Here is a 55,931-nt window from a genome sequence, read left to right on the forward strand (position 1 = left end):
TTATATGAGAGTTCAATGCGATGACTTTAAAAGGTCAATTGAGGAATCAAAGAAATATACAAAACAGAGTAAATAATTGGTCCAGATATCGAGATGATATTCTCCATTAGTATTACCTGAATTCTACCATTTCATAGCCTAAGTAGGAGGTAGTTTCACCAACAAACTAATCCGGTGGGATGGACTACAAATAGCGATTCGGCCCCAAATAGCCACGCTCACGCGCGTTGTCTGATCGGATAATCATACTCTTACAAAGAAAAACCTTTTGTTATAAAACCCTACTAATCTTCGTATCAGTAGGGTTTTGTTTATATTACCGATATTTTTGCATACAGAAATGCTTCTAAAGTTTCAGTAGTTCCAACATGACCTCCTAGTAGTCTTGGAGAGTCAGAAATCGAATCTTTATATTGTGGAAAATTGCCAAAATTGATATACAATGTTATTGCTAATTATATAAATCTTGCAGTTTCTATATTAATTGTTGTTCTAGTAATTTTAATTTATGTTAAAACAGATACTATAAGTATATGTCCTCTTTTTTACGTCTCTGGGTATTATGTTTTCCAAGCAGTAATTTCTCAAAATTCTAAAGAAGAGGAGTCAGCTAATCCTTCATTAAGAATTTCTGCTATTATTATAACGAAACAAAAGAGCGTAAATATGGATAATAAATTCAGAGTAGATTAAATGAGGTTAAGCACCCTAACCGGTGCTTTTTTATGTTCATTATGACGCTATACAGTGGATCTGCTTATATACAATGTTATGTTCTTGGTGCACTATAAATAGATCTTGTATCCAATGAAATAATTTAGAGAAACCGTGGGATGAAGTCTGGTTTCCGATGCGAAAAAGTAAAGATAAAATTATATTCGATACTGAATTGTTCCAGGTCACTTTCTATGATTCTCTCATTGCTACGTATCCACGTACCACATCCGTTATCATCCTTTGCTACACTTTGAATAAAAAGGAGATGGTAACTTGGATACCCAACCTAAGATACTAAAGAGCATGGAACATACAAACTCATCTGAAAATACTGCTGAAGAATACGAGAACTTGGTGCAGCAAGAAGACGAACACATAGAGAGACTTAAAACATGCACAAAGCTCATTTGGGATGCGCTGGCTATTATTTCTCAAAAGGCAAGTGTACTGCACATGGAAACCGTCAAAGAAGCAGCAGACCATCTTCATATTATGGAACTAGATTTACGAAGAAAACTGTTTAAAGTTCGTTTGAAAAAAAGTATTTTGGCGAACAAAATGAAGCAAACCCAAGCATAGCAGCGGAGGAGACGGAATCGTTCTGAAGAAGCGGAGCGTTCGGCTGAAAGCTTTCCGTAGGAAAGCTGCTTCGTAAGCAATAACCGTCACCGGATTTTTACCGTTAAAATATAATCCAAAAAATATGGGGGCAACAGCGATCGGAAGAATGATCCGTCTATGTAGCGTCCTTACATGCACGTACTTGCTCAATCCAACCAGTAATCAAGCAACTCAAGCTAACCTGACATGACCTTTCGAGGTCTGATCAGGTTTTCTCATTTCAATCCCTCCGTCCCCGCACATAAATCTTCACGCCCCTTCAAACACCGTCACCCAAATAGTTACACCCACTCCCAACATCATGTATAGTAAAGTTATGGGAAATAAACATGAACCCGCATATTATCTTGAACGTTTAACCGTACAATAAGAAACATGGCAAAAACGAGGAGGAACGTGATGATACATCCAACACAGATTCAGGATATGCTGCAAGCCGCGCTGGAGACGGGCGGGGATTTTGCAGAGGTGTTCGTCGAGGACCGTACCAATGGACAACTGGGCATGACCGGGGGCGTCGTGGATACGGCGCTGTCAGGCCGGGATTTTGGGATTGGTATTCGGATCATGAAGGAGCACTTTTCGGTGTATGCCTACACCAGTGATATGAGCGACCAGAGCCTGATCCGACTGGCCAAATCGGCCGCCAAGGCCATTCGCGGAGGTGGAGCACCAGGTACACACACCATTACACTCCACCCCCATGCCATCCCTAACCAACATCCGATTACGATCATTCCTGACGGTTCACAGAAACGCGTCAAGATCGACATGATGAGACGGGGGCATGAGGCGGCAAGCCAATACGATCCTTCCATTACGCAAACCTCCATTGGGATTAGCAACTCGATCCAGAACGTCTTGATCGCCAATAGCAATGGGCTGCTGGTGGAGGATACCCGTACGTATACACGCATGAGAATCAGCGCGATTGCGACCGATGGGGAGCATAGACAATCTGGCTTTCGCGGGCCGGGCGCATATGCAGGGACTGAATTTCTGGAGAACCTGAATATCGAAGAGAATGCGAGACACGCCGCTCGTATTGCGACCACGATGGTCAAAGCGGGATATGCTCCTAGTGGCAGACTGCCGGTCGTAATTGAGAACGGCTTCGGCGGCGTTCTTTTTCATGAGGCGTGTGGACACGGGCTGGAATCTACGGCGGTGGCCCATGGAACCTCCGTGTTTGCCAATAAGATCGGGCAGCAGGTAGCTTCGCCGCTTGTCACGGCTATAGATGATGGAACGATTCCGAACGCATGGGGCTCGCTCAATATTGATGATGAAGGAGCGCCGACACAGCGCAACGTACTGATTGAGAACGGAATTTTAAAAGGATATCTGATCGACCACATGGGCTCGCGCCAGATGGGTGTACCTGCGACAGGGTCAGGACGTAGACAGTCCTATAAATTCGCGCCTGCATCCCGTATGAATAATACGTTTATTGCGAACGGGGATTCGACCCGTGAAGAGATCATTGCCAATACGGAGTACGGGATCTATGCCAAATCGCTGGGTGGTGGTTCGGTGAATACTTCGACGAGCGAGTTCAATTTTGCGGTTGAAGAGGCGTATATGATTCGCAACGGAAAAATTGCCGAGCCGGTCAAAGGCGCAACGCTAATCGGCAAAGGGATTGAAACCCTACAAAATATTGATATGGTCGGCAACAATCTGGATCATGGTCAGGGGATGTGCGGTTCGGTCAGCGGAAGTCTTCCGGTCAACTGCGGACAGCCGACAATTCGTGTGTCCGAGATGACCGTCGGCGGACGGAAGGGGGAATAGGCGATGAATATTCAGCAATTTCAGGAAGCGTTGTTCACAAAAGGTCGGGAAATCGGCTACGCGGATATGGAAATCTACTATGTAAATGGACGTTCTACCTCGGTAAAGGTGCTGAAGGGAGAAATTGACCAATATACCATCGTCGAAAACGGTGGGCTTTCCTTCCGGGGTGTCATTAACGGGAAAATGGGCTATGCCTCTACAGAGAAGCTGGAACCGGACGTGATCGACTTTTTATTGGAAGAGGCACGCAGCAATGCGGACATATTGGAGAGTGAGGAACAGGATGAGCTGTTCGCAGGCTCTGAGAGCTACCCTGAGCAGCCTGCCTATGCCGCAGCGTTGGCTGACACGGCTCCTGAGATTCTGATCGAAGCAGCGTTAGAAATGGAGCGTACAGCGCTTGCCGCAGATCCACGGATTGTGATGGCTCGGCATTGCTCGGTCAGCATTCGTGAAAATGAGGTTCTGATAGTAAATACAAAAGGATTGCACTGCCATCGTCGCAAAAGTCTGGCAAGCGCTTATGTGTATGTGATTGCAGCAGACCATGACGAGACCGTTACCGGGGGCTGGCATGATTATTCCCTGCGGAGCGTGGAGGAAATCGATATTGTGGATGTGGCGCATAAAGCCGTAAAAGAGGCTGTTTCCAAGCTGGGTGCGCACACGATCCAATCGGATAACTATCCAGTCATTTTCCGTCATGATGCAGCAGCGCAATTGCTGGCTGCGTATACGTCGGTATTTTCAGCGGAGTCGGTGGATAAAGGCTTTTCGCGATTGGCTGGGAAACTGGGGCAAAAGGTGGCAAGTGAGCATATTACGCTGATTGATGATCCGCTGATGGAGAACGTTCCGGCAGGCAGTACGTTTGATGCCGAAGGCTGCGCAACCCATCGTAATGAGATCATCAAGGACGGGGAACTACGGACGTATTTCCATAACCGCAAGACAGCCCGCAAGGCTGGGGTGGAAAGTACCTCTAATGCTTCCAAGGGCAGCTATAACGGTAAAATTGGTGTGTCGTATCATAATCTGTATGTGGAACCAGGCACGTCTACGTTGGAGGACATGATTCGCAAGACGGATCGCGGGTTGATGATCGTAGAGCTGCAAGGGCTGCATGCAGGTACGAATACGGCGTCCGGTAATTTTTCGCTGGCTTGTCTGGGATACTGGATTGAGCAGGGGCAAGTGGTCAGAGCAGTCAATCAGATCACCGTATCGGGCAACTTCTTTGATGTGTTGCAGCAGGTAGAGGAAGTGGGCAACGATTTGCGTTTTACGGGAAGCTGCACATCGCCTTCGCTCAAGCTAGCTGCACTCTCGATTTCAGGTTCCTAATGACTGGAGCAGCCTTCTTTTTTCAGACTCACGGCCTGTTTCTGACGTTCCAATTGTCTACTGATGACAGATGCCGGATGCATCAGGGTATGGTAAAGTAGGAGAAAGTCTTTGAAATATGAAAAAAAGGCTTGGTTACAGCACCGCGACAGGGTATTATAGACAATAATATATTCGAAAAAAGGTTCGAATTGAATTTTTATTGGGGGATGTATATGAGATATATTAGCACTAGAGGTCGCGTAGAAGCCAAGGGATTTATTGATACCGTGCTCATGGGGTTAGCTGACGATGGAGGTCTGATGGTACCGGAGCAGATTCCGACCGTGTCGGCAGCTACGTTAGAGCAATGGGCTACATTGAGCTACAGAGAGCTGCTGCTGGAAGTTTTTGCGCTGTATATCAATGATGAGATTCCTCGTGAAGATTTGGAGCAGCTGGTGGAGCGCAGTTACGCGAGCTTCCGTCACCCGGAAGTTACGCCAGTGAAGAAGATCAACGATTCCCTGTCTATTTTGGAGCTGTTCCACGGGCCTACGTTCGCGTTCAAGGATGTGGCGCTGCAATTTATGGGTGAGTTTTATTCCTACGTGTCCAAAAAGCAGAATGAGATCATTCACATTTTGGGTGCAACCTCGGGCGATACCGGGGCAGCAGCGATTCAGGGCGTGCGTGGCAAGGAAGGCATTAAAATCTGTATTTTGCACCCACACCAAAAGGTGAGCAAGGTACAAGAGCTGCAAATGACGACAGTTGACGATGAAAATGTATTGAATCTGTCCGTAAAAGGGAACTTTGACGATTGTCAAAAGGTCATTAAGGACCTGTTTGCCGATCTGGATTTCAAAGCTAAACATCATTTGCGGGCGATTAACTCGATTAACTTTGTGCGTATTTTGGCGCAAACCGTATATTACTTCTATGCTTATTTCCGGGCGCAGGAGTCTGCCGGTACGAAAAAGATTAATATCAGTGTGCCATCCGGCAACTTTGGCAATATCTTTTCTGGCTTTCTTGCGAAGAAAATGGGCTTGCCGATCCATAAGCTGATTATTGCCACCAATGAAAATAATATTTTGGAGCGCTTTGTGAAGACAGGCGAATACAAGCCAGGCGACTTTAAAAGCACATACAGTCCTTCGATGGATATTCAGGTGGCGAGCAATTTCGAAAGATACCTGTATTACTTCCTCGGTGAGAATACAGCCAAGGTATCTGAATACATGAATAACCTCAAGACCGAGGGACGGATTGTGATCAGTACAGAGGATTTGAAACGGGTACAGCAGGATTTTGAAGCGCTCGGTGCTTCGAATGAGCAGTGTCTGGAGCTGATCAAAAAATACAAAGCCGAGTACGATTATTTGCTCGACCCGCATACGGCTTGCGGTATTGCCGCGTATGAGGCGTATAATGGCGCGGACGAAGTATGTGTGACCTTTGCGACAGCACATCCGGCCAAATTTGATGAAGCTATTCGTCTGGTGGACATCAAGCAGGAGTTCCCGACGCAAATTGAACAATTATTCTCGAAATCGCAGCATCAACAGGTGGTAGAGCATGACGAGGCAGAAATTGTGCGTCAGCTTGAAGCCTTTTATGTGTAAAAGAATGGGAAAGGAGGCTACGCCCTGCGCGCAGCCTCTTTTTTATTTCCATATTTTCCAGATGTGCTGTATGTTTTAGTTTCAATTTGTTCACATTATAATGCCATGTGGAGTAAGGTGTTAGGGTCTTAGAAATCGTGAAAAAAGCCCGTGAATCAAGGGATTTATCTTTAATAAACTAACAGGCAATGAGAGGTTCATAGAGTTATTTGATGAAGGATACAAAAATTTTTTATAGGCGAATTAGATGTATTATTATAAAAAATCATGTATAGTTAACTAAATTTTATGAATACATAAAGTTCCACTCTCGAAGGTGCAGAATAACGTCGTTCCGTCATTTAACAGAGGGGCTAATTATAAAAGGGGTGTATTAAATAATGACCATGATCCGTCCAGAGCAGAGTCAACAAGCAGCAGCCGAATATGTGCAGTCCGTTTTTGAGAAGGTTATCGCGCGCAATCCTCATGAGAATGAATTCCATCAGGCCGTCAAGGAAATATTGGATTCGCTAATTCCGGTATTGGCTAAGCATCCTAAGTATATGCAGCAGGGGCTTCTGGAACGGCTAGTGGAGCCGGAGCGAGTCATTACCTTCCGTGTACCTTGGGTGGATGATGCAGGGGTGGTACAGGTCAACCGCGGCTTCCGCGTACAGTTTAACAGTGCGATAGGGCCTTATAAAGGTGGACTTCGCTTCCATCCGTCTGTATATCTGGGAATCGTCAAATTTTTGGGTTTTGAGCAAGTTTTCAAAAATGCATTGACGGGTCTTCCCATCGGTGGAGGTAAAGGCGGCTCGGATTTTGATCCCAAAGGGAAATCAGATAACGAAGTCATGCGTTTTACACAAAGCTTCATGACTGAGTTGAATAAATATATTGGTCCAGATGCCGACGTTCCGGCAGGGGATATTGGTGTAGGCGGACGTGAGATCGGATACATGTTCGGGCAGTACAAGCGGATTCGCGGAGGACATGAAGGTGGCGTCCTGACGGGTAAAGGGATTCATTACGGAGGCAGTCTCACACGTACAGAAGCGACTGGCTACGGTTGTGTATATTTTGTAAACGAGATGTTGCAGGCTCAGGGATCGTCCTTTGAAGGAAAACGCGTCGTCGTGTCCGGCTCGGGGAACGTATCTATTTATGCGATTGAAAAAGCACAGCAGCTCGGTGCTACAGTCGTGGCATGTAGTGACTCGAATGGCTACATCTATGATCCAGACGGTATCGATCTGAAGCTGGTAAAGCAGTTGAAAGAAGTGAACCGTCTGCGGATTAGCGAGTATACTCAAGAGCGTCCAGGCGCAATCTATACAGAAGGCTGTTCGGGGATCTGGTCGATCCCATGCGACATCGCACTGCCATGCGCCACACAGAATGAAATTGACGAGCAAGCAGCCCAGTTGCTGGTAAGCAATGGTGTAAAAGCTGTAGGCGAAGGTGCCAATATGCCATCCTCGCTACAGGCCATTGAAGTGTTTTTGGGCAATGGAGTTCTGTTCGGGCCAGCCAAGGCAGCCAATGCAGGCGGAGTAGCGGTCTCGGCGCTTGAAATGTCGCAGAACAGCATGCGTCTGTCATGGACCTTTGAGGAAGTGGATGCCAAGCTGCATGATATTATGAAAAATATCTATGCTAACAGCGTGAAGGCGGCTGAGGAATACGGCGTACCGGGCAATCTGGTTGTCGGGGCCAATATCGCAGGATTTGTGCGCGTGGCCGACGCAATGCTGTCCCACGGGATTGTTTAGCACAACGGTATACCAACCCTTATCGCTATTACATGATGATTGAATAAGTAAGCTAATGAAACAAAAGCTGAGTGGCTCTGTGTGAGTCGCTCAGCTTTTATTTGCAAAGAGCACTTTATTTTTCTCAGGGACTTGATTTATTTTTAAAGAGGATGTATATTACTTGATAGATCAATAATTGATGGATCAAAGGTCGGATCATCAAGCCCAGCGATATGCTTAAGGGAGGAGAGATTGATATCACCCAGACACCATCCGAGCCTGAGTATATTTTTGACATGCTGTTGTTGCTGAACAAGCAGATTAGCTCCAAGTTTGAGCGTTGTGCAGGAGTCAGCGCATCCAGATTGCAGCTATTGTGCAAGTTGTATCAAGTGGAGGAGATTAGTCAAACTCTGCTGCAAAAAGAGGTTGGCATTGACGCTGCAGCCGTAACGCGCCATTTGAAACAACTGGAAGCGACAGCTATGGTCACACGACGCACGAAGCCAGAGGACAACAGGGTTACCTTGGTAAGCCTGACCGATTATGGGCGTGCACGCATTGTCATCTTTAAGCAGGAGCGCTCGCAGTTTGTAGCTCAGCTACTACAGAGCTTCGACGAGACCCAACGGCACCAACTAGCTGATATGCTGCAAGTGATGAATAGTCACATATCTGATATGGACTGACAACATTTTTTTAACATTACTATACCCACAGAGGGACAAGGAGAGATTGGAATGAATAATACGAATACATCCAGTACTGTAAAAACGAATGATTTTAAAGAAATCGCCCTGGGACGTCGTTCTGTAAAAGTATACGATCCGTCCGTGAAGATCAGCCGCGAGGAAATGACCGAGATTTTGACGGAAGCTACACGCGCACCATCTTCCATTAACCTGCAACCTTGGCGTTTCCTTGTCATTGACAGCCCTGAAGGTAAAGCTACACTGGCACCATTGGCCCGTTTCAACCAACGTCAAGTAGAAACATCTTCGGCAGTGATCGCTGTGTTTGGAGATTTGAACAACTTTGATAATTTCGAACAAATTTTCGGAGAAGCTGTAGAACTGGGCTATATGCCAAAAGACATTAAAGAAATGCAACAGGAAAAAGTAGCAGCCCATTTTGCAGCGCTTGATCCAGTTGTGAACAAAGAAACGGTCCTGATCGATGGTGGCTTGGTATCCATGCAGCTTATGCTGGTAGCACGCGCTCATGGCTACGACACCAACGCTATTGGCGGTTTTGAAAAGGATCAAATTGCTGAAGCCTTTGGTCTGGAAAAAGATCGTTATGTCCCTGTTATGCTCATTTCCATGGGTAAAGGTATCAACGATGGTCATCCGTCCACACGATTGCCTATTGATCAAATTGCACAGTGGAAATAAGCAAAACGAACTAACATCTATACACAACATAAAAAAAACAGGCGGACAAAGGAAATTCCTTTGCTTCGCCTGTTTTTTATTTGCTTGGATGCAACGTAGATCGCGGGTGCTTATCACGTTGTCAGTCTTTCGGTTATCATGTCACGGTATTTTCTCCCGGCGTCTCTGCCGAATCAGCGGTGTCATTCTGAAGGTGATGATAATGCTTGGGCCATATAATTTGGTGCGAAGTATGGCTAAGCTCCTCATAAAATAACGGGGCTTTCTTGAATAGACGTATGACCAGATGGAAAAAGAACCATCCATTCATCACCAACAACAAAAGGCTGATCAGAACACTTACCCATGGAGAGACTTGAGACCACAGCACGGGTCCACCCAGTACGTAATTAAGTCCAAAATACAACCAATACAAGAGACTGTAACGCTTGATGAGCCCCCACAGGGAAATCCGTTGTCCCGTCCCTGTAAGATGAATACGCACCAGCCATTTCCCAGGAGTTCGTCCATTCGTCAGGTAAGGGACCCCCATAAAGTAGACTCCACTGGAAACCCAGAAGGCAGCAGGCACATGCAGAGACTCCATGATGCCGAGTAGCCCGATCCATATGATAGAATCCACGAAAAAGGCTACGCCCCGTCGGGTATAGGACACTCGCTTCGTTGCCATGTCCACATGCTTGTCCAGATGTTCCAAGCGGGGCAGGAAGCGTGAAAACCATTCGCCTAATAGAAAGCCTAGCATACCGCCCAAGGTATTAGCCAATAGATCGTCCACATCGAACACGCGATACGCATGGTCAAAAAATCCATACAGTCCTGTCAACTGCGTCACCTCAAAGAAGAGGGAGAGGATAAAGGACAGAGTCAGACACCATCCCCATCGTGCACGGAAATAATAACGTAAGAACATACCGAAAGGCACGGTCATCACAACGTTAAAAACGACTTGCAGAAAAGCGCGCTCCTTCAGCAAATGAACATAGCTGGAGGGATGGGCGGGTGAGACGGATGTTTCTCTTATAATGTCTTGAACGAACTGCAAGGGCATCAATTGCAACGCTCCCCCGGCTAATGCAGCATTATGACGCGATGCCGGAAGCGGGAGTATGACCAGAAAGAAGGCGTTCATCAAGTATAAAAGCATCAAGTAAAGCAGCCATGCTCTAGCCTTGTGAATATAGCCATGCCTGCGATATTGCACGATTAGAAAAGGCAGTGTAAACAATAACGCAGCAAAAGGAAACGCAAGAAAGGCATACGAAACAGGAAATAGGTACGATTGAATCATGTGCTGCTTACGCCTGCTTTCTCCGGAACTTCACCAAAGACCAGATGATCAGAAATGCCATGAAAGCCACGCACACGCTAATGCTAATGCGATTTTGCGGGTCAAGCAAGAATAGGAACGCAATTACCCATAGGCATCCTACTGTAACCGCCGTTACATAAGGGAATCCCCATATCTTGAAAGTAGGCTCCACTGGATAAGATTTGCGCAATTTCAATTGGGACAGACAAATGCAGCTCCAGACGAGCAGCACGACAAAGCCAGGTACAGCCATCAAAATACGGAACAGTCCGTCCTGAGCGATATAAGCAACCATGGAACCGACAATCAGGACTACAGCGCACAATTTGAGACTATTTACCGGAACCCCGTTTGAAGATAAGCGGGCGAGTGATTTGGGACCTTCTCCATTGATAGCCAGCGAATGTAGCATACGTGTAGCCCCGTAAATCCCCGAATTGGCGGCAGACAGTACAGCAGTGATCAGAATAAAGTTCATGACATGAGCCGAGCCTTGAAGCCCTACAGAAGACAATACCTGTACAAACGGGCTGGTATTCGCATCCAGTTGGTTCCAGGGAATCAAGCCACAAATGATGAGAATGGGCAACGTATAGAACAAAACAACGCGAAGAATAAAGCTTTTAACCACTCTAGGCAGTACCTTTTCCGGATTTTCTGTCTCCGTCAACGTCAGTCCAATCAGCTCGGACCCGCCGTATGAAAAGGTAACGACCAGCAGCGCTGAAAAGATAGCCAACCAGCCATTGGGTAGAAATCCGCCGTGCTGCTCGTAGTTGCTTAAATAAGGTGGAGTTTCAGTGGGAATAATCCCGAACAGTATACAGCCACCCAAGGCGATGAAGATAATAATCATGGCAATCTTAATACCCGCAAGCCAAAATTCTAGCTCCCCAAAACCGCCGACACTCAGCATGTTGACGACAATAATGAAAGCCGCACTCACTAAACTGAGTACCCATAGAGGAACATCTGGCAACCAATATTGCAGGAAGCTTCCCGCAGCAATGACCTCAATGATACAGACGGCCAGCCACATGAAGCAATACAACCAGCCGATAATAAAGGACAGTCGTTCTCCAAAAGCTTTGCGAATAAAATCCTTCATATTCATGTTGGGGTAGACGGTAGCCATCTCGGCAATTGCTCCCATAACGACCAAGAGCAGGAGTCCTGCGAAGACATAGGATAAAATAACTCCAGGTCCCGCCAAGCTAATCGTTTCGGTACTTCCTTTAAAAATTCCCGTTCCGATAACTCCACCCATAGCCATAAAGGTAATATGCCGTGGGAGCAGCTTTTTGTGCAAAGTTGCTTCATTTGATTTCAATATGAAATCCTCCTTCATATAGTGTATAGCTTCAGCATAGCCCAAACAGGGTTACTTCAATTAGACTTATACTACATGAAAATATCCAATTAGGAAATGAAAGAAATAGGATCTGGTAGGGAGATTGAAATCGATAGAGGACAAACTGAAGAAAACAGAGGCAGAATGCTGGCGCTGATGATTGCTCTATCTGCGGTCATTCTGCCTTTATTGCTCTGCTCGGCGGATATTTAAGTGATCATGTAGGAGTATCGCATTGCGGTGAAGGATTAGCTCCGCAATATTCCTTTAGCCCGCACTTGCTTGAGCCAACCAGGAAACTCATTCAGCAGACGGTCGTATAATTCGCTGTCCGTCACCGAGTCGAAGTCATCCAAGGCAAAGAAATCTGCATTATCCACTACGCGGCCGCGCATCTTATCCAACTTTCGAAGGATTCCGTAATCGGCTTGACCAAGACCTACAAATTGCCAGAAAATTGGGGCGCTTGAGCTTTTAATCAGCAGTTGTTCTATTTTTTTCTGTTCATAAATACCTCCATCACTGAAAAAGATAATGTAGGTCGGGATTATATCGTTGGGATCTTCTTTTGTATATTTTAGTATGATATCCTTCATGACTTCTGGTTCGTTATTTCCCCACCCTAGCTCACTATCTTCACTAGGCTCAGCATAATTCATATGAATGTAATTCTCGAAATTCCTCTCTGTGACGCTTGGAGCACGCTTGGCTTTGTCTGCAAAAAACCATACATCCATTTCACCATTGTCATCCATACAGGCGGCTACAGCCAACACACGTTCGCAGGCTTTTTGCACCGTCCCACCCGTGTACAATTTGAACATAGAAACAGAAGCATCGAATACAACCGCTACCCGTGCCTTTTCACAGTCTATGTGTTTCTTTTTTAGTGAATATTGTACATTCTGCTTGTGCAGATTGATTCTTCCACTCACAGGAGAAGTTTCTTTCATGTCAGCTTTATCCGCTGACGGTGCTGCTGGCGATTCCGTTTCCTCTACGGTGACACCGTGAGCCTCGGCAAGCGGCTTTAGTCCTCCGTTGAAACCACGTCCAACTGCGCGAAGCTTAAAGCCAGAAGTATGACGATACACCTCTGCCAGCACAAGCGATGTCTCACTGGTGGCTTCGGTGATGCTGTAGGTGATATGGGATTGCTTGCCTTGAGCAGTAACTGAGCAGCCGACCACATCGGCAAAAGTACCTGGGCCGTCCACTGTGGCCGCAAACACACATTTTTCCACCCCGGTTCGTTCCAGTTCCTGGAGCGCTACAGTAAACTCAGTGGTTCTGTCATTTGGACGCTGTAATCGTACATGGCCGTGCGGGTCAGCGGGTTGATTGTAAAAAACGAAATAGTCATCTGAGGAAACCTTTCCGTCTGCTCCTACCATAAAACAGCTAACATCCAGTTCGGCAGGTGCATGTTTCCATGTAATGGTGACCCGCACTGTATCTTCCTTACCGAATGGTGCATTAGCTCCTGTACTCAATGCAATGTTGGAACCGCTCATGCTGTCAAACCCCCTATGTATTTTAAATCTTGTATTTATACAAATTGTACCATGGAAATGGTATATTCACCTTGTTTCGTGCAGGAATATTTGTCTCATGGTAGACGCAGTAAAAGATGATATATAATAAGGTTGGTTTGGAAAAAAAGTATGATATTTATGAAGCGGAGGCTTTGATACGTGAAGCAGGATCGGCAAAAGCAGGCAGGTTCCTATATCGGGATGAGCAAGGGACATGAAGCTGATGAGTTAAACAACCTGCTGTCCCTATGGCTCCATTCGTCGATCCGTGTCATGGATGTCCGGCATATTCGACTGGAGCCGGAAGAGTTGCTTCAACCGTATCGTCTTCCAGCGCAGGCTTTTGTATTTGTATTGCAGGGTAGCGTGCGTTTGGATGGTGATTGGAAGGATACGCCACATTCAGGATACATACTGCATGGCAGCAAAGGCTTTGAACTGAATATGAAACCCTCGCAATGCGGGATTGAATATATCCTTGTACTATATAAAGCGACTTCTCTATCTGGACATACGGTGTATAATCATCCTTCGATAGTTCATGGTTTTGCACCGCCTTATCCGGTTATACTGTATCAAAAGCTGCAACTACTGGATGAAGCATGGCAGGATCAAGAGACGCTATCCAAGATTCAGGCTCAGGGTCGGTTCTATGATTTTGCATATGAATGTATACGGCAATTGCAGGAACCGAAGGCTCGAACTTCTGCGCGGGATATCGTGACACAGGCTATTCGATTTATGCAGGATCATTATGCGGAGTCCGTAACGCTGGAACGTTTGGCCGGATTGTTGGAATGCAGTCCGAGACATTTGACCCGGTTATTTAAAAAACAAACGGATTGTAGCCCGATTATGTACTTGATTCAACTGCGTATGGACAAGGCGAAGGAGCTTTTGCGGAAGACGGATGCGACTTTGCAGGATATCGCTGTCAGTGTGGGGTACCCAGATGTCTACTTCTTTAGCCGCGCATTCAAAAAATATACGGGTGTATCCCCGGTTCATTACCGGGACAGCCTATATTCATCTGCTTTTGTGAGAGATACCAGTCTGGATAATCCATTAAGCATGTCTGAATGTTCCATTGATTCGATAAGTGGCGCCCTGCATACTGTTATTGAGGATAATAATCATTATCAAAATCATGATGAAGGGATTCTACGAATGAATAGAAACGCAAAGCATTCCATGGCATTTATTTTATTGCTTAGTTTTACCCTGCTGCTCAGCGCGTGCTCAGGCACATCCAGTCCTACGGCAACCGATGGCGCTTCGCAAGGGACCAATAATACATCAGCGGAACCAACATCACAGGAAAGGGTGCTGAAGGATGCACTTGGGCATGAGGTGAAAATTCCGGCTCAGCCTCAGCGTGTGATCGCTTCTTATCTGGAGGATCATCTGGTTGCGCTGGGGGTTAAACCTGTAGCCCAATGGTCGGTAGGGAAAAATTCAGTTCAAGGTTACCTGCAAAAAGAACTGAAGGACGTTCCTACCATTGCTTCAGATCTTCCGTTTGAGGCGGTTCTGAACTTCAAGCCTGATTTAATCATTATGGACAGTGCGAGCATGGTGGAAGGCGACAAATATAATCAATACTCTAAGATTGCTCCAACCTACGTGGTAGGCACTAATATGAACAATGATTGGCGTCAAGAGCTGCTGACCGTGGGTGAGGTGCTGAATAAGAGCAGTGAAGCGAAGCAGGCATTGAGCAACTACGACAAAAAAGCAGCAGAGGCTAAAGCCAAGCTGAGTCAGACGGTAGGACAAAAAACTGCGGCGGCATTGTGGGTAACGGATAAAAATGTGTATGTTGTAAACCAGAATCTATCCAGCGGTGATGTATTGTATAAGGATTTGGGATTCAAGATTCCACAAGTTGTACAGGAGATTTCCAAAACGGCTAAGGCGAACTGGAGTAATTTATCGCTTGAGAAGCTGGCCGAGCTGGATGCGGATTATATCTTTATCGTGAACAGCAAAAACGTAAGTAAAGAAGATATTGTAAAAGATCCTGTATGGGCGGGAATTCCAGCCGTTAAAGAAGGCCATGTATACGATTTTGGTAAGGATTCCAGCTGGTTGTATACAGGTACAATTGCAAACAGTCAAATGATTGACGATGTTCTGAAAAATGTAACTCAGTAATCCAAATGGTAATCAAAAAACGCTACTCCTCTTGACGACAGTATGTCGCAGGAAGGAGAGCGTTTTTTTATAAAAAGATAAGATGTCTGCATAGAGCAGACATCTGGTTTGTTTTCGATATTAGGCTTGCGGAGATACCAGGATTTTAACCTGATTTTTTTCTTTCAGGAGACCTTCAAAACCTTGCTCAATCACTTCTTCGAGTTTAATACGTTTGGTAACCAGCTTGTCGGCAGGGAAATAACCTTTTTCCATCAGGCTGATAACAGCTGGGAATACATCACGGTAGCCGATAATACCAGTCAGATTGCGTTCCTTCATAACGATATTGTTAGGCTTGATCGGAGCTTCTTTTTCAAAAATGCTGACGATCATGATTTGTCCGCTAATTTTAGTAGATTCAATAGCTTGAGTCAGCACAGGAGGTACTCCAGTGACTTCATAGGCTACATCTACACCGCCGTTGGTCCGTTTGTGCAGTTCTTCCACCACATCATAAGTTTTAGGATCAATCACGATAGCACCCAGCTCTTCAGCTTTAGCTTTACGCTCCTCGGAAAGCTCTACTGCATAAATCTCAGATGCGCCCGAAGCTTTCAACGCTTCAATAACCAGCAATCCGATAGGGCCAGCGCCAAATACTACAGCTTTGTCGCCGACTTTCAGTTGGCTTTGACGAACAGCATACAAAGCAACGGCCGAAGGCTCTACTAATGCGCCTTGCTCGAAAGATACGCTTTCTGGAATTTTGTGAACCATGTGCTCGTCAGCTGCGACATATTCAGAAAATCCACCACCGCCGCCTGCCAGACCGAGGAAGCCCATTTTATCGCAAAGATTATATTTGCCTTGTTTACATGCATCACATTCTCCACATGCAAACACCGGTTCTACAACTACACGGTCGCCAACTTGAATCTTGGTTACACCTTCGCCGATTTCGACAACTTGTCCAGAGAATTCATGTCCCATTACGATCGGCGCTTTTTCGCCAGTCAATGGATGCTGAGCATCTTGGGGAATGAAGATCGGTCCTGCTACATATTCGTGAAGATCACTTCCGCAAATGCCACACCATTCTACCTTAATTTTTACTTTTCCTGCCAGAGCAGCGGGCTGCTCAATATTTTCCAATCGTAAGTCTTTTACTCCATGCCATCTCAATGCTTGCATGTTTGTCATCTCCTTGAAGAATATATGATCATTGCCTCTATAAAAGTGAATGAATTAGGAAACGTTTCCGAAAAATAATATGTCACAATTTTTACACATTGTCAAACCAATTTAATGCAAAAAGCACTTGATTTTTTTGTGAATATAATCACTTGTGACTACAGTGCTATATTTGGCTCCTTACTTTCATACAAAGAGATTTTGCGAATTTTTTAGGTGAGGCAAAGACAAGAAGAAAACGACTTCAATTTTTAGACACTCATTCTGTGGTATAATATCAACATTAAGACTTTATTTTAGAAAGTCAGAAAACGATTCCGTTCTTGAAAGGATTTTGGGCGTGACAGATCAAAAGAAAGTAACCATAGAGGATGTAGCTAAGCGGGCAGGAGTCGGTATTGCGACTGTCTCCAGAGCTATTAACGATAGTGAGGGCATCAGCCCGAGAACGAAAGCCTTGATTTTGCAAGTGATTGAAGAGATGGGGTTTACGCCCAACACCTCGGCTCAGAGCTTGAAAGTTCGTCAGACACGACAAATCGCACTGGCCGTGCCAGACATTCGTAACGCGATTATTCCAGAGATCGCTTGGTCCGTAGAGCAAGCCGCCAAGCAGCATGGTTACCGGGTCGTGCAAATCAATACCGCTGGGAATGCCAGAATGGAGCTTGAAACAGTTCGTGAGGTCAAGAAGCTGCATGTCGACGGGCTCATCATTATGCCGCTGGCGTATCCCAAAATGTTGGTAGATCTGATTAACAAAGCCAGCGTTCCCGTGTCCATTATTAACTATGGCAAGAAGCTGGGCGAAGATGTCAAAGCGGATATTGTCAGTCTGGCCCGACAAGAGGGAAGACTCGTGATGGAGCATTTACTTAAAATCGGCAGAACAAGAATCGCCTATGCAGGCGCTGCGAAGGACAAAATCGAGGAGAGATACTTCGCTTATGAGCAGTCTCTCCAGCATGTGGACCCTTCACTCGTTTATTTTGGCGATGATTTCTCCTTTGAGACAGGGCTGCGTGCAGCTGATTATTTTTACAGCCTGAAACATATGCCAGATGCTATTTATGCGGTTAATGATATGGTGGCGATAGGGATCGTCAATCGATTTAAGGATTTGGGTGTAAAGGTGCCAGATGAGGTTGCTGTAGTCGGTATTGATAACAATTTGTGGGCTATGGTAACGACCCCTCAGATCAGCTCAGTTTCCATCATGGGGGAAGAGGTGGCACGGTTGGCTGCGGAGCTGCTGCTCAAGCGGATTCAGGAACAGACACCTGGGGATTATGAGCGTGTGCAATTCGAGCCTCGTCTGATCGTGAGGGAATCTAGCGTCTCCGTGATCCGTAAGCCTACGGTGGGACGTGACGAGTAGTAGGGTATGAGTGGATTTTGGGCAATTATAACGTCCATTGTTTGTTCAGACAGGAGAGTGGATTCATGTTAAAAGGTAATGGGCTTGTATCTGTAGCTTGTACTGCACTATTGCTGGCTGTAACCATAGGGTGCACTCCCCATCCAGTGGGACAGGATGCTGAAACTGCGGCGCCGTCCGGGGCAAACAATGGGGATTCCAAGCAAACTGCAGTCAATACGCAGCATACCCAGCAAAGTAAAGAGGAGCTAGTGCTGTCCTTTTATAAGGATTCATCCCTCAGTGATGAAGCAAAAGTCCGTCATATGACGGACCATTTAGCAGGAATCCAATGGGGAAAGATGAACAAAATCAATGAACATCAAAGCCTGGAAATTATCGAATATCTATATAGGCAGCGTGCTTTTATTCCATCGGAAAGCTTTGCAAATGTGATCCAGGCTTCTGACGGATTGGATGGAGCTTTAAGCGAAAGCTATGCTGGTCTTATGGGAGATTTGTTTACAAGAGATAGAACTGCGATGACTCGAGCATTGGCAAATATGGACAAAACCAACCGCACACAAGGTATAGGAAGCATCGGGTATGCTCTCAGCTATAGAGAACCCAAGGAAGTCAAGAAAGAGATTCAACAATGGCAGGCAGGACAAAAGCTAACTTCGGCAGAGAAGGATGTCATTCGAGCCTTGTTCGTCAAGCTCGATAATCCGTATTGATGCTCAAATAGCGATGACCACATGATAGAGGAATATATTGAACAGCCGCGTCTCAACCGGAGGAGCGGCTGTTTTGTGCTGTCTTTTTACATCCTACCATGTATGATTGGGATAAGCGTTAGTAAGACCAGTAGTTTCAGATGTTCATCTAACAACGGGTTCAAATGGTCGGGTGATCCTGATGCGAGCGCAAGCGTTTAATATCACTAATTGGAGGCAGGCCGAACAAGCGGGCGTATTCGCGGCTGAATTGTGAGGGGCTCTCGTAACCTACCTGAAAACCGACATCTGCCGCATCCGCTGATTCGGATAACAACAGGCGGCGGGACTCTTGTAGACGTAATTGTTTTTGATATTGCATTGGGCTCATAGCCGTAACCTCTTTAAAATGTCGATGTAGTGACGAAGGACTCATATTCGCTAATTTGGACAATTCCTCAATACGCAACGGCTTATCATAATCCTGCTTAATCCGCTTTATGACTTCTGCAATCCGGTTGGAATGGCTGCCGGTCATGACCAGTTGTTTTAAAGATTCCCCCTGATTACCCTGTAAAATCCTATACAGTATCTCACGAATGACTAATGGAGCCAGCACCGGAACATCCTGCGGGTTTTCCAAAAGATGCACTAGCCTTATCACGGCATCCAGCAGTAGAGAGTTGGTTTGGCTTACATACAAGCCTCGTCTGGAATCAGGCATTGGGCTTGTGGGAAAAGCAGATTCTTTGATCAGGTCCAAAACCTGATGTGGATTAAAATTGAGCCGAAGGCACAAATAAGGAGCTTCTGCTGACGCTTGGATAACCTGCCCCGAGATCGGCAAATCCACCGACACAACAAGGTAGTCGGATGTGCCGTAATGGTAACTTTCCTCTGCGAGCATCACGACTTTTCTGCCTTGTGCCACAATACATAAGGCAGGTTCATGGACTTGATGTATCGGAACGGTTGTATTTGAACTTCGGACGAAGTGAAGCGAAGGTATGGCTGTAGTGAGAACTCCGTCCTGATTTGAAAATCGTTCTATGAGCCTTGCCAACTCGGCTTGTTTTTCCATGGTAGAACCCTCTATTTTGGTTGCCCCCATCATGACACATCCCTTCTTTGCAAAGCAGCCCGTTTTCATTTCCAGTAGTTTATTACATATTAAGGGTCTTTGGAGGATTAGGCAATAATTTGCTCTGATTCTTCTACCGGGCTGATGGACATTCCTCTCATAATAAGATGCAGATACAACACCTAATGAGCAATTGAAAAAAATAGAAGGACAAAGGAGTGGGAGTCATGGAGAGTAACAAAGCGGAAAAAAGTGTACACGCTTCGCAGCATCCCTATATAGGGATGTGGGTAACTGAAGACGGAAATATCCGTCAAGAACTCTTGCCTTATGGCCGTTATGATGAAGCACGGGGTCAGAGACAAAGTGCCTATACAGGCAGCTATATCATAGAAGATGACTATATCGAATATGTGGACGACACCGGATTTACGGCAGATGGTGTATTCAAAAATGGTGTTTTGTATCATGCAGGGATGGTTTTTTACAGGGAAGTAAAAAAGTAATCTGTTTCAGTCCGTTTTTAAACTAAAGGAGGAATAAGTATGTTGGATATTAAAGGGAAAGTCGTAGCTATTACGGGGGCAAGCAGTGGGATCGGTGAGGCTACTGCCCGTTTACTTGCTCACCATGGGGCTCATGTAATATTAGGGGCCAGACGCACAGAGCGACTAGAGGCTCTGACATCCGAGATTCGTTCTAAAGGTGGATCGGCTGATTATCAGCAACTGGATGTGACTAAGAGGGACCAGATGGAAGCGTTCATTAAGTACGCGGAAAAAACATTTGGGCGTGTGGATGTAATTTTGAACAATGCGGGAGTGATGCCTCTTTCAAAATTAGAAGCTCTGAAGGTAGAGGAATGGGATCGCATGATTGATGTAAATATACGGGGCGTTCTGCATGGGATTGCGGCAGGGCTTCCGATTATGAAAAAGCAAGGATTTGGTCAGTTTATTAATATCGCCTCTATTGGCGCGTATAGTGTAACCCCAACTGCAGCGGTGTATTGCGCAACGAAGTATGCGGTTCGGGCAATTTCTGAAGGGTTGCGTATGGAGGTGGGGGGAGATATTCGTGTGACGCTGGTATCGCCAGGAGTAACCGAATCTGAGCTTGCTGACAGTATTTCAGATGAAGAGGCCCGGCAAGGAATGAAAGAGTACCGTCGTATTTCGATTTCGCCTGATGCCATAGCCCGTTCCATTCTGTATGCCATGGAGCAGCCAGCGGATGTAGATGTTAATGAAATTATTGTCAGACCCACGGCAAGCCCGAATTAACGCCATGGCATCCATGATTCTCCCTCTCTACTCAGATCAGTTTTCCCTCCATCCTTTATGGATGGGGGATTATTCATCGGATGAGAAAGACCATCATTCACACCTCAGAGTGTAAAAAAGCTGTACCTTTATAATAAACGGGTTTACTTTTACAAATGTTTGTGATAACTTTATTTCGACAAACATCGAAATTAAGACTGGAACAGAAGGGAGCCGAACAGGGTGAAAGATACAACAGAGATGCAGCAAGCTGTAAAAATATATAAAGCACTTGGAGAACCCACTCGTCTCAAAATAGCACTTCTGCTAAAAGAGGAAAGTGACCAATGCTGCTCTGTGCTGGGCGAGAAGCTGAACAGTGTAGCTATTTCAACACTATCGCACCATCTGAAGCAAATGGCAGAGTCGGGGCTGCTCACATACCGTAAAGAGGGGACGTTTATTTATTACAGCTTGGATGTGGAAGCAGCGCAGAAATATGCCCCGTTCCTAATAACATAAATTTTTTTAGTCTTAATTTCGATATTTGTAAAAATATAAAAATATCAAAAGAAAAGAGGCGTTATTTAAAAATGCAGAGTACGTGGAAAGTGTATATTTTGGCCATTGTCAGTTTTTTGGTAGGCACATCTCAATATATCATCGCAGGTATTTTGGATCAGATTTCGGCGACGATGGGAATTACAGTGGCGGCTGCAGGTCAGTTGATTACCGTTTATTCTCTGGCTTATGCGATTGGAACGCCGATCCTGATGGCAGTAACCGCTAAATGGGACAGACGCAAACTGCTCTTGAGTTCCCTTGGATTATTTGCAGTTGCTAATGTTCTGTCCTTTGCACTGCCGGGCTTTGGAATGTTTATTGCTGCACGTATTCTTATGGCCCTCGGAGCGGGGATGGTTGTGGTTACAGCTCTGAGCATTGCAGCAAAAATTGCCCCAGCCGGCAAACAGGCCAGTTCTATTGCTACAGTCACTATGGGTTTTACAGCCTCGCTGATTATCGGGGTGCCACTTGGAAGAATGATATCTTCTGCGTATGGCTGGAAAACCGTATTTCTCGGCATTGCGTTGACAGGGATTATTGCCTTGATCGTTATCGTTATGACGCTTCCTCGCTTGAAAGGAGATCAACCGATCCCCTTACTACAACAGTTTGCTCTTCTGAAAAAGCCTGAAGTCGCTTTGGGATTAGCTATTACCTTCTTTTGGGGAGGGGGTTATTCCCTCGCGTATACTTACATTTCACCGTACTTGCTGAATGTATCAGGGGTAGGGGATAATATGCTAAGTTCAGTATTACTTGCCTTCGGAATCGCCAGTCTGATCGGGTCGAAAATCGGTGGATACAGCGCAGATAAAAAGGGTATTTCCTTTACATTATTCGGGGGCATGGTGCTGCACGGTATTTCCTTACTCTTACTTCCTTTTGCCGCTCATTCCCTGATCGCAGTATTTGCTTTATTGATCCTTTGGTCGTTCGCAGCCTGGACAACTGGACCTACTCAACAATATAATCTGGTCACACTTGTGCCTGAATCTTCCGGTGTGATGCTGAGTCTCAATCAGTCTACGATGCAGCTTGCTATGGCAGCCGGAGCCGGAATCGGCGGTGTAGTTGTTGGTCAGGTTTCGCTGGCTTCCATCACTTGGTTTGGAGCAGCCGGTGTCGTCATCGCCATTGTAGCTGTATATTTACTTTCACGAAGATCCTCAGTTCACACAGGATTGGGTGTTACGGAGTAAAGTGCATAGATAAGTGAAGAGGAGGCCCAGCGATGGATAACATTGCGGGCCTTGTTTGATTTGAATGAGCAATATTAGCCATGGATACGGGCATAGAACTACCTAAAGCCTCTTCTGAAAAACCAGCTAGAAACTGGGCAACTAATTGTACATCCTCTGTGATGGATTGTCGGATCATTCCCTCAACGCCCGAGGGCTTTTTATATTTAGGACAGAAATGAGCTATGACCTAAGCACTTGTAAAGTGCTATGAAAAGTAAAATGCTATGAAGATCCAGTTGTTATATCTACTAGGATTTAAACTTCCGCGCTATAAGCTTCTTATTTTTTTGTCGCCAAATCCATCTTTCGATAAAGTTTTTTTCTTTTCTTTCCTGAAGTGTTTCCTTCATACCCTTAATAAGAAATTCGGATCTTCGCTTGTCGTTTCTGCTAATTTCACGTAGTTCCTCAATAAATTTATCGTCCATGTCCGCATCTCCGTTAGTTCAAGATTTTCCAAATTGCTAAGCTAGATTATACAGAACGTATGTTCCTTTTTCAAGTCTGCGTCTGCTCTATTCAATCATATAACCATTTTTAGATGGATGCTGCGAGGCCCGCGCCAATCGGATGGTGAAGCATAAGATAAAGTTGAAAGGAGGAATTACAACATGGACAACAAAGCATATGTATCTCAAACGTATCCACGTCTTACAGTCTACAACGAAGAAAATTTTCGGGGTTCCAGGAGAGTATTCAGAGGAAACCTAGGCATTCGTAATACCGATAACATTCTCGACGGCATCGAAAGTCTGCGTTTCTTTTCTACCAGCAGCAATGCTACACTTGTACTCTTTACTGGCACGCGGTTTAGAGGTAACTTCCGTGTGTTTAGAGGCAATCGCAACATCGCCGACCTGGATGATCTGATTCGCGGGAATGATGTGGAATCTATTATCTCTACCAATCAACGTTTGACGTTGCAGCAAATCCGTAATATCCGCAGTAGCGGTAGACTGCCATCTGGCTATCGAATCATCTAACGGCCTTATTTCGACTTCATAAACCATTTTACAAGACTGTTTCAGGAGCTTGCAACTTTCGGGCTTCTGGGACAGTCTCTCTATTTGTACACGCGACCTACATACTCGAATGATGAGAGGAACTGTATGGGAGAATGGGATGTTGTAAGCAGTCATCGCCAACCCAATGTTCATGAAAAATAGATAAAGGAGGACATACGATATGCCCTCCTAATGACGTATATTATATTTACTTCAGTTCCCAATTAGTTGCTTTGATCACAGCTGCATCTGCGTTCTTAAGATCTGTTTCGCCAGAAGCTAAGAGAGAGCTCCATTGTTTCACACGATTCTTACCATTGGGAGGTTGGTTATAATCATTGGTATCGACAACCAATGTACGCTTAGCATAGAAGCTAGTCATGAACTTCTTCTCATTCGTACTACTGCCTGAGCGTGAGAGGATTCCTTCAAGACTACCTGAATCACCAGTAGCGCCTTGATTGAGTGCTGTGTCGACAAATGATCCAATCGTCAGAGCAGTATTAAATCCGCGTTTCTGTGCTTGCTGTACACTATATTCGATATAGGTGTCATAGAACGTACGCCACATGGCTTCTCTCCAAGCTTCATTGTTTTGGAGAGCGTTGATCTTCTTCTTGATTACACTATCGCTATCGCTGAGTTTTAGAATTGAACCACTCATTTTCCCCTTCAGACCAGCACGTGTTAATCCACCTGCAATGGAAGGGTTACTGGCTCCACTAGCAGCATCAAAAGCTTTGAATAAGTCCGGGCCATCGGGTCCTGTATCATTTGAACCGCCTGTTGTTGCTCCAAAGATACCGATTGTGTATCCACGATTATCGCCGATATCTTCAGCATAGCCATAGAATTCAGTCCATTTCAAAGAATCTTGCTCTGGTTTGTTCACTAGCTTCATAATATTATCCCATTGCTCACCGTCGAGTCCTGTATTAGCCTTCAGAAACTGAAGTGTTGAAGGTGAGAAATTAGCATCATGATCAATAGCTGTAACCGTTGCTTGGCTAGTAGCTTCTTCGCTGGTAAGGGATAATGGCTCTGTACTAGCTTCATTTGAATTGTCGAAGCCCTCATTTAAATCGATCGTTTTCTGCACCGGAGTTCCATGCTCTTCAGCAAAAGCCTTGCTAGGTGAAGGGCCGGACAAGCTAGAGAAAGAAGCGATTACAGTAAAGCTTAGCAAGATCATAAGAAACTTTGTTTTATACATATAACTCCTCCTATAATAATGTAATTGTGAAAGCCTAAAAGCGTAGATTTGCATCTAACTCGAATTGATTTAGCAAGAGTATAGATAAGAAGCATAGGATTGAATAGAGCTTAAATAACCGTTTTTTTCAAAAATTATGATTTATATGTGAATAAATGGACCTAGTTGTTCCCAGATTCCTACAGACCATAAGTGCAAGAATGAGGACGAAACAAAGATAGTCTCTTGATAAAATGAGATACATCACATATCAGGAGGCTACATTTATGAACAAAATTCATCAGTTTCATGCACTTCACACATCAGAGGAACTTTTATTTTTAGGGAACGCCTGGGATATGCTATCTGCGGTGGCTCTGGAGAAGGCAGGCTTTAAGGCGATAGGTACGACGAGTTGGGGAATTGCCAATACGCTTGGATTCTCAGATGGAGAGCTTATTGATTTTGACCAGCATGTAAGCGTTATTCGGACGATTGCTGAGCATGTTCAAATTCCAGTGTCGGCAGATATTGAATCAGGATATGGGGAGGATACAGCAACGATTGTTGAGCATGTTTTAAGGGTAGCCGATGTGGGAGTTGCAGGGATTAATATTGAGGATTCTTTGAAAACGCAAAAGGGGCTTCGAGAAGTGGGCCTACACAGCAACCTGTTGTCCAAAATAAGAACAGCATTGGATGCGCGTGGGTTTCAAAAGTTTTTTATAAACGCAAGAACGGATACATATTTGCAGATGGATGCCCCACTTTCAGAGACCATAGAGCGGGCCAAAGCGTATGTGGATAGTGGTGCGAGCGGAATTTTTGTTCCAGGATTAAAGAGTGATGAAGAGATCAGGGAAGTTGTGTTTCATATACATGCTCCGCTTAATGTTTTATCCCTGCCGGGTCTGACGAATGTCCACCAGCTTCAGCAGTTAGGTGTTAAACGGTTTAGCTTTGGAAATGCATTTTCTGATAAGATAATAGTTGCTTTGCAAAAGAATGCCGAACAGTTGATAGAGCTTCAAGATACATCACATTTATATGAGGATTTTGCAAAATCCTTGAGCTAGATGAATATGAACTATAGAAAGGACAGAGCATTCGATCATGGCTAACCTTAGTCTTTCTTTTGAAGAAATGTGGGAGAAAATTATAGCGTGTGATCGTAAGTATGACGGGTTGTTTTTTACCGCTGTGAAAACAACCCGCATATACTGCCGACCTTCCTGTCGATCCAAAAAGCCGAAAAAAATAAATGTGGAGTTTTACTTTGATTTGGACAAAGTGGAAAAAGCGGGTTTTCGTGCTTGCAAAAGATGCCAGCCCCATACAGACCATTCGCCGTATATCAGACTTGTGCAGAATGTGGTAACCTTCTTGGTCAATCATTACAAGGAAAAAATTGTATTGCAGGATATTGCGGATCATATCGGAATAAGCTCCTTTTACTTGGATCGGATCTTTAAACAGGAAACCGCCGAAACCCCGCGTACGTATTTGGAAAAAATAAGAGTAGATAAGGCAGCCTATCTTCTTAAAAGTACAAATCTTACGAATCTTGAGATTTGCTATGAGACGGGCTTCCAAAGTCCCTCCCATTTCTATAAGGCGTTTCGCAGCTTGAACCATTGTTCTCCTAGTGAGTATAGAAAGTTGAGTAAGGATTAGAAAAGGAAGGAGGTCGTATCCTTTTATGAGCGAACTATACGTATTGAAGTATGTGTCGCCGATTGGAGAGATAGAGATACAGGGCACAAATGAGGCTGTCTATTCTATTATGTTCTCTAATCGGAATGAGCTCTTAACGAGGGCTATAGAAGAGGTTCCAATCCAAGTATTAGCGGAATGCGCTACCCAGCTTGACGAGTATTTTAAAGGTGAGCGCTTTGAGTTTACGTTTCCTTATGCCTTTGAAGGTACGGATTTTCAGCAAAAAGTATGGAATGCTCTGGTGTCCGTGGGGTACGGTAAAACGACAGCCTATAAAGATATTGCTCTTGCTATTGGGAATGAAAAAGCGATCCGAGCCGTAGGCAGTGCTAATGGAAAAAATAAGCTAAGCATTGTGATTCCATGTCACCGAATTATCGGTTCCAATCAGAAACTAACGGGCTATGCAGGAGGGCTATGGAGAAAAGAATGGTTGCTCCAGCATGAGAAGCGTTGTCTGAGGCCCTAAGGAGGGCTCGTAGATGAGAGACATATATTTGAAAGAGTTTAAGCCGGAGAGCTGGGCCAACATGGTTCAGCTCTATCAGGAGCGGTATGATCAGGTAGATCCGGCTATAAGAGCAAAAGTGGCCGAAAGTAAAATTCCAAAGGAGATTCAGATTGTGCTGCTGCCCGATATGGGGGAGTATTTGCTGACTTGGATGGATCGAAAAGTCCCCGCACTCGGCCACGAAACACCGTCGCATTATTTGAAAAGCGAAGAAGGGACTAAAGCACTGAAGGCGGCTATATTACGTATGCCACGTTGAAGAAGCGGACCAAGAAGATACATATGAACATTGAACAGAAGAACAGAGCGCGAATGATGGAAAAAGTGAGTTCGCATATCCATAACTGTAATCATATGGCATGAACTTCATCTAACCCTATGCTATGATTTACCGACAAGAATAGATGCAAAAGGGGAAATAAGAATGAAGCTCAAAAGAATGATGTTCCTACTTTCGTTTTTAACGATATTTGTAGGGTTGTTCACTTTGTGTACAGAAAGTGTTCACGCTGCCAATTCGACAGTATTCAGAAATGGAGATAAGCTTAAGCTTACCCTTGATGATGGTAATGGAGTAAACAGAGTGTTTAAATTCGATCTCCCGTTTACGATTAAGCCTGATACGCCAATTCGTCTGTATAGCAACTATATTGAAATTCCTTCTGGTGACTTTACGATTGATTATGCCAACTCTACAATTACGATTGCGGATTCACGACCAGCACCTTATTCAGGATCAGAAAATCATATAGAACTTCCTATAACTATGAAAGGGTCTGTGCAGTCAGTCGATGAATCTACAGTAACTCCACTTGAGGAGGAGCCGAAAGTAACGCAGCCTGAGGTGGAGACCCATATAAAAGAGATTTCCACTCCCAGTAAACCCGAGGTTGCTCAACCTGTGGACGAACCGAAAGTAATTGAATCTCAAGTAACCCAGCCTGTCGTGGAGCCTAAAGTGGACCAAGCGGTTGATGAGTCACCGGAAATCCCTTTGGCTATCCCGTCTGGAGAAAATTTTCCGGGTACATTTACAATCAACTCTTCAGGTACGTCATTTTCGGTTCGTTTGAAAATAAAAAATATTCAACCCACGTATACTTCATACGTTATGGTCAAAAATGCAGATGCTCAATTAATTAAACGGATTCAGTTCGATCCGGAAACAACGTTTACCTACCCTTTGAGTAACCTGAATTTATCTACGGGTGGATACTACTTTTATATCAAAATGATCGACCAGTCGGGAAATTCGGCAGCGTCTGTACCCCAATTTGTTCCCATAAATAATAACAAAGCTCAGCAGGTTGAGGTGTTTATAGACGGGAAACTGCAACAATATGAGCAGCCTGCGACCTCTATTAGCGGAAGTATGCTGGTGCCATTTCGTGCCGTTTTTGAGGCGCTTGGGGCGAAAGTGAAATGGGATGGAGCTACCAAGACCGTTACTGCAACCAAAGGAAATACAACGATCAAGTTAACTGTAGGCTCCAGAGATGCCTATATCAACGGTAAATTAGTGCGTCTCAATGCGGCGCCGAGGCTCATTAACGGCAAAGTAATGGTTCCTATTCGCTTTGTAAGCGAGGCGCTAGGTGCGAAGGTAAAGTGGAATATTGCAGCTCAGAGCGTTGTGATTTTTCTTGCTCCACCGCAGGTTTTGACAACCAGCGAAAATGAACAATTAATGGAGGAAAATGAAGATGCTTCCGAATCACAATCCAATACAACGATTCTGAAAAAGATATCCACCACCTTCTCCAAATCTACGGATATTGTGTTCGTCATAGATGTTACAAGTAGTATGACAGGGACGCTGGATTATGTGAGACAGAAGGTGAAAGGCTTTGTTGATTCCGTTCCAGCAGGTTCCCAATTTGCTGTCGTTGCATTTCGGGATATCAATCTGAAGGCAGATAAAGATTTAGAATTTTTGGAGTTTACGACCGATAAAAACAAGTTAAAAGGTAATTTGAATATGCTGCGCCCTTCCGCTGGTGGGGATTTGAAGGAATCGGGATTAGAGGCTATTCAGTTAGCTATAAGTAAATTCCCCAAAAATTCTAATTCCAAAACGATCATATTCATTACAGATGCACCAGTTCATGATAAGAATACAGATCTGGGTAAAGCCCGTTTTTCAGTAGATGAAATCAACGAGCAATTACAGAAAAATGGTGTTATTTTTAATGCAATCGTGCCTGCAAATGGAACAGCCAACAAACAAATGAAAAAGCTTGTAGATACCAACAAAGGGGCTTTGTATGATATCAAGGATGCCAAGCTGAATTTAGCGAAGTAGGTTTGTCTAAACCCAAATAAAGCCGTATAAAGGGAGCCGATGTAAGGCTCCCTTTTGCTATCATAAGCGCCTGTGTTGTAAGTGTCTAATGGGCTGAAAGCTCATTCTCCGTCACCCATTTATGATTTTTGACAGACTCCCCTCCTGTAGTCGGCGTATAGTCTACTATATATACGGTCGTTGGCTCGACGGAATCAATGGTAGCCTTAGCCCCATCCATCCCCTTCATATGATCTGCTGTAAGGATAACCTCCGTTCCCGGTGCATAGGGCTCGTTGCCTGCATCTTTAATCTCTTCATGAATAACCCACTTATGATTATTCACTTTTTCTTCTCCAGTGGTTGGAGTATATGAGACCGTATAAGCAGTAGTCGTATAAGCACCAACAATCGTGGCAGTAGCCCCATTCATGCCTGCCATATGGTCAGCTCGAATAGTCGCTTGGCTGCCAACTTTGAAGGCTGGGTTTTCAGCTTCTTTTAGTCCGGTAGGAAGCTCACTGGAAGTGGAATGGTTCATATCCGATGTGTCGTGCTGTTGACTGCTGTTTGTCGTGTGTTCCTTGTTCGGCGTGTTACTGTTTCCGCACCCACTCAAAATAATCATGATTGTACCAGCGAGCAAAGCCCATTGCATTCTCATATTTACAGCTCCTTTAGGGTTTTAATTATATATTTTAAATGTACCCCTATGGGGTATATTTAAAACGGAAGTATATGGCAAACGTGTGAAGTGTTTTGCTTTCAAGGGGATCTCCTGTTGTGCCCCCTTTTTTGCTATGCAGAAGATGCGTAATTAAATGTTGTTGACAGTGAATAAAAAATCATTGTAATATCTATAAAACGCATAAAGTTACTTGGTATTTTGAGCGATTGTAAACATTCTAACTCACCAAAAGTAGATGGTATCAAGGAGCAGGGGGAGACATCAAAATGAAGAAACCATGGATTTCATTTATATTGCTGCTGGGAGCAGTCGTGCTTTTTATTTCAGGTTGCGCCAGCAAGAATACGTCGGACAACGCTGCGGGTGAAGAAAAGAAAACACTGCATATCAGCTTTAATCCCGGTCCATACAGTGATCAGTTTAAGAATGGTGTGGCACCATATTTGGAGAAGAAAGGCTATACGATTACATATAAAGAGTTTACAGACGGTGTTCAGCCCAATGTAGCCGTGGCAAAGGGGGATATTGATGCTAATGTGTTCCAGCACTCGCTCTATCTGGATTCTATGAATAAGCGGGAGAATATTGATCTGATTGGTGCTGTGCAGGTCCCGACTCCTCCAATGGGATTGTACTCCAGCAAGCATACTAGCCTTGACGAAATCAGTGAGGGAGCCCAAATCAACCTGCCCAACGAGCCAGTCAATATGCTGCGTGCGCTGAATATTTTGAAGGAAGTAGGCTGGATTACGTTAAAGGACAATATTGATCCATTGCAAACCTCGGTGAACGACATCACCTCTAATCCGCATCATCTGCAATTTGTTGCTACCGACCCGGCACAGGGGCCACGTGCACTGGAGGATGTTGATTTTGCGGCTATACAAGGGAACTTTGCTGTATCGAATGGAATAAAGCTGACCTCGGCATTAAAGCTTGAAAATATGACAGATCCGTTCACGAACGTGGTCGCTGTGGACAGCAAGAACAAGGATAAGCCCTTCGTCAAAGACATTATTGAAGGATATCATTCAGATGAATTCCAAAAGTACATCCAATCGAATCCTGATTATGAAGGCTACAAGCTGCCAAGCTATTTCAAATAATATGGGGTATTATCTTCTGCGGGCTGATGTTGTCAGCCTGTATCTTATGGATAGAAGGTGGAGATGAACGTGATTTTTTCATCCTCTGATCTCGTCAAGGCTCTGCCTGACAACTATTTTAGCGCAATGGATGACAAAGTGAATCTGTATAAAAGTAAGGGGATAGATGTAATCAATTTGGCAGCCGGCAACCCGGATCAGCCGACACCGGCGCATATCATCAGCACTTTGAAGGAAGCGGTCGATCAACCGATCAATCAGGGCTATCCGCCTTTTCATGGAAAAAAAAGCACGCTGGAGGCTGTCGCCGCGTTCTATAAACGGGAGTATCAGGTGGAACTGGATCCTGACCGGGAGATTGCCATATTCAACGGCTCAGCCATAGGCGTAATGGGGATTCCCCAGGCGCTATTGAATCCAGGTGATTGGTTATTGACCACCGATCCGGCATATCCCCAATATTATTCCGCTGCTGCGCTGGCAAGAGCCCATATTCATACGATTCCGCTTGATGAGAAGCATGGCTTCTTGCCTGATTATACAACCGTGCCGGAAGAAATTGCAGAGCAGGTCAAATTGCTCATGATTAATTATCCGAACAATCCGACTGGAGCAGTAGCTACAGCAGATTTCCTGACAAAGACGCTGAATTATGCCGCTCGGTACCAGTTTCCGGTTATGAATGATTTTGCTTACGGTGCTCTTGGATTTGACGGGCATAAGCCGATTAGTTTATTGCAAATCCCCGGCGGCAAGGAGTATGGCGTCGAGACGTATACGGCTTCCAAAACGTATAACATGGCTGGATGGCGCTTCGGATTTGCAGTGGGAAATTCGTCCATCATTGGTGCGCTCAAGCATTATCATACGCATGCCTACAGCACTGTTTTTGGAGCGGTACAGGATGCGGGAGCTGTGGCATTGCTGGGCACGCAGGAACCGGTACGGGAGCTCGCGGCGTTATATGAGCGGCGCCGTGATGTTCTGATTGCAGCGTTACGGGGTATTGGCTGGGATGTAGCTGCTCCCCAAGGGTCTTTTTTTGCCTGGTTCAAGGTGCCAGAAGGGTATACATCGGCTTCCTTTGCAGACTTTTTATTGGACGAGGCGCATGTTGCGGTCGCTCCTGGAGAAGGCTTTGGTCGTGCAGGAGCTTCTCATGTGCGGGTCAGTCTGGTAAACAGTGAGGAAAGGCTGCTGGAGGCGGTGCAGCGCATCGCAGCAACGGGTGTTTTTCAAGGTTAAGCTGGAATACAAGGAATTCATGGAGGGAGCGGGAAAAGAACTTTGAGTATAGCGATTATCGGAGCTATGGAGGAAGAAATAGCAGATTTGAAAGCGCAGATCGAAGGGATAAAGATGACCCAGATTGCGAACGGGATTTTTTATACGGGCCAGCTTGAGGGCAAGGAAGTTATTCTGCTGCAATCAGGAATTGGCAAAGCGAACGCAGCCTCGACTACGGCGCTGTTGATTGAGCGATTTAGCCCGGAGCTTGTCATTAATACCGGATCTGCGGGTGGGCTCGATCCAGCGCTGCATGTTGGCGATGTCGTAGTGGCGACCGAGCTGACTTACAGCGATGTGGACGGAACGGCGTTCGGCTATACCTACGGACAGGTACCACAGATGCCGGCAAGTTATCCTGTCGATCCAGCGCTGCTTGCTTTTGCGACAGAAGCGCTGGCGGAGACCAGGATTGAGGGGCAGATTGTCAACGGTTTGATTACGACGGCAGACTCTTTTATCTCTCAGGCTGAGCGCGCCCATTTTATCCGTAGCCAGTTTCCTGAAGCGAAAGTGACGGATATGGAAGGGGCCGCGGTCGTTCAGACTGCGTACCAGTTTGGTGTTCCATTTTTGGCTGTCCGTTCTTTGTCTGATCTTGCCGGTGTAGAAGCGGCGGATTCTTTTGACTCCAATCTTGATTTGGCTGCGGCCAATTCGGCAGCAGTGGTTGTGGCTCTTGTAGCTGCATATGATAGAGACAAGCTTTGATATATTCAATGGCACTATTCAGGAACGTTTTTTCTTTGGCTTGCCATGCTGGTTAATGAGAGTTCGAAGTTGTTTCCCGGCTTGGTTCAGCTCCATATCGTTCAACACATAATCGGTGCTGACTTCCCAGGTGCTGCGGTCATTCAGATGAAAAATAAAGACGGGAAAGCGAGGGCGCAGCCATTTGCGGATGGAGGCCCCTTCGAATTCGACTTTAGTGATTGCAGCCCACGGGACAGTTCGAATACCATCGGAAATGCTGTGTTCGTCAAAGATGAACAGGTAGTTATCCTTACGAAGCGTTCTGCTCAAACAAACCATAAGATAGCTACCGAAAAAAGGAAGTCCGACAATGGCGGACGTAATAAAGAAGAAGATTTGTAGAGCCGAGATATCTTCGTCGATAAAAATGAGCAGCAGCAAAAACAGACAAATCAGCACAAACATCAAGCTACCCATGGCCTTCCAAAATGCCAAAGATCTGCGATATACAATTTTATCCACGGAATACCGCCTCGTCGGGAACAAACGCCTGAATGAAATAAGTTATTCGTTCTCTCCAGTCAGCTTCGGTCACACTTTCAATTCGCAGACATGGGGTGGCCTGCATGTTCAGTTCTGTATTTCTTACAATCCACACATCATTCATTCCTTTAAGAACAAATAGCAGATTCGTAACAGAAGGACCATCTTCATCCGTATTCGTGTATATCATCTGGCTCAAATTATCAAGGCTACACTGATTACGATCAAAATCCTCTCGCCAGTCTTGTATTATTTGTTGAGCCGACTCATGAAGCTTCCACGTTGTCATTTGCTGCATGCTGAAGTTGGATGAGGTTAACTCATTCCACTGTTCTTCGGTCAGATCGACGTATCGGCTGTGCGCATTGAAGTTCGAAGCAAGCAGGCCGAACAATTGATCAATGTCATGATGCCAGTCTTCTGGAGAAGACCAGCGAAAGAAATGGAGTTCATTGTGACTGGAGAAATGATAGAGAAAACGTTCATTTCCATGGTGTATCGTTAATGTATTTTGCTTATCCTGTTGCTCCTTGTAGCCACGTAGCATCTGACGACTTTGTACCAGATGAGCTAGCATTTCAACAATGAACTCATCAAATTCGAGCTGTTGTTGCTCGTCATCCCGTTGTTCCATCAGACCCTTGGATATCAGGCTATGCGTTGCAGCATGAAAAAGCAGTTCCCAGCGATCTTCGGTTAGTTCCCCGTAATAAGATTGGAGCAGACCAGAAGCCATATCTTCTGCGCCCAGTGCGGTCAAGGCAAAGCCTAGTTCCTCAAGCGTTAAAATTACCGTTTGTTTATCCATAGTCAGGCTCCTTCTCCATCTGTTAGGTGTATGTCATTTAAATAGTTTGCTGGCCCAACGTATCCCCTTTTCGGCGAATTTGGCGACTTTTCCACCTGCCCAGCTTCCCACCGTACCGCCGACATAAGCACCGACGGCTGCACCGACCGGACCACCGATAGCGCCGCCTACGGCTCCCAAAGCGACAGCACCGCCATAAGTTGCGGCGGTTTTAATCGCTACGTTAGAAGCGGATACAGCCACATCCGTTCCGGTAAGCTTCCCGCTTTTCCATTTTCCAGCCAGACTGATACCCTCGCCCACAATATTCATGGTGGCATTAATAGGGTACAGCTTTTTGGCAATCATGCCAGGAATTTGGCGGGTGGCTATGCCATATCGGCCTTTTTCCACCCCGGCGATGACGTTCCGCGTCCACTGAGGAAAGCTGTTGGCTTTATTGAATCCGAGGCCGAGCTTACCCATTTGAAGCTTTCCAGCTAATCGATCAAAGCCCTTTAACCCCTTCATCACAATACCGGGTTTGGCGAATTGGCGGTTTAGGCTTTTGCCTAAATTACGCATAAAAGCATTGTTACCCTTGCCTTTCACCCATGCCGCATTATGTATAACTGCTCGAGTGGGATTCTTCAGACTTTTCTTGAATTCTACTGTTTTGGTGAGCACAAGTGTGGAAGCCAGACCGCTATATATAGCTGTTCCGGCAAATCCCAGTTGCCCGCGCCATTTATTGGCTTCTGAAATGCTGTTAATGGCTATATCTGCTGGATCGGGTCCTTTTTTCCCGGAAGTTGTCCCTTCACTGCTGCCGATCTGTCCGCTGTGATCTCCTTTATTAATACCCGTGTCTGCTTGGGTATCTGTTTCCTTGAATTTTACTGCAATGGAACGCAGCTCTGTGCTGACAGAACCGACAGTTTGAGTGAAAGCATCCATTTGTCCACGAGCTTTATGAAAATCCTGATAAAAGCGCTGTTGTGTTGTTCCTGCCCAGCTATTTTCCAACATCTGAATATGCTGTGACAGTTGTCCGCAAATTTGTGCCCCCAGCTCACGTGCCTGTGCGAACTGCCTGGAAACCGCCTCTAGTTTCTCAGGAGGAACCATAATTTTAGCCATGATGTCCACCTCGGATGATTAAAATAATTACTTATATTTTAGTGAATCTAGTGGGGGTTAGCAAAAAAAGGAGGGGATTTAAGTGAAAAATAAGTCATTTGTATGAGTTCCTGAGGATTCATGAGGGAGAAAAGTAGGAGTGTTATGATCCGAAGTTCTTATAAGTTATTCATAACGAAAACGAAAAAAGCCCCTCTTTTCAAATGGAGCTTTCCATTAGAAAGAGAGGTCTTCTTGCGTAGAGGCTAATACATGTTTCGCGTCGTATTAATTATTTTAGCGGAATCTGCTTGGACAGCTTTTCAAACTGCTGCAAGTGAGGAGTGACCTTGGCGGTAATTCCTTTAAAATACTTGATGGACGCTTGTCTTTGACGTTCTTTGGTAGCAGTCTCTTCAGGGAACATGGAGTATTCCTTTTGGACAGAGCCATTTTTATAATTTACGGAGAAGAGCTCTCCTTTTTGCCACCTTTGGACCAGATCTTGATTACTGTGCAGGATATTTAACACTTCTTTTCCATTTTTATAAGTGAAGCTGTAGTCTGGATCGGCCACAGCGTGGATTACTTGGTAGCCGTTCTGTAATCCATTGTTCTGAAAAGTACCTACTTGAATCTCGTTCGAACGTACGGTTCCGTCCATTTGCGTCACTTTTTCAGTCTGCGTACCCTTGCCGCTCATCGTGTCATTGTTCCATGTGCCGTTGTATACGATTTTATGATTTTGTCCATCTGCATCCGTGTATTGATTTATATATTTTCCAGTACCTGAACGCTTGCCATTCACAAAATCACCCGAATACTGCTTATATTGGCTCCATTTGATCGTACCACGTCCGTTGGGCTGCCCATTCTCAACCTCTCCATAGTAAGTCGTCTGACCAGATAGCTGAAGCAATTCCCTGGTTGCAGCCGCATTCGCCACAGGTGTACTTACAGACAGCGCTCCAGATATCAGCGATGCGGATACCATAATAGGCAGAGATAGATATTTCCCTTTTTGCCAAAGTTTTTGCATCATGAGTTCTCCCCTTTCGAAGCTTTGAAATTCTAAAAAGTTATGTTCAACAACCCAGCACCGTTTTTATACTATTTTGTGCTTGGTGATTTATAGTTTAATATATATTGAGAATTATAGGAAACTGTAAAGTGAAAACAGCTAGTTAGGAGAGAGATTCATGAATTTACCTGAACATGGGAGTGAGGATGTATCTAGCATCCTTGCCGTGGAGTTGGAATATGAGCCTGTGAAGACCATAAAAGGAATCCATCAAGTGGAGCCTGATGCTAATATTTATTGGCTGATTGATGTAGAATTCAGCAGACTTTATGAACACACTGCCAGCGCGTTTTCAGGAGAAGGGCACCGTTCATGTGCTTCCTCGGGAGGATGCTGCCCATGTACGTGCAAAAGCGGAAAAACTTAAAGCATTTACAGATGGCGGGACATTAGTGAATGAACAGGGTCTGCCAGCTATGTTGGAAGATTATCTACATCAGATTTAAGAGATGGAAGATCGATTAAGTGAGTTTGGATTTAAAGCAGGCGAGGATGTTGTTGCGTTTCTATTCTAGATTAGAAAGGAGTGATTTTGTTGTCCAGCAACTCTATTGAGAAGCTAAGAACGATTCTAAAACGTAAAGCTACTATTTTTCATACAGGGGGTCGCAGACCGTCGAATTCCCTTGAACAGAGCTGGATTGGTAGAGTTACAGTGGCTTTGCCAACGGAGGAACAACCCATTGATGTACAGGGGAATGTTATGGCTCCGATCATGCAATTGTATTTGCCTGCCTTGCCCTTTGTCCCTGAAGCTATGCACAGTGTCAAGCTGTTGACGGTCTTCCTGTCTTCCGATGTACTGGATCATGAGGACATGGAAGGATATATGTGTATTCGTGAGTATACGTCGGTAGAGGATTTGGTTGAAAAAGATTTTGATCCGGCATTTATGCAAATCAAAGCATTTCCGCTGTTCCCCGAACTTATAGAGAATGATTATCCGGTCTGGGACGGTGAAGATATCCCTGAGGAATACGGCGATGTTCTCAACCAGATGGACGAGGAGGAACCCGACTATTTTGAGGACATCGTAGAGGAAATATATGCGGTTCACAAAATCGGTGGCTATCCCAGCTTTATTCAACCAGGCATCGACTTTGGCGAGGGCTATGAATTTGTGTTTCAGATTGCCTCAGATGCCAAAGCCCAATTGAATATTGTGGATGGAGGCAGCTTTTATTTTGCCAAGCATCAGAATGAAGGAGTCTGGCGGGGGTACTTTGATTTTTACTAATAGGCTCATTTAGAGAGCAGTCTGGAACCGATCGTTTCGTAGAGCATGGCAACCCAATATACTCGTAGTTTAGAAGCTATCGAAAATGGAGTGAAAAGATATGAATGTTTTAGCAATATGCGGGAACTCGCGTTTTTCAGCGAGGGCTTGCTAAATACAAAGTAATCAATGTAATGCTTATGATCATATCTGTAATCATATTGCTGGCAGCAGGCATCGTTGCGGCGGTGGAATATTTACAACCAGAACGACATTTGCTGCAAGTGCTGGCGAATGCCATGTTTGACCATTGGGTTCCCTCTATCACTTTGCTCAGTGTTGTATTCGTGGGTGTGATCGTTCTTGCCATCGTTAGAAATGTTTATGCCAAGCAATTACATACGCGCGTGCTAGATCGGGCTTGGCAGGCCATTTTCAATCATGTGGACAAATGAGGACAGAGAGTACTGTAGGAGATTGGCATAATAGCTGAAGGAGTGACAGCAAATGAATGACTGGGAATCGGGAATCATTCAGGTCGATGGTGAGCGTGCTATCTACTCATCTTTAACGGAAGATCAGTTGTTAGAGACCACTTGGTATTCGAAATATTTTCATTCTGTAAGAAAGCTTGGGAATGACTACATCTGGTATCATTTCGATCAGGTTTCTTTGCTGTGTCGGCATTTTTTTGTGTCTGTATGCTTTAAGGATACAAACTTAATTGTCGTGGAGATTTCGCTCCAGGGAGATGAATTTCCAACTTCGTGGGATAATTGGTCTGAGGAAGGAGAGAGAAAGCGACAAAGGGAGCATGATCGTTTGTTACAGCAACATTTGTCCGTAAAGCCAAGCTATCGTCAAACAAAGCCTTACCCCTATATGGAATATGAACTGAACTGGGGGAAAATCTCTTCTTATTTTGACCCCCGGTCGGGAAATACGGCCATTGCTTTTAAGTATAAAGATGAATAGTGATCTTACATAAAATACACGACAATCCTGCGCTTTGTGCTCGAGGTGAGGGTGTTGGATGAGTAAGGGAGATGTGTTGTGGATAAAAAGGCGAAAAAAATACTGATGAACACATTCTGGTCCTCTAGCGGCTGGAAGCAGGAGCGGGAATCTTTTTCGGGTGAGGATTTTGAATATGCCAAAAGTAAGGGCTTGATGTTCGATCCGATCACTATTACACATAACGAGATTATAAACAGGCTACATGAGCTGCACCAGCAAAAGGCTACAAAAGAGCGAGTGGCAGCAGCGTTTTTGCACAGTCTTTCCACGAAAAAGGTTCATTTACGAAGCGCCTTATCGAGCTGGGCATTAACCGCAGGGCTTCCTTTGCACACCTATGGGGAGCGGCCTGTCGTCTTGCCCAATTACAGTAGCTGTGGGGATTGTAATTTTAATAAATTGATGTCTGATAAGGAATATGTCAATGAAGATTTGAATGTACTGAATTTTGAACGAATCAAATGGGGCGGTATTCGTCTGAACCACCTTCTGTATTGCTGGATGGACCTTGAATTGTTCAGTCTAGAAGAGGCTGTTCAGATTTCCGATGAGGATCTGACTATACTTCAGAACATGCTCGAAGCTGTTCAGAACTGTGATGCTCAAAGTAGTGCACGTCAATTGGAAAAGCGCTGGAAGGATGTGTTTCCATCCAGCAAAAACGAGCGTGATGTAGTCATGGAGGTGTGGGGATATGCCGGACTGCTGGTTCCACAGGACACGCCTCGTAAACGACAGCACGGCAATCATGATTTTTATTCCGTAGCAGCTTGGCAAGGAGATGACGGATACTCGCAGGAGGCGTTGGACTATTTCTTCGGTACGTTTTTATAGAGAAAGTGAATCGTTATGCCACATCTTGATCATGACGGTTCCTCAAACAACAAACGTTCTTCTTCCCGACTATGAATGGCATTGACAACCAGAAGCGCGTGGAACTGCTGAAGAACTTCAGGCGTAAGTCCTTCTTCACGGATCATGGCTTTGAGCTCTTTTACAATGATTCGGAGCAGATCATGATCCCGTGTAAGTTTGACGACAGCCTCCTGCAGTTCCGGTTTTTTCTCGACCATTTCCTGATAGAATCCTTCCTCTTCTGCATCAGCATGGCTAAGAATGCGGGTTTCCCAATATTCGATCAAGTGGTCGGCAGCCTGGCGCGCCACCTTGAATTCTTTTGCTTCGAGTAATTCCTCTACTTCTCTCGTCTTATCTAGAGCGCCAGATAGCCCGCCTTGATGAATGGCATGATGAGCATGCAGTTGACGTAAAGAAGGTCCTCCCATAACAGTTCATCCTTTCTTTGTACCCTTTTTTAGTACAGTATAGCATAAGAAAATAGCGTTATTTTTCCGGTTAGGATTTTCCCCCCTAAGGAAAAGGGAACTCCCTAATTGGTTCAATTTCATATAATACTTAGAATGAAGTTAGAAGATAAAACTCAATCTTGGGGGAATGGATGATGAATCGATTAACCGAAATAACAGACATAAAAAAGATTGTGAAAAAAGGATCAAGGATTTGAAGGGGATGAGCAGATACATACCCAATCAACATGGAGCTTGGGCCATGCTCATTCTTCCATTTTTATTCGGTTTAGCTGCTTCTCGAGGGGAACTCATTCATATCCCCCTATTTGTGTGCTGGTTTTTTATCTACTTATTCAGTTTTCCTGTCCTCCAATGGATCAAAACAGGCAGCAGTGAAAGATACCGCAAACCCGCCGTTGTATACGGAGTGATATTACTTCCTTTGTTAATTTCACTGATATGGTTTGAGCCTGCCTTGATCTGGTATGGGGTTCTTCTATTGCTCTTTTTTATGGCTAATATTTATTTTGCAAAAACGAAAAATGAACGTGCTTTACTCAATGACATTGTTGCAATTCTACTCTTTTGTTCTTTTATATACCCTGTTATTTATATGGGGGGAGTAGAGGATTGGGGAGTAGCAACAGAGCTATTCTTACTTTTGGTGCTTTACTTTATCGGAACTGCTTTGTATGTCAAAACGATCATTCGTGAAAGAAAAAACATACGTTACCATTATGCTTCCGTCATCTATCATTTGGTGATTTTGTTGTTTGCTACTTGCTTAAAGTTACCTCTGTTTATTCCTTTTTTGATTTTTTTGATACGGGCCATATGGCTTCCTAAACTCGGATTAAAGGCAAAACAAGTTGGCATGGCGGAAATTGGATTTTCAATGATGCTCTATGTTTTTGTGTTGTTTTTATACTTCTAAAAGGAGAGACATCAATGATATCTTTGAAAACGCCGCGTGATTATCATACTGATCCGTTTATAGTCATCTGGGAGGTTACACGAGCTTGTGCTTTAAAGTGTCTTCACTGTAGAGCGGAAGCTCAGTACAAACCTGATCCTCGCCAGCTGACACTAGAAGAAGGTAAGAAGCTGATAGATCAAATCGCTGAAATGAATCATCCGTTGGTTGTGTTCACAGGCGGAGATCCTTTGATGCGTCCTGATCTGTTTGAACTGGCTCGATATGCAATTGAAGAGAAAAATCTGTCAATTTCGATGACCCCCAGTGCCACACCTAAAGTGACACGAGCAGCGGTAGAAAAAGCAAAGCAAGTTGGGTTATCGCGGTGGGCGTTTAGTCTGGACGGTTCATGTGCAGACATTCACGATCATTTTCGGGGTACGGTGGGTTCTTACGATACAACCATGCGAGGAATTGGTTATTTAAAGGAACTGAATATCCCTATTCAAGTGAACACTACGGTGTCCCGGTACAACCTCCATGATCTGGAGCAAATTGCAGAAAGGGTAAAGGAAATGCAGGCCGTGTTATGGAGTTTATTTTTCCTTGTTCCAACCGGACGTGGCATGGAGAAAGATATGATTACTCCTGATGAGCATGAAGCCGTAATGAAATGGTTGTATCAAATACAGCAACAGATGCCGTACGGTGTGAAGGCTACAGAAGCTCCCCACTACCGGAGGGTCGTACTGCAGCAAAAGCACAATGCAGGTGAGAGCAGTGTAGCAGACGAACAAAAGAGGGCAGATGTTTTAGGACGTGCTCCTAAAGGCGTAAATGATGGAGATGGATTTGTTTTTATTAGTCATATCGGAGAAGTATATCCGAGCGGTTTTCTGCCTCTTATGTGCGGGAATGTACGAAACGATAGCCTGGCAGATATTTATCGCAACTCTCCGATCATGATGAATCTTAGAGATAAGTCCCTACTTAAAGGTAAATGTGGAGTCTGTGAATTCAAGGCCATCTGTGGGGGCTCCAGAGCAAGGGCTTTTGCAATAACAGGAGACTATTTGGAGAGTGACCCTTATTGCGCTTATATACCCGGGGTTGGAGAGGAAAAGTGTTTTCATGAAAAAAAGTTCTAAAAAAGTCGTTATTCTCGGTGGAGGAATAAGCGGTTTAAGTGCTGCCTTTTATGTGAAAAAGCTGGCTGAGGATCGGCAGCTTGAAGTGGAGATTACACTGGTGGAGAAAAGTGAACGTCTGGGAGGAAAGCTGCAAACCGTTCGCCAAAACGATTTTATGATCGAAAAAGGACCGGATGCTTTCTTGGCCAGAAAGACGGCAATATTGGATCTGACCATGGAGTTGGGGCTGGAAGCAGAGCTGGTATCGACAAACCCGAAAGCCAAATCTGCTTGCATTTTGCATAAGGGCAAACTTCATACGATGCCGATGGGCTTCATTCTGGGCATCCCAACAAAGCTGACTCCTTTCATTCGGACAGGACTTATTTCTCCACTGGGAAAAGCACGGGCAGCCCTGGATTTAATCATTCCGGCGAAGAAAGGTGATGCGGACGAATCTCTAGGTGATTTTATCAAACGGCGTCTCGGCAAAGAAGTTCTGGACCAGATTACAGAACCTCTGTTGTCTGGAATTTACGCTGGGGATACTCATTCTCTGAGCCTTATGTCAACTTTCCCTCAATTTAAACTAATGGAACAAAAGTATGGAAGTTTGATTAAGGGTATGTCTAAAGGGGCGGGAAAAAAGCCAGCAGTACAAGACAAACTGCCGGATATCGCTAAGAAAAGTATGTTTCTTTCTTATCGGCTAGGATTATCTACGATCGTGGAGCGGCTAAAGGAAAGGCTGGATACCGTACGTTTTGTTATGGGGCAAGGTGTAGTTGAAGTAAGGAAGGAAAGCGGTTATCAGGTCATTTTAGAACACGGACAAAAAATAGATGCGGATGCGGTGATCTGCGCTGTTCCAGCTTTTGAAGCGGCTACATTATTTTCCGGCGTTGCAAGCGCTAGCTGGTTACACAAGATTCACTATGTTTCCGTAGCCAATATTGCTCTTGCTTATAAAAACACAGATCTTAATTTTGCTTTTGAGGGAACGGGATTTCTAGTCCCTCGCAAAGAAGGCAAAAAGATTACAGCATGTACTTGGTCTTCGACGAAGTGGAGCCATACTGCTCCTGAAGGATATACGCTTTTACGGACCTACATCGGACATGCAGGCGCACAGGATTGGATTCAGATGACAGACGATCAACTTGTGGATGCCGCGCGCAAAGATTTGAAAGATTTAATGGGCCTGGAAGCGGAACCGGAATTCGTTGAAGTCAGTAGGTGTGATCGATCGATGCCGCAATATCCGATTGGACACAAAGAGCATATGGCGAAGATGAGACAGGACTTCGCACAGTATTTACCGGGTGTTTTTCTATGCGGTGCCGGCTATGGGGGCGTTGGAATTCCAGATTGTATCGCTCAAGGGAAAGAAGCGGCTGAACAGTTGCTTTCTGATTTGTTATAATCAGGCTCTTTCCACTAGTGAAAGAGGGAACCCCCTGATTGGTTCAGCTTTAAGGGAGACGTAGAATGAAAGTTGAGTATAAAATCGAAGTAAAATGGAGGAATGGAAGATGAGCCAGTTAACGGAAGAAACATGGGTGGCGGACATCGTGAAAGCAGTACCCAAAACGGGAGATCTGTTCCGCAAACTGAGAATTGATTTCTGCTGTGGAGGGAAAATATCGCTCCGTGAAGCAGCAGCCAATCGAGGCCTCCACGCTGGTGAACTGCTGACGCAGATACATGAAGTGGAAGAAAAGCAGGCACAGCATAAGCAAATGCAACCTCCTTCACTCGAACCAAAAGAACTAATCGCCTATATTCAAAATGAGTATCATACGAAGCTTCGGGAAGAACTATCGGCCTTAACGCCGTATGTAACCAAACTAACGCGGGTTCACGGTGAACGTTATTCGCATCTCAAGCGAGTTAATGAATTGTTCACCTTGCTTAAACAGGAATTATCGGAACATATTCAAAATGAGGAGGACCTTGTGTTTCCGATGATTGAAGCATTTTTACAAGAATCAACAGTGGAACGAGCAGATGAGTTGAATCTAATTTTGTCCAAGTTGCAAGACGAGCATCAAACGGTGGTGGAGTTCCTGAAGGAAATGCGCTTGATCACAAACGGCTTTGAGCCGATGCAGGAAGCTTGTGGTACGCACCGACTCGTATTGAAGCGGTTAGAAGACCTGGAAGCAGATATTTTTAATCATATTCTTCTTGAAAATTGTACACTGATCGAACGTACGAGACAGGCACAGCTAATAGCGAAACCGATTAATTGATGATGAACTAACATGAGGAGCCGAACCAAATGCATAAATTAATTAAAAGTAGCACTGTTTTCGTTTTGGTTATGTCCATCATTTTATTATTATCAGGATGCGGTACGAAACAACAACTAGATTCAAATGTTAGCAGTTCGGATCAGAACGGATCTTCCAGCCAGACATCTTCGAAAACGGCTGAAACTATTGAGCTTACCATATCCGCAGCAGCAAGTTTAACGGATGCGCTCAAAGAAATTCAGCATTCATACGAATCAACCCATACAGGCATTAAATTGAATTTTAACTTCGGCGGCTCTGGTGCGTTGGAAAAACAAATTGAGCAAGGAGCGCCGTCGGATTTGTTTCTGTCCGCTTCGACCAAAAACATGAAGCCCCTTGTTGATCAGCAGTTAATAGATACGAAAAAACAAAAAACGTGGCTGACGAACGAATTGGTCGCGGTTAGCCCTGCAGATGGGACGATGAACATCGCGAGTGTAACCGATTTAACAAAAAAAGAAGTGAAGAAAGTTGCAATCGGAATTCCTGAAAGTGTTCCAGCGGGTAACTACGCACAGGAAGCGCTGACGAAAGCGAAGCTTTGGGACACGTTACAGAGCAAGCTGGTTCAAGCGAAAGACGTTAGACAAGTGCTGCAATATGTGGAAACTGGGAATGCAGATGTCGGATTTGTATATAAAACAGATGCATTGACTTCACAAAAGGCAAAAATCGCCTTTGAGGTGAATCCCAAAACCTATTCACCTGTTGAGTATCCAATCGGGATTGTCAAAGCTACAAAGCACATTCAAGAAGCCGAAGACTTTTATGCATACTTACAATCGCAAGAATCTCTGAATATTATGGATAAGTATGGATTTAACATACCGAAGTGAGCATGCAAGATATAGATTGGAATGAATATTGGCCTCCTATCCGATTATCGTTGCAGGTTGCACTGTTATCTAGCGTTCTCGTAATCATATTAGGCTTGCTTGTGGCATGGTCAATGTCGCGGTTGGGATTATTTAAAGGGAAAACGGTTGTTGAAACCGTGCTTATGCTGCCTTTGGTACTCCCACCGACGGTTGTTGGTTTTTTACTGCTCATATTACTTGGACGAAAAAGCGGGTTCGGACGGTTTGTGGAGCAATGGTTTGGCGAGCCTATTATATTCTCGTGGTGGGCAGGGGTTATAGCAGCGGTGGTAGTAGCTTTTCCTCTAGTCTATCGGACGCTGAGAATGGGATTGTCTTCTGTTGACCGGGACTTGGAAAACGCGGGACGTTCGATGGGTGCAAGTGAATGGCAGGTTTTTCGATACATCACCTTCCCTTTAATTTTCCCTTCTTTTAAAGCTGCCTTCATACTCGGTTTTGCCCGTGGCCTGGGCGAATTTGGTGCTACGCTGATGATTGCCGGAAATATTCCGGGTAAAACTCAAACGATTCCGACGGCCATTTATATTGCAGTGGATGCTGGTCATCTTCCTATGGCGTGGGCATGGACATGCTCTATCATACTCATTTCTTTTATCATGCTCCTGTTAACGGGTCAAAAGAACAATTAATTACTTCATACAAGCTTCCCTTTAGCAGGGGAGGCTTTTTTGTATCTTTCCATAGAACGAGGGATTTCCTGTAGCGCTATAGGACATTCCCTAATGGGAACAGAGATGAATGAATTACATAATGAGAGTAAGCGAATGAGTCTTCCCTTGGAACTTGCGTTGGGATGATTCTTTCTAAAAAGGAGTGTTGGTCATCGATGAAAAAGAAATACAACCTCAACTTTTTTAAACCGATCGAAAGCTATTCGGGAAATTGGTCAATCCTTGAGGAAAAAAATAGAGAATGGGAAAACGTGTACCGTCAGCGTTGGTCTCACGACAAAGTGGTTCGGACGACTCACGGAGTGAACTGCACCGGTTCCTGTAGTTGGAAGGTTTTTGTCAAAAACGGCATCATTACCTGGGAAAATCAACAGATCGATTATCCTTCCTGCGGTGTAGATATGCCAGAATTTGAACCGCGGGGATGCCCGCGTGGGGCTACATTTTCCTGGTATGAATACAGTCCATTACGCGTGAAATATCCCTATATGCGCGGTAAGCTGTTGCGGCTTTGGCAGGCGGCTATCCAGGAGCATGCCAATCCGGTGGAAGCATGGGCAAGCATTGTGGAAGATCCGGAGAAAGCCAAGCTCTACAAATCAGCTCGCGGAAAAGGCGGTCATGTCCGTGTCACTTGGGATGATGTCCTGCGTCTGATCTCGGCGCAACTCATCTATACCATTCGGAAATACGGTCCCGACCGGATCGCGGGCTTTACGCCAATCCCGGCGATGTCAATGATAAGCTACGCTTCAGGAGCCCGATTCATTTCGCTACTGGGTGGGCAGATGTTGAGTTTTTATGACTGGTATGCCGATCTTCCTCCTTCATCTCCTCAAATTTGGGGTGAGCAGACGGATGTACCGGAATCTTCTGATTGGTACAATGCGGGTTACCTGATTATGTGGGGATCGAACGTACCGCTTACCCGGACGCCAGACGCTCATTTTATGACGGAAGTACGATATAAGGGAACAAAAGTCGTATCAGTGGCTCCCGACTTGGCGGAGAATGTGAAGTTCGCTGACAACTGGCTTGCCCCAAATCCGGGTACAGATGCTGCCGTAGCCCAGGCTATGACGCATGTTATTTTGGATGAGTTTTACAAAGAGCGCCAAGAACCGATGTTCATTAACTATGCCAAACAATATACGGATATGCCGTTTATGATTCTGCTTGATCCACACGAGGGAGCCTGGAAAGGTGGACGCTTTCTACGGGCGAGTGACCTGGGGGATGCTTCGCCGCATGCGGACTGGAAGCCGGTCATATATGACGAAGCGGCGGGGGAAATGCTGGTCCCGAACGGTACGATGGGACAGCGCTGGGAGCAGGATAAGAAATGGAACCTGATTCTGGAACGGGAAGATGGAACAAAGGTTGAGCCCGCGCTCACTGTGGAAGGTCATGGCGAGCAATGGGAAGAAATCGTATTCCCTTACTTTGATAACGCCGGTAATGGAACGTTCAAACGTGTAATTCCGGCCAAAAAAGTACGCTTGGCAGATGGCTCGGAACGTTACGTAGCAACTGTGTACGATTTGATGATGAGCCAGTATGGTGTCGCACGCAATGACAGCCCTCATAACGCCAAAAATTATTACGACGAAGCTTCGCATTATACCCCTGCCTGGCAGGAGAAGATCACAGGTGTGAAGGCGTCTGTTGTGGTACAGATTGCTCGGGAATTTGCCCAGAATGCTATCGATACCAAAGGGCGCTCCATGATTATTATGGGTGCGGGTATCAACCACTGGTTCAATAGTGACACGATCTATCGGTCCATCTTGAATCTTGTCGTGTTGACTGCTTCCCAAGGTGTAAACGGTGGAGGCTGGGCGCATTATGTGGGTCAAGAAAAGCTCCGCCCAATCGAAGGCTGGTCAACGATTGCTTTTGCAAAAGACTGGCAAGGGGCGGCTCGGCAGCAAAATGCTACATCGTTTTTCTACTTTGCAACAGAGCAGTGGCGTTACGAAGAAAGTGGAACAGACACCTTGAAGTCACCGATTGGCGGGGATGTCAGTTACAGACATCCAGCAGACTACAACGTGCTCGCAGCACGTCTGGGTTGGCTGCCTTCTTATCCACAGTTTAATAAAAACAGTCTGCTGTTCGCCGAAGAGGCTGCACAATTAGGCAAGAAGTCGAACGAGGACATCATCAATCATTCTGTGGAAGAGATTAAATCACGTAAGACACGCTTCGCTGTAGAAGATCCTGGGGCAGCCGAGAACTTCCCGCGTTCACTCTTTGTTTGGCGGTCAAATCTGATTTCCAGTTCGGCGAAGGGACAAGAGTATTTCATGAAACATTTACTCGGAGCATCTGATGCCCTGCTTGCCCGGCCGAACGAAGAACAGAAACCTGAGGAAATTGTCTGGAGAGAAGATGTAGAAGGAAAGCTTGATTTGATGGTTGCACTTGATTTCCGGATGACAACAACTCCATTGTACGCGGACATCGTGCTTCCGGCGGCAACCTGGTACGAAAAAACAGACTTGTCGTCAACAGACATGCATCCTTTCGTGCATCCGTTTAATCCGGCTGTTAACCCTCTGTGGGAATCCCGCGCGGACTGGGATATTTACCGCCAGCTTTCCGAAGTCTTTTCGGATATGGCAAAAGAGCACCTGCCAGGCATATATAAAGATCTTGTGACTGCGCCGCTTGCACACGATAGTATAGGCGAAATTTCACAGCCGATGGGTCTTGTAAAGGATTGGACGAAGGGCGAGATTGAAGCGACTCCGGGTAAAACCATGCCGAATTTCAGCATCATCGAACGCGATTATACTAAAATTCACGATAAATTTATCTCACTCGGTCCGAATTTGACTAGTGGGAAAGCAGGTGCGCATGGCGTCAGCTTCTCCGTAGCGGACGAATATGAGGAAATGAAAAAGTTGAACGGAGTTTATTACGATGAATCCATTAAAGACGGGCTGCCCAAAATCCAGACAGCTCGCCAAGTAGCCAATGCAATTCTTCACCTTTCATCCGCGACTAATGGACGGGTGTCGCAAAAGGCTTATGAGCAGGCAGAAGAGCTTCACGGTGTGGAACTCAAAGATATCTCGGCCGATCGGGCAGCGGAAAGGATCACTTTCCAAAGTATAACGGCGCAGCCACGGGAAGTTATACCGACACCAGTATTCACTGGATCGAACAAGAAGGGACGCCGCTATTCACCATTTACAACGAATATTGAACGACTCGTTCCGTTTCGTACTTTGACGGGAAGACAGCATTTCTATATTGATCATGAGATTTTCCAACAATTTGGGGAATCATTGCCGATCTACAAACCGACGCTGCCGCCAATGGTGTTCGGCCCTCGCGATCGGGAAATAAAAGGCGGGCAAGATTCACTCGTGCTCCGTTATCTGACACCACACGGTAAATGGAATATTCACTCCACCTACCAGGATAACCAGCACATGCTTACACTGTTTCGCGGAGGTCCTACGGTGTGGATCAACAACGAAGACGCAGAGGCACACGATCTTGCCGACAATGACTGGGTAGAGGTATACAACCGTAACGGCGTCGTAACCGCTCGGACCGTTGTCAGCCACCGGATGCCAAGAGGAACGATGTTCATGTACCATGCTCAGGATAAGCACATTCAAGTGCCAGGCTCCGAAATCACGGATACACGCGGCGGTAGTCATAACGCACCTACAAGAATTCATCTCAAACCAACCCAGATGGTCGGTGGATATGCTCAGCTTAGTTATGGATTCAACTATTATGGTCCGATCGGCAACCAGCGTGATGTGTACGTTGCGGTACGTAAAATGAAGGAGGTTAACTGGCTTGAAGATTAAAGCTCAAATTGCCATGGTCATGAACCTGGATAAGTGTATTGGCTGTCATACGTGTAGCGTGACCTGTAAAACAACTTGGACGAACCGCAAAGGTGCGGAATATATGTGGTTTAACAATGTGGAAACCAAACCGGGTATCGGTTATCCGAAGCGCTGGGAAGATCAGGAATTATATAAAGGGGGCTGGCAGCTCCGCAAAGGGAAACTGGAACTGAAGTCAGGCAACAAGCTGTCCAAGATAGCACTGGGTAAGATTTTTTACAATCCAGACATGCCGGAAATGAAAGATTATTATGAGCCCTGGACTTATAATTACGAGCAACTGACCAACGCTGGCGAACAGAAGCATTCACCTGTGGCACGCGCGCATTCTGCGGTAACGGGTGAAAAAATGGATTTGGAGTGGGGTCCAAACTGGGAAGATGACCTGGCGGGTGCGCATGTAACCGGTCCGCTTGATCCAAATATTCAGAAAATCGAAGAAGAGATTAAATTTAACTTTGAGAAGTCTTTCATGGTTTATCTCCCACGGCTTTGCGAACATTGCCTAAATCCAAGCTGTGTCGCGTCCTGTCCTTCGGGCGCCATGTACAAACGGGACGAGGACGGAATCGTGCTCGTGGATCAGGAAGCCTGCCGTGGCTGGCGGTATTGCATGACGGGCTGCCCATACAAAAAAGTGTACTTTAACTGGCAGACGAACAAAGCGGAAAAGTGTACCTTCTGTTTCCCACGTGTGGAAGCTGGCCTGCCGACAGTCTGCTCCGAGACATGTACAGGACGAATTCGCTACCTCGGCGTTATGCTGTATGACGCGGATCGAGTGCTTGAGGCCGCTTCTACGCAGGATGAGAAAGAGCTTTATAAAGCGCAATGCGACCTGTTCATGGATCCAAGTGATCCGGCAGTGATTGCTCAAGCGAGAAAAGACGGTATCTCGGAGGACTGGATTGAAGCAGCGCAGAACTCGCCGGTCTACAAGCTTGCTATTGAGCACAAGCTGGCATTCCCGCTTCATCCGGAATACCGCACATTACCTATGGTCTGGTATGTGCCACCACTTAGTCCGATCATGAATTACTTTGAAGGGAAAGACTCGATTGAGAATCCCGATATGATCTTTCCGGCTATCGAAGAGATGCGCACCCCTATTCAGTACCTTGCCAATATGCTGACAGCGGGCGACACGCAAACTGTGAAGGAATCCTTGCAGCGAATGGCTATGATGCGCTCCTATATGCGTGCCCAGTCCACAGGACAATCTTTCGATGAAAGCCGTCTTGAGCGCATCGGCATGACACCGCGGCAGACGGAGCAGATGTATCGACTTCTGGCGATTGCCAAGTATGAGGATCGTTTCGTCATTCCGACATCGCATAAAGAAGGATATTCGAATCCGTACCGGGCTCAAGGATCTGCTGGTTACGGCGATACCATGGGAAACATGGGTTCTGGCTCTGGATGTGATGGCTGTAGTATGGCAAGTTCGATGGGGATGGAAGAGCCTTTGAAAACGGGCAAAGAAATGTATGAAGAAAACTTCTACGGGGGTATTTGGCGTGATTAATGTAGCGAAGTTGTATGAATGCAAGCCATCATTCGGGTTTTTCGCTCAGCAACTCATGTACCCAGAAAAGCTGGATTTTCATCCGGCTTTTCTGGAAGCATCGTTTGATCCGAACCATCCGGCATATACGTATGCGAACACCTACTGGTCCCTTATGCAAGAATTCAGTATGGAAGAGATTCAGGAAATGTATACGGAAACCTTTGATTTTCAAAAGAATTGTGCACTATATATGACTTACTTTAAATTCGAAGATGCAAAAGAACGGGGACAAATGTTGGTCAAGTTAAAGGTGCTATATGAGATGTACGGTCTTGAAATGCCAGATGGAGAGCTGCCAGATTACCTTCCGCTCATGTGTGAATTTCTGTATGCCGCCGAATGGGCGCAAGATCCGAAGACGACAGAAAACTTCCGCATGCCAATCGCGATCCTGGAAGACGGCACATATCATTTGCTTAAAGCACTGGAAAAAATGGAAAGCCCGTATTTTCATCTAGTGAAGGGACTGCGCGAAACGCTTAAAGCTTGCGTAGAACAGGAGGCGGCCGCGCAATGATGATGCTAGAGCAGTTTTTATGGGTCATTTTCCCTTATATGTGCGTGGTCGTCTTTATTGTAGGCCATATTTTCCGCTACAGAAACGACCAGTTCAATTGGACAGCGAAATCAAGTGAGTTTATTGAAAAAAAACAATTGATGATCGGAAGCCTCTTGTTCCACCTGGGTATCATCCCGGTTATTATGGGGCATGTGTCCGGTCTGGGCATACCGAAAACCTGGATGCATGCACTGGGTGTAAATGATCATCTGTATCATATTGGGGCAGTTTATATTGGTGGTATATTCGGAGCCATGACGTTCCTCGGTATGTTGATTCTCACCTCTCGCCGTTTTACAATACGCAATGTGCGCCGTTTAAGTACAGCGTCTGATTTGATCGTAAACGTATTGCTTTTGGCCATTGTATGCATGGGGATGTTTGCGACTCTCGTAACGAATGCGGTACAGCCAGAATTCGATTATCGAGAGACGATCTCAATCTGGTTCCGCGGTTTATTCATATTCCGTGTCGACCCGACACTGATGAGAGACGTACCGATGTCCTTCAAGCTTCATATCCTTATGGCCTTTGCGATTTTTGCATTCTGGCCGTTTACCCGGCTTGTACATGTGTGGAGTGTTCCGTTGAATTATGTGCGCAGAAGTTATATCCTTTACAGAAGACATAAATCGAATTAGGAAAGCGGGCTCTGCCTTCTTTCCTAATTCTATTAGGAGAGAGCGATGAATAATAGGATGGATTATCAAAGGGAGCTTGAGCGAATACGCGAACATTTCGGTTATGATTTCATGGCGCTTGCTCTGGTTGAACCGGCCGAATATCAATACGTAATTAAATGGAAAAATGCAGCCGGTAATTTAAATGATCGCTTTAAGCGAATTGTACTGCAATCCGGAAAGGGCATAGCAGGAGTCGTGTTCAAAACTGGGAAATCCGTTTTCATTCCATCTGTTCATCAATATGTGGGGGCAGACAACCTGTTTAACTACCCGATCGTTCAATCCGAGAAGCTCAAGAGTCTCGGGGCTGTTCCCCTATGGAATGATGCTCGCGTCGCGGGCGTACTGCTTGGTGGATTTCGGGAAGAACTGCTGATGACCGCAGCCATGATGCGTGATTTGGAAGCCTTGGCGCATAGGGGATTTGGAGAGTTGAACGGGAAGGAAGTGATGTAATTGACATTATCTGTAGGGACTGGCTCTTTGAATGCGCTAATGGTGAAGTTGTTTGAGAACAGTACAGAAGCCATTTTCTTTTTTGATGGGCAAGGGAACACCCTAGCTATGAACCCGGCAGCGGAGGAGATTGTGAGCGATGACGTCCTCATTCAACTCTATGAAGGGAAGGAAAAAGCTTTGTGTGGAACATGCAGGGGCTATACAAGCGAAACGGAGCCCCGTACCTGCCTTGATTGTTATTTTAATATGCCAGAATCCAAGGATTTCGCTTCTTTTCAGGTTTATCTGGAAACAAAGAGCAACGGAATGATCCCCTATGCCGCTTCTTTTCACACCATTGATTCTGAACATGGAACAAGGGTGTTGATGTTGAGGGACTTGACTCCGCAATTTCAGACGCAGGAAAAATTGTATCAAAACAAAATGATGAAGCATGTCATTGAAGCGCAGGAAAATGAGCGTAAACGGCTTTCCAGGGAACTGCACGACAGCGTCGCCCAGGAATTGATGAGTGCGGTTGTTGAGCTGCGGGTGTTAAAATACATGACGAATGATGAACAGCTCATCAAAAACATGAAGCAGACTGAAGCATCCATGACGCGATTGCTGGATGATATCCGCAACCTGTCTGTGGAACTACGCCCCGCCACACTTGATGATTTTGGGCTTGAAGCGGCATTTCGTTCCCACTTTAAGAGGGTTGAACAAAGCTTTGGTCTTGTCGTTGAATTTGTGTCGGATCTTCCCCAAAAGCGATATGGAAGTGAAAAGGAAACGGTCATTTACCGTGTCTGCCAGGAGGCTGTTCTCAATGCCTTGAAGTATGCCCAGGTAGATATGGTTAAAGTTTCTTTGTCTGAGCACGATCATACGCTTCGTTTGACTGTAGAGGACGATGGGGTTGGCTTTGAAAAGGGGAGTAATCCTATTGGAACGGGACTTGGTTTATATGGCATGCAGGAGAGAGCAGAACTGGTAGGTGGAAGTTTTGGCGTTCTTTCAAATGTTGGTCAAGGAACCAAAGTATTTTTAAAAATTCCGATTGGACATGAGGAGGAGTAAAGACGTGATCAAAATTGTGTTAGCGGATGACCATGCCATTGTACGAAGTGGATTTTCCATGATTTTGAACTTCCAATCGGATATGGAGGTTGTCGGAACGGCTGCGGATGGTATTGAAGCGTATACGATGGTAGCTAAATATCGTCCGGATATTCTGATCATGGACCTCAGCATGCCCCCAGGCGAGAGTGGATTGATCGCCACAGGCAAGATTAAAGAGGACCACCCTGATACTAAAATTCTGATTCTGACCATGCATGACGATGAAGAATATCTTTTTCATATTTTGAAGAATGGTGCTTCAGGGTATGTTTTGAAAAATGCTCCAGATGAGGAGCTATTACTTGCCATACGAACCATTCATGGGGGTGGGACTTATATCCATCCTAAAATGGCTACTTCTCTCGTTCGTGAGTTCATCAAAAAAGATACAACGTCACAATCAGAAGATCCTTATGAGATCCTGTCCAAGCGGGAACTGGAGATTCTGCCTCTGGTCGCAAAAGGTTACGGTAACAAGGAAGTTGCGGAAAAGCTGTTCATCTCTGTCAAGACGGTGGAAGCGAACAAAGCGAAGATCATGGAAAAATTGAATTTAAGAAGCCGGCCTGAACTGGTCCAATATGCATTAAAGAAAAAAATGCTGGATTTTTAGCCGATGAATGGAGGAAATCCGCGTGCTGGAAAATGAGAAATTGCGCTTTTCCAAACCTGCCATGCGTATTCTTGAAAATGAGCATCGATATCTAACATATCTGATGGATGAATGGCATGCCATTGTATTGTGGTTTGAGCAGCACAGAATACTAGATTTGGAAGAAAGCCGCAAGCAACTGGAAAAACTGAGAATGCAGATTATCGACTTTAGGGTACCCCTCAAGAAACATACCGAAAAGGAAGAAGAACACTTCTTTTCTATGCTAGGAACCTACATTGGTTTTGAGCAGGGACCGCTCGTCGGTATACAGGAGGAGCACCGTGAAATAGAGGGCTATATCGATCATTTTCTTCATCAGACGGAGGGCGATTTGAGTTTGCTCACGCTTGATGACATTCAAGAGGCAGCCAAGAACGCGGGAGAGGCCTTTGAAGTGCTGACTGTACATTTTATAAAAGAAGAAACTGTACTTTTTCCTATGGCAGAGCAACAGATCAATCGGAATGATCTAACCAAGTTATGTGACAAATTAAATACACTTATCTCTTAAAAAGACCAAGTCGCTTCTTATAGAAGCGGCTCAGATTGTCGAGAAACCCCGTCTTTTGAGACGTGGGTTTCTTTTTCTTTACATCATAAGGCTCTGGTCTCTGGAGA

55 protein-coding genes (1 of these 55 running past the window's edge) are annotated in these 55,931 nt (G+C 45.2%); 43 read left to right on the plus strand and 12 right to left on the minus strand.

Features of this window, described 5'->3' with window-relative positions; translation table 11 throughout:
• The 8 genes from ACUYLD_RS16605 to ACUYLD_RS16640 form a co-directional block, all read left to right on the plus strand.
• Window positions 1-76 carry the final stretch of an AIPR family protein gene (locus tag ACUYLD_RS16605; protein ID WP_446675545.1) on the plus strand. It extends 1,982 nt beyond the left edge of the window, so only the last 76 of its 2,058 coding nucleotides appear in the window; the start codon falls outside the window, past its left edge; it ends in the stop codon at window positions 74-76.
• A 914-nt stretch (window positions 77-990) separates the two neighbouring features.
• Window positions 991-1,296 (plus strand): hypothetical protein, encoded by a 306-nt coding sequence (locus tag ACUYLD_RS16610; protein ID WP_446675546.1) that lies wholly within the window; start codon window positions 991-993, stop codon window positions 1,294-1,296.
• A 441-nt stretch (window positions 1,297-1,737) separates the two neighbouring features.
• A complete protein-coding gene (locus tag ACUYLD_RS16615) occupies window positions 1,738-3,132 on the plus strand; it encodes a TldD/PmbA family protein (protein ID WP_446675547.1) in 1,395 nt (464 codons plus the stop codon).
• A gap of 3 nt (window positions 3,133-3,135) precedes the next feature.
• On the plus strand, window positions 3,136-4,479 hold the full coding sequence (locus ACUYLD_RS16620) for a TldD/PmbA family protein (protein ID WP_446675548.1): 1,344 nt from the start codon (window positions 3,136-3,138) through the stop codon (window positions 4,477-4,479).
• 215 nt (window positions 4,480-4,694) lie between these two features.
• Window positions 4,695-6,086 (plus strand): threonine synthase, encoded by a 1,392-nt coding sequence (thrC, locus tag ACUYLD_RS16625; protein ID WP_446675549.1) that lies wholly within the window; start codon window positions 4,695-4,697, stop codon window positions 6,084-6,086.
• Between the two features lie 380 nt (window positions 6,087-6,466).
• Window positions 6,467-7,843: an NADP-specific glutamate dehydrogenase gene (gene gdhA, locus ACUYLD_RS16630; protein WP_069290121.1), complete on the plus strand. Its 1,377-nt coding sequence runs from the start codon at window positions 6,467-6,469 to the stop codon at window positions 7,841-7,843.
• Between the two features lie 278 nt (window positions 7,844-8,121).
• Window positions 8,122-8,514 (plus strand): MarR family winged helix-turn-helix transcriptional regulator, encoded by a 393-nt coding sequence (locus tag ACUYLD_RS16635; protein ID WP_025718154.1) that lies wholly within the window; start codon window positions 8,122-8,124, stop codon window positions 8,512-8,514.
• A 51-nt stretch (window positions 8,515-8,565) separates the two neighbouring features.
• A complete protein-coding gene (locus ACUYLD_RS16640; protein WP_023989745.1) occupies window positions 8,566-9,219 on the plus strand; it encodes a nitroreductase family protein in 654 nt (217 codons plus the stop codon).
• A 136-nt stretch (window positions 9,220-9,355) separates the two neighbouring features.
• Here the strand turns inward: ACUYLD_RS16640 and ACUYLD_RS16645 are convergent, their stop codons facing one another.
• From ACUYLD_RS16645 to ACUYLD_RS16655, 3 genes are all read right to left on the minus strand, one after another.
• Window positions 9,356-10,510 carry a VanZ family protein gene (locus ACUYLD_RS16645; protein ID WP_446675550.1) on the minus strand — a complete coding sequence of 385 codons (1,155 nt, stop codon included), beginning with the start codon at window positions 10,508-10,510 and terminating at the stop codon, window positions 9,356-9,358.
• 7 nt (window positions 10,511-10,517) lie between these two features.
• A complete protein-coding gene (locus ACUYLD_RS16650; RefSeq protein ID WP_446675551.1) occupies window positions 10,518-11,861 on the minus strand; it encodes an amino acid permease in 1,344 nt (447 codons plus the stop codon).
• Between the two features lie 269 nt (window positions 11,862-12,130).
• A complete protein-coding gene (locus ACUYLD_RS16655; protein ID WP_446675552.1) occupies window positions 12,131-13,396 on the minus strand; it encodes a VWA domain-containing protein in 1,266 nt (421 codons plus the stop codon).
• A gap of 180 nt (window positions 13,397-13,576) precedes the next feature.
• Here ACUYLD_RS16655 and ACUYLD_RS16660 point away from each other — a divergent pair, with 180 nt between their 5' ends.
• Entirely contained in the window at window positions 13,577-15,571 is a 1,995-nt protein-coding gene (locus ACUYLD_RS16660) for an ABC transporter substrate-binding protein (protein WP_446675553.1), read from the plus strand.
• A 120-nt stretch (window positions 15,572-15,691) separates the two neighbouring features.
• Here ACUYLD_RS16660 and ACUYLD_RS16665 read toward each other — a convergent pair whose 3' ends face one another.
• On the minus strand, window positions 15,692-16,744 hold the full coding sequence (locus ACUYLD_RS16665; protein WP_028542246.1) for a 2,3-butanediol dehydrogenase: 1,053 nt from the start codon (window positions 16,742-16,744) through the stop codon (window positions 15,692-15,694).
• Window positions 16,745-17,084: 340 nt separating this feature from the next.
• Between ACUYLD_RS16665 and ACUYLD_RS16670 the strand changes: the two genes are divergently transcribed.
• Together ACUYLD_RS16670 and ACUYLD_RS16675 are read left to right on the plus strand one after the other, a co-directional pair.
• A complete protein-coding gene (locus ACUYLD_RS16670) occupies window positions 17,085-18,122 on the plus strand; it encodes a LacI family DNA-binding transcriptional regulator (protein WP_023989739.1) in 1,038 nt (345 codons plus the stop codon).
• 65 nt (window positions 18,123-18,187) lie between these two features.
• Complete coding sequence (locus tag ACUYLD_RS16675) at window positions 18,188-18,838, plus strand: hypothetical protein (RefSeq protein WP_446675554.1); 651 nt, start codon at window positions 18,188-18,190, stop codon at window positions 18,836-18,838.
• A gap of 160 nt (window positions 18,839-18,998) precedes the next feature.
• On the opposite strand, the gene ACUYLD_RS16680 is transcribed toward ACUYLD_RS16675, so the two are convergent.
• Window positions 18,999-19,928 carry an AraC family transcriptional regulator N-terminal domain-containing protein gene (locus ACUYLD_RS16680; RefSeq protein WP_446675565.1) on the minus strand — a complete coding sequence of 310 codons (930 nt, stop codon included), beginning with the start codon at window positions 19,926-19,928 and terminating at the stop codon, window positions 18,999-19,001.
• A gap of 197 nt (window positions 19,929-20,125) precedes the next feature.
• Here ACUYLD_RS16680 and ACUYLD_RS16685 point away from each other — a divergent pair, with 197 nt between their 5' ends.
• The 5 genes from ACUYLD_RS16685 to ACUYLD_RS16705 all read left to right on the plus strand — a co-directional run bounded on the left by ACUYLD_RS16685 (window position 20,126) and on the right by ACUYLD_RS16705 (window position 23,951).
• The gene (locus tag ACUYLD_RS16685; protein ID WP_250266409.1) at window positions 20,126-20,404 is read left to right on the plus strand and encodes an Atu4866 domain-containing protein; all 279 of its coding nucleotides are present in this window, start codon (window positions 20,126-20,128) and stop codon (window positions 20,402-20,404) included.
• A 39-nt stretch (window positions 20,405-20,443) separates the two neighbouring features.
• On the plus strand, window positions 20,444-21,181 hold the full coding sequence (locus ACUYLD_RS16690; protein ID WP_165178611.1) for an SDR family oxidoreductase: 738 nt from the start codon (window positions 20,444-20,446) through the stop codon (window positions 21,179-21,181).
• Window positions 21,182-21,403: 222 nt separating this feature from the next.
• On the plus strand, window positions 21,404-21,682 hold the full coding sequence (locus ACUYLD_RS16695) for an ArsR/SmtB family transcription factor (RefSeq protein WP_013311367.1): 279 nt from the start codon (window positions 21,404-21,406) through the stop codon (window positions 21,680-21,682).
• A 71-nt stretch (window positions 21,683-21,753) separates the two neighbouring features.
• Window positions 21,754-22,926, plus strand: a complete 1,173-nt coding sequence (locus ACUYLD_RS16700; protein ID WP_254350438.1) for an MFS transporter — start codon at window positions 21,754-21,756, stop codon at window positions 22,924-22,926.
• A gap of 653 nt (window positions 22,927-23,579) precedes the next feature.
• The gene (locus ACUYLD_RS16705; protein WP_061828782.1) at window positions 23,580-23,951 is read left to right on the plus strand and encodes a hypothetical protein; all 372 of its coding nucleotides are present in this window, start codon (window positions 23,580-23,582) and stop codon (window positions 23,949-23,951) included.
• Window positions 23,952-24,180: 229 nt separating this feature from the next.
• Here ACUYLD_RS16705 and ACUYLD_RS16710 read toward each other — a convergent pair whose 3' ends face one another.
• On the minus strand, window positions 24,181-25,185 hold the full coding sequence (locus tag ACUYLD_RS16710; protein WP_254350437.1) for a chitosanase: 1,005 nt from the start codon (window positions 25,183-25,185) through the stop codon (window positions 24,181-24,183).
• Window positions 25,186-25,451: 266 nt separating this feature from the next.
• Here ACUYLD_RS16710 and ACUYLD_RS16715 point away from each other — a divergent pair, with 266 nt between their 5' ends.
• From ACUYLD_RS16715 to ACUYLD_RS16735, 5 genes are all read left to right on the plus strand, one after another.
• Window positions 25,452-26,240: an isocitrate lyase/PEP mutase family protein gene (locus ACUYLD_RS16715; protein ID WP_254328773.1), complete on the plus strand. Its 789-nt coding sequence runs from the start codon at window positions 25,452-25,454 to the stop codon at window positions 26,238-26,240.
• 37 nt (window positions 26,241-26,277) lie between these two features.
• Window positions 26,278-26,838, plus strand: coding sequence for a bifunctional transcriptional activator/DNA repair enzyme AdaA (locus tag ACUYLD_RS16720; RefSeq protein WP_254328774.1), 561 nt, complete (start codon window positions 26,278-26,280; stop codon window positions 26,836-26,838).
• A gap of 25 nt (window positions 26,839-26,863) precedes the next feature.
• Window positions 26,864-27,349 (plus strand): methylated-DNA--[protein]-cysteine S-methyltransferase, encoded by a 486-nt coding sequence (locus ACUYLD_RS16725; protein ID WP_254328775.1) that lies wholly within the window; start codon window positions 26,864-26,866, stop codon window positions 27,347-27,349.
• Window positions 27,350-27,362: 13 nt separating this feature from the next.
• The gene (locus ACUYLD_RS16730) at window positions 27,363-27,650 is read left to right on the plus strand and encodes an antitoxin Xre/MbcA/ParS toxin-binding domain-containing protein (protein ID WP_254328776.1); all 288 of its coding nucleotides are present in this window, start codon (window positions 27,363-27,365) and stop codon (window positions 27,648-27,650) included.
• Between the two features lie 165 nt (window positions 27,651-27,815).
• Window positions 27,816-29,693, plus strand: a complete 1,878-nt coding sequence (locus tag ACUYLD_RS16735) for a stalk domain-containing protein (RefSeq protein ID WP_446675555.1) — start codon at window positions 27,816-27,818, stop codon at window positions 29,691-29,693.
• Between the two features lie 85 nt (window positions 29,694-29,778).
• Here ACUYLD_RS16735 and ACUYLD_RS16740 read toward each other — a convergent pair whose 3' ends face one another.
• Window positions 29,779-30,336 carry a YdhK family protein gene (locus ACUYLD_RS16740; protein ID WP_446675556.1) on the minus strand — a complete coding sequence of 186 codons (558 nt, stop codon included), beginning with the start codon at window positions 30,334-30,336 and terminating at the stop codon, window positions 29,779-29,781.
• 290 nt (window positions 30,337-30,626) lie between these two features.
• On the opposite strand from ACUYLD_RS16740, the gene ACUYLD_RS16745 reads away from it, so the two are divergent.
• The 3 genes from ACUYLD_RS16745 to ACUYLD_RS16755 all read left to right on the plus strand — a co-directional run bounded on the left by ACUYLD_RS16745 (window position 30,627) and on the right by ACUYLD_RS16755 (window position 33,464).
• Window positions 30,627-31,466 (plus strand): MetQ/NlpA family ABC transporter substrate-binding protein, encoded by an 840-nt coding sequence (locus ACUYLD_RS16745; protein ID WP_254328779.1) that lies wholly within the window; start codon window positions 30,627-30,629, stop codon window positions 31,464-31,466.
• Between the two features lie 69 nt (window positions 31,467-31,535).
• Window positions 31,536-32,711, plus strand: a complete 1,176-nt coding sequence (locus ACUYLD_RS16750) for an aminotransferase class I/II-fold pyridoxal phosphate-dependent enzyme (protein ID WP_446675557.1) — start codon at window positions 31,536-31,538, stop codon at window positions 32,709-32,711.
• A 42-nt stretch (window positions 32,712-32,753) separates the two neighbouring features.
• On the plus strand, window positions 32,754-33,464 hold the full coding sequence (locus ACUYLD_RS16755; protein WP_013311357.1) for a 5'-methylthioadenosine/adenosylhomocysteine nucleosidase: 711 nt from the start codon (window positions 32,754-32,756) through the stop codon (window positions 33,462-33,464).
• Between the two features lie 18 nt (window positions 33,465-33,482).
• Here ACUYLD_RS16755 and ACUYLD_RS16760 read toward each other — a convergent pair whose 3' ends face one another.
• The 4 genes from ACUYLD_RS16760 to ACUYLD_RS16775 all read right to left on the minus strand — a co-directional run bounded on the left by ACUYLD_RS16760 (window position 33,483) and on the right by ACUYLD_RS16775 (window position 36,934).
• Window positions 33,483-33,968, minus strand: a complete 486-nt coding sequence (locus ACUYLD_RS16760; protein WP_250260772.1) for a DUF5381 family protein — start codon at window positions 33,966-33,968, stop codon at window positions 33,483-33,485.
• Window positions 33,961-34,797 carry a hypothetical protein gene (locus ACUYLD_RS16765; RefSeq protein WP_250260773.1) on the minus strand — a complete coding sequence of 279 codons (837 nt, stop codon included), beginning with the start codon at window positions 34,795-34,797 and terminating at the stop codon, window positions 33,961-33,963. The genes ACUYLD_RS16760 and ACUYLD_RS16765 overlap by 8 nt, the downstream gene beginning before the upstream one ends.
• Window positions 34,798-34,830: 33 nt before the next feature.
• Window positions 34,831-35,916 (minus strand): WXG100 family type VII secretion target, encoded by a 1,086-nt coding sequence (locus ACUYLD_RS16770; RefSeq protein ID WP_069290106.1) that lies wholly within the window; start codon window positions 35,914-35,916, stop codon window positions 34,831-34,833.
• Between the two features lie 271 nt (window positions 35,917-36,187).
• Window positions 36,188-36,934 carry a hypothetical protein gene (locus tag ACUYLD_RS16775; protein ID WP_250262044.1) on the minus strand — a complete coding sequence of 249 codons (747 nt, stop codon included), beginning with the start codon at window positions 36,932-36,934 and terminating at the stop codon, window positions 36,188-36,190.
• Window positions 36,935-37,245: 311 nt separating this feature from the next.
• On the opposite strand from ACUYLD_RS16775, the gene ACUYLD_RS16780 reads away from it, so the two are divergent.
• The 5 genes from ACUYLD_RS16780 (at window position 37,246) to ACUYLD_RS16800 (ending at window position 40,043) form a co-directional block, all read left to right on the plus strand.
• Window positions 37,246-37,422, plus strand: a complete 177-nt coding sequence (locus ACUYLD_RS16780; protein WP_322160569.1) for a hypothetical protein — start codon at window positions 37,246-37,248, stop codon at window positions 37,420-37,422.
• An 89-nt stretch (window positions 37,423-37,511) separates the two neighbouring features.
• Window positions 37,512-38,213: a DUF1963 domain-containing protein gene (locus ACUYLD_RS16785; RefSeq protein ID WP_322160571.1), complete on the plus strand. Its 702-nt coding sequence runs from the start codon at window positions 37,512-37,514 to the stop codon at window positions 38,211-38,213.
• Window positions 38,214-38,386: 173 nt separating this feature from the next.
• Window positions 38,387-38,647: a DUF6097 family protein gene (locus tag ACUYLD_RS16790; RefSeq protein WP_446675558.1), complete on the plus strand. Its 261-nt coding sequence runs from the start codon at window positions 38,387-38,389 to the stop codon at window positions 38,645-38,647.
• Between the two features lie 52 nt (window positions 38,648-38,699).
• Window positions 38,700-39,167 carry a hypothetical protein gene (locus ACUYLD_RS16795; protein ID WP_039274394.1) on the plus strand — a complete coding sequence of 156 codons (468 nt, stop codon included), beginning with the start codon at window positions 38,700-38,702 and terminating at the stop codon, window positions 39,165-39,167.
• A gap of 78 nt (window positions 39,168-39,245) precedes the next feature.
• Window positions 39,246-40,043 carry a hypothetical protein gene (locus tag ACUYLD_RS16800; protein WP_254350417.1) on the plus strand — a complete coding sequence of 266 codons (798 nt, stop codon included), beginning with the start codon at window positions 39,246-39,248 and terminating at the stop codon, window positions 40,041-40,043.
• Window positions 40,044-40,072: 29 nt separating this feature from the next.
• On the opposite strand, the gene ACUYLD_RS16805 is transcribed toward ACUYLD_RS16800, so the two are convergent.
• Window positions 40,073-40,495 (minus strand): hemerythrin domain-containing protein, encoded by a 423-nt coding sequence (locus ACUYLD_RS16805; RefSeq protein ID WP_025718091.1) that lies wholly within the window; start codon window positions 40,493-40,495, stop codon window positions 40,073-40,075.
• Between the two features lie 169 nt (window positions 40,496-40,664).
• Between ACUYLD_RS16805 and ACUYLD_RS16810 the strand changes: the two genes are divergently transcribed.
• From ACUYLD_RS16810 to ACUYLD_RS16875, 14 genes are all read left to right on the plus strand, one after another.
• Complete coding sequence (locus tag ACUYLD_RS16810) at window positions 40,665-41,453, plus strand: YwiC-like family protein (protein WP_446675559.1); 789 nt, start codon at window positions 40,665-40,667, stop codon at window positions 41,451-41,453.
• 14 nt (window positions 41,454-41,467) lie between these two features.
• Window positions 41,468-42,583 (plus strand): TIGR04053 family radical SAM/SPASM domain-containing protein, encoded by a 1,116-nt coding sequence (locus ACUYLD_RS16815; RefSeq protein ID WP_446675560.1) that lies wholly within the window; start codon window positions 41,468-41,470, stop codon window positions 42,581-42,583.
• The gene (hemG, locus tag ACUYLD_RS16820; RefSeq protein WP_446675561.1) at window positions 42,567-43,988 is read left to right on the plus strand and encodes a protoporphyrinogen oxidase; all 1,422 of its coding nucleotides are present in this window, start codon (window positions 42,567-42,569) and stop codon (window positions 43,986-43,988) included. The genes ACUYLD_RS16815 and hemG overlap by 17 nt, the downstream gene beginning before the upstream one ends.
• A 109-nt stretch (window positions 43,989-44,097) precedes the next feature.
• On the plus strand, window positions 44,098-44,817 hold the full coding sequence (ric, locus tag ACUYLD_RS16825; RefSeq protein WP_069290101.1) for an iron-sulfur cluster repair di-iron protein: 720 nt from the start codon (window positions 44,098-44,100) through the stop codon (window positions 44,815-44,817).
• A gap of 29 nt (window positions 44,818-44,846) precedes the next feature.
• Window positions 44,847-45,698 carry a molybdate ABC transporter substrate-binding protein gene (gene modA, locus ACUYLD_RS16830; RefSeq protein WP_446675562.1) on the plus strand — a complete coding sequence of 284 codons (852 nt, stop codon included), beginning with the start codon at window positions 44,847-44,849 and terminating at the stop codon, window positions 45,696-45,698.
• Window positions 45,695-46,372, plus strand: coding sequence for a molybdate ABC transporter permease subunit (modB, locus tag ACUYLD_RS16835; protein WP_028542273.1), 678 nt, complete (start codon window positions 45,695-45,697; stop codon window positions 46,370-46,372). Before modA ends, modB begins: the two co-directional genes overlap by 4 nt.
• 197 nt (window positions 46,373-46,569) lie before the next feature.
• Window positions 46,570-50,244 carry a nitrate reductase subunit alpha gene (locus ACUYLD_RS16840; RefSeq protein ID WP_254350411.1) on the plus strand — a complete coding sequence of 1,225 codons (3,675 nt, stop codon included), beginning with the start codon at window positions 46,570-46,572 and terminating at the stop codon, window positions 50,242-50,244.
• Window positions 50,234-51,811: a nitrate reductase subunit beta gene (gene narH, locus ACUYLD_RS16845; protein WP_028542275.1), complete on the plus strand. Its 1,578-nt coding sequence runs from the start codon at window positions 50,234-50,236 to the stop codon at window positions 51,809-51,811. Before ACUYLD_RS16840 ends, narH begins: the two co-directional genes overlap by 11 nt.
• Window positions 51,804-52,370, plus strand: coding sequence for a nitrate reductase molybdenum cofactor assembly chaperone (narJ, locus tag ACUYLD_RS16850; protein WP_039274409.1), 567 nt, complete (start codon window positions 51,804-51,806; stop codon window positions 52,368-52,370). Before narH ends, narJ begins: the two co-directional genes overlap by 8 nt.
• Window positions 52,370-53,053, plus strand: a complete 684-nt coding sequence (narI, locus tag ACUYLD_RS16855) for a respiratory nitrate reductase subunit gamma (RefSeq protein ID WP_081330765.1) — start codon at window positions 52,370-52,372, stop codon at window positions 53,051-53,053. The genes narJ and narI overlap by 1 nt, the downstream gene beginning before the upstream one ends.
• A gap of 45 nt (window positions 53,054-53,098) precedes the next feature.
• Window positions 53,099-53,551: a GAF domain-containing protein gene (locus tag ACUYLD_RS16860; RefSeq protein ID WP_029515512.1), complete on the plus strand. Its 453-nt coding sequence runs from the start codon at window positions 53,099-53,101 to the stop codon at window positions 53,549-53,551.
• Window positions 53,552-54,616: a PAS domain-containing sensor histidine kinase gene (locus ACUYLD_RS16865; protein ID WP_039274412.1), complete on the plus strand. Its 1,065-nt coding sequence runs from the start codon at window positions 53,552-53,554 to the stop codon at window positions 54,614-54,616.
• Between the two features lie 7 nt (window positions 54,617-54,623).
• Window positions 54,624-55,271 carry a response regulator transcription factor gene (locus ACUYLD_RS16870; RefSeq protein WP_023989699.1) on the plus strand — a complete coding sequence of 216 codons (648 nt, stop codon included), beginning with the start codon at window positions 54,624-54,626 and terminating at the stop codon, window positions 55,269-55,271.
• 22 nt (window positions 55,272-55,293) lie between these two features.
• Window positions 55,294-55,824, plus strand: coding sequence for a hemerythrin domain-containing protein (locus ACUYLD_RS16875; protein ID WP_446675563.1), 531 nt, complete (start codon window positions 55,294-55,296; stop codon window positions 55,822-55,824).
• The last annotated feature ends 107 nt before the right edge of the window (window positions 55,825-55,931 follow it).

The organism is Paenibacillus sp. SER-28 (genome assembly GCF_052906305.1).

Coding starts and splice junctions, on each gene's coding strand:
- ACUYLD_RS16615 (WP_446675547.1), top strand. CDS start 1,738: ATGATACATCCAACACAGATTCAGGATATGCTGCAAGCCGCGCTGGAG.
- ACUYLD_RS16620 (WP_446675548.1), top strand. CDS start 3,136: ATGAATATTCAGCAATTTCAGGAAGCGTTGTTCACAAAAGGTCGGGAA.
- thrC (WP_446675549.1), top strand. CDS start 4,695: ATGAGATATATTAGCACTAGAGGTCGCGTAGAAGCCAAGGGATTTATT.
- gdhA (WP_069290121.1), top strand. CDS start 6,467: ATGACCATGATCCGTCCAGAGCAGAGTCAACAAGCAGCAGCCGAATAT.
- ACUYLD_RS16635 (WP_025718154.1), top strand. CDS start 8,122: ATGCTGTTGTTGCTGAACAAGCAGATTAGCTCCAAGTTTGAGCGTTGT.
- ACUYLD_RS16640 (WP_023989745.1), top strand. CDS start 8,566: ATGAATAATACGAATACATCCAGTACTGTAAAAACGAATGATTTTAAA.
- ACUYLD_RS16645 (WP_446675550.1), bottom strand. CDS start 10,510: ATGATTCAATCGTACCTATTTCCTGTTTCGTATGCCTTTCTTGCGTTT.
- ACUYLD_RS16655 (WP_446675552.1), bottom strand. CDS start 13,396: ATGAGCGGTTCCAACATTGCATTGAGTACAGGAGCTAATGCACCATTC.
- ACUYLD_RS16665 (WP_028542246.1), bottom strand. CDS start 16,744: ATGCAAGCATTGAGATGGCATGGAGTAAAAGACTTACGATTGGAAAAT.
- ACUYLD_RS16675 (WP_446675554.1), top strand. CDS start 18,188: ATGTTAAAAGGTAATGGGCTTGTATCTGTAGCTTGTACTGCACTATTG.
- ACUYLD_RS16680 (WP_446675565.1), bottom strand. CDS start 19,928: ATGGGGGCAACCAAAATAGAGGGTTCTACCATGGAAAAACAAGCCGAG.
- ACUYLD_RS16685 (WP_250266409.1), top strand. CDS start 20,126: ATGGAGAGTAACAAAGCGGAAAAAAGTGTACACGCTTCGCAGCATCCC.
- ACUYLD_RS16690 (WP_165178611.1), top strand. CDS start 20,444: ATGTTGGATATTAAAGGGAAAGTCGTAGCTATTACGGGGGCAAGCAGT.
- ACUYLD_RS16700 (WP_254350438.1), top strand. CDS start 21,754: ATGCAGAGTACGTGGAAAGTGTATATTTTGGCCATTGTCAGTTTTTTG.
- ACUYLD_RS16705 (WP_061828782.1), top strand. CDS start 23,580: ATGGACAACAAAGCATATGTATCTCAAACGTATCCACGTCTTACAGTC.
- ACUYLD_RS16710 (WP_254350437.1), bottom strand. CDS start 25,185: ATGTATAAAACAAAGTTTCTTATGATCTTGCTAAGCTTTACTGTAATC.
- ACUYLD_RS16715 (WP_254328773.1), top strand. CDS start 25,452: ATGAACAAAATTCATCAGTTTCATGCACTTCACACATCAGAGGAACTT.
- ACUYLD_RS16720 (WP_254328774.1), top strand. CDS start 26,278: ATGGCTAACCTTAGTCTTTCTTTTGAAGAAATGTGGGAGAAAATTATA.
- ACUYLD_RS16725 (WP_254328775.1), top strand. CDS start 26,864: ATGAGCGAACTATACGTATTGAAGTATGTGTCGCCGATTGGAGAGATA.
- ACUYLD_RS16730 (WP_254328776.1), top strand. CDS start 27,363: ATGAGAGACATATATTTGAAAGAGTTTAAGCCGGAGAGCTGGGCCAAC.
- ACUYLD_RS16735 (WP_446675555.1), top strand. CDS start 27,816: ATGAAGCTCAAAAGAATGATGTTCCTACTTTCGTTTTTAACGATATTT.
- ACUYLD_RS16740 (WP_446675556.1), bottom strand. CDS start 30,336: ATGAGAATGCAATGGGCTTTGCTCGCTGGTACAATCATGATTATTTTG.
- ACUYLD_RS16745 (WP_254328779.1), top strand. CDS start 30,627: ATGAAGAAACCATGGATTTCATTTATATTGCTGCTGGGAGCAGTCGTG.
- ACUYLD_RS16765 (WP_250260773.1), bottom strand. CDS start 34,797: ATGGATAAACAAACGGTAATTTTAACGCTTGAGGAACTAGGCTTTGCC.
- ACUYLD_RS16770 (WP_069290106.1), bottom strand. CDS start 35,916: ATGGCTAAAATTATGGTTCCTCCTGAGAAACTAGAGGCGGTTTCCAGG.
- ACUYLD_RS16775 (WP_250262044.1), bottom strand. CDS start 36,934: ATGCAAAAACTTTGGCAAAAAGGGAAATATCTATCTCTGCCTATTATG.
- ACUYLD_RS16780 (WP_322160569.1), top strand. CDS start 37,246: ATGAACACACTGCCAGCGCGTTTTCAGGAGAAGGGCACCGTTCATGTG.
- ACUYLD_RS16790 (WP_446675558.1), top strand. CDS start 38,387: ATGCTTATGATCATATCTGTAATCATATTGCTGGCAGCAGGCATCGTT.
- ACUYLD_RS16795 (WP_039274394.1), top strand. CDS start 38,700: ATGAATGACTGGGAATCGGGAATCATTCAGGTCGATGGTGAGCGTGCT.
- ACUYLD_RS16805 (WP_025718091.1), bottom strand. CDS start 40,495: ATGGGAGGACCTTCTTTACGTCAACTGCATGCTCATCATGCCATTCAT.
- ACUYLD_RS16810 (WP_446675559.1), top strand. CDS start 40,665: ATGGATGATGAATCGATTAACCGAAATAACAGACATAAAAAAGATTGT.
- ACUYLD_RS16815 (WP_446675560.1), top strand. CDS start 41,468: ATGATATCTTTGAAAACGCCGCGTGATTATCATACTGATCCGTTTATA.
- hemG (WP_446675561.1), top strand. CDS start 42,567: ATGAAAAAAAGTTCTAAAAAAGTCGTTATTCTCGGTGGAGGAATAAGC.
- ric (WP_069290101.1), top strand. CDS start 44,098: ATGAGCCAGTTAACGGAAGAAACATGGGTGGCGGACATCGTGAAAGCA.
- modA (WP_446675562.1), top strand. CDS start 44,847: ATGCATAAATTAATTAAAAGTAGCACTGTTTTCGTTTTGGTTATGTCC.
- ACUYLD_RS16840 (WP_254350411.1), top strand. CDS start 46,570: ATGAAAAAGAAATACAACCTCAACTTTTTTAAACCGATCGAAAGCTAT.
- narI (WP_081330765.1), top strand. CDS start 52,370: ATGATGCTAGAGCAGTTTTTATGGGTCATTTTCCCTTATATGTGCGTG.
- ACUYLD_RS16860 (WP_029515512.1), top strand. CDS start 53,099: ATGAATAATAGGATGGATTATCAAAGGGAGCTTGAGCGAATACGCGAA.